At 71.7% G+C, this 57,671-nt stretch carries 38 protein-coding genes and 3 rRNA genes (2 of these 41 running past the window's edge); 19 read left to right on the top strand and 22 right to left on the bottom strand.

Annotated elements, in window-relative coordinates; genetic code table 11:
- The 3 genes from ACJ9NR_RS15770 to rrf all read left to right on the top strand — a co-directional run.
- Positions 1-629 (top strand): 16S ribosomal RNA (locus tag ACJ9NR_RS15770) (it extends 897 nt beyond the left edge of the window).
- A 308-nt stretch (positions 630-937) separates the two neighbouring features.
- Positions 938-4,057: ribosomal RNA gene (locus ACJ9NR_RS15765) — 23S ribosomal RNA — on the top strand.
- 70 nt (positions 4,058-4,127) lie between these two features.
- A 5S ribosomal RNA gene (rrf, locus tag ACJ9NR_RS15760) occupies positions 4,128-4,244 on the top strand.
- Together the 16S, 23S and 5S rRNA genes form the textbook arrangement of a ribosomal RNA operon.
- A gap of 114 nt (positions 4,245-4,358) precedes the next feature.
- Here the strand turns inward: rrf and ACJ9NR_RS15755 are convergent.
- The 5 genes from ACJ9NR_RS15755 to ACJ9NR_RS15735 are packed head-to-tail and all read right to left on the bottom strand — an operon-like array spanning position 4,359 to position 9,966.
- Entirely contained in the window at positions 4,359-5,669 is a 1,311-nt protein-coding gene (locus tag ACJ9NR_RS15755; protein ID WP_412488197.1) for a DUF58 domain-containing protein, read from the bottom strand.
- On the bottom strand, positions 5,669-6,658 hold the full coding sequence (locus ACJ9NR_RS15750) for an AAA family ATPase (RefSeq protein WP_412488841.1): 990 nt from the start codon (positions 6,656-6,658) through the stop codon (positions 5,669-5,671). Before ACJ9NR_RS15750 ends, ACJ9NR_RS15755 begins: the two co-directional genes overlap by 1 nt.
- On the bottom strand, positions 6,658-7,854 hold the full coding sequence (locus ACJ9NR_RS15745; RefSeq protein WP_412488196.1) for a DUF4350 domain-containing protein: 1,197 nt from the start codon (positions 7,852-7,854) through the stop codon (positions 6,658-6,660). Before ACJ9NR_RS15745 ends, ACJ9NR_RS15750 begins: the two co-directional genes overlap by 1 nt.
- The gene (locus ACJ9NR_RS15740; protein ID WP_412488195.1) at positions 7,851-8,633 is read right to left on the bottom strand and encodes a DUF4129 domain-containing protein; all 783 of its coding nucleotides are present in this window, start codon (positions 8,631-8,633) and stop codon (positions 7,851-7,853) included. The genes ACJ9NR_RS15745 and ACJ9NR_RS15740 overlap by 4 nt, the downstream gene beginning before the upstream one ends.
- Positions 8,634-8,637: 4 nt before the next feature.
- The gene (locus ACJ9NR_RS15735) at positions 8,638-9,966 is read right to left on the bottom strand and encodes a DUF7847 domain-containing protein (RefSeq protein ID WP_412488194.1); all 1,329 of its coding nucleotides are present in this window, start codon (positions 9,964-9,966) and stop codon (positions 8,638-8,640) included.
- A gap of 140 nt (positions 9,967-10,106) precedes the next feature.
- Between ACJ9NR_RS15735 and mtnA the strand changes: the two genes are divergently transcribed.
- From mtnA to ACJ9NR_RS15700, 7 genes are all read left to right on the top strand, one after another.
- A complete protein-coding gene (gene mtnA, locus ACJ9NR_RS15730) occupies positions 10,107-11,255 on the top strand; it encodes an S-methyl-5-thioribose-1-phosphate isomerase (RefSeq protein ID WP_412488193.1) in 1,149 nt (382 codons plus the stop codon).
- A 242-nt stretch (positions 11,256-11,497) separates the two neighbouring features.
- On the top strand, positions 11,498-12,187 hold the full coding sequence (mtrA, locus tag ACJ9NR_RS15725) for a two-component system response regulator MtrA (protein WP_187284748.1): 690 nt from the start codon (positions 11,498-11,500) through the stop codon (positions 12,185-12,187).
- A gap of 1 nt (position 12,188) precedes the next feature.
- Positions 12,189-14,249 (top strand): MtrAB system histidine kinase MtrB, encoded by a 2,061-nt coding sequence (gene mtrB, locus ACJ9NR_RS15720; RefSeq protein WP_412488192.1) that lies wholly within the window; start codon positions 12,189-12,191, stop codon positions 14,247-14,249.
- On the top strand, positions 14,239-16,071 hold the full coding sequence (locus ACJ9NR_RS15715) for an LpqB family beta-propeller domain-containing protein (RefSeq protein WP_412488191.1): 1,833 nt from the start codon (positions 14,239-14,241) through the stop codon (positions 16,069-16,071). The genes mtrB and ACJ9NR_RS15715 overlap by 11 nt, the downstream gene beginning before the upstream one ends.
- A gap of 103 nt (positions 16,072-16,174) precedes the next feature.
- Entirely contained in the window at positions 16,175-17,077 is a 903-nt protein-coding gene (locus tag ACJ9NR_RS15710) for a ComF family protein (protein ID WP_412488190.1), read from the top strand.
- A gap of 310 nt (positions 17,078-17,387) precedes the next feature.
- Positions 17,388-18,080, top strand: a complete 693-nt coding sequence (gene hpf / locus ACJ9NR_RS15705; protein WP_412488189.1) for a ribosome hibernation-promoting factor, HPF/YfiA family — start codon at positions 17,388-17,390, stop codon at positions 18,078-18,080.
- Between the two features lie 204 nt (positions 18,081-18,284).
- Positions 18,285-19,031: a response regulator gene (locus ACJ9NR_RS15700; RefSeq protein WP_412488188.1), complete on the top strand. Its 747-nt coding sequence runs from the start codon at positions 18,285-18,287 to the stop codon at positions 19,029-19,031.
- Between the two features lie 3 nt (positions 19,032-19,034).
- On the opposite strand, the gene ACJ9NR_RS15695 is transcribed toward ACJ9NR_RS15700, so the two are convergent.
- The gene (locus ACJ9NR_RS15695) at positions 19,035-20,219 is read right to left on the bottom strand and encodes a winged helix-turn-helix domain-containing protein (RefSeq protein WP_412488187.1); all 1,185 of its coding nucleotides are present in this window, start codon (positions 20,217-20,219) and stop codon (positions 19,035-19,037) included.
- Positions 20,220-20,298: 79 nt separating this feature from the next.
- Positions 20,299-20,880, bottom strand: coding sequence for a GNAT family N-acetyltransferase (locus ACJ9NR_RS15690; protein WP_412488186.1), 582 nt, complete (start codon positions 20,878-20,880; stop codon positions 20,299-20,301).
- 281 nt (positions 20,881-21,161) lie between these two features.
- On the opposite strand from ACJ9NR_RS15690, the gene secA reads away from it, so the two are divergent.
- On the top strand, positions 21,162-23,975 hold the full coding sequence (gene secA, locus ACJ9NR_RS15685; RefSeq protein ID WP_412488185.1) for a preprotein translocase subunit SecA: 2,814 nt from the start codon (positions 21,162-21,164) through the stop codon (positions 23,973-23,975).
- A gap of 233 nt (positions 23,976-24,208) precedes the next feature.
- On the opposite strand, the gene ACJ9NR_RS15680 is transcribed toward secA, so the two are convergent.
- The gene (locus tag ACJ9NR_RS15680; RefSeq protein WP_412488184.1) at positions 24,209-24,811 is read right to left on the bottom strand and encodes an Rv3235 family protein; all 603 of its coding nucleotides are present in this window, start codon (positions 24,809-24,811) and stop codon (positions 24,209-24,211) included.
- Positions 24,812-25,123: 312 nt separating this feature from the next.
- Between ACJ9NR_RS15680 and ACJ9NR_RS15675 the strand changes: the two genes are divergently transcribed.
- Together ACJ9NR_RS15675 and ACJ9NR_RS15670 are read left to right on the top strand one after the other, a co-directional pair.
- A complete protein-coding gene (locus tag ACJ9NR_RS15675) occupies positions 25,124-25,639 on the top strand; it encodes a DUF6912 family protein (RefSeq protein WP_412488183.1) in 516 nt (171 codons plus the stop codon).
- 84 nt (positions 25,640-25,723) lie between these two features.
- Entirely contained in the window at positions 25,724-26,392 is a 669-nt protein-coding gene (locus tag ACJ9NR_RS15670) for an HAD family hydrolase (protein ID WP_412488182.1), read from the top strand.
- Positions 26,393-26,444: 52 nt separating this feature from the next.
- Here the strand turns inward: ACJ9NR_RS15670 and ACJ9NR_RS15665 are convergent, their stop codons facing one another.
- A complete protein-coding gene (locus ACJ9NR_RS15665; RefSeq protein WP_412488181.1) occupies positions 26,445-27,011 on the bottom strand; it encodes a DJ-1/PfpI family protein in 567 nt (188 codons plus the stop codon).
- 576 nt (positions 27,012-27,587) lie between these two features.
- Here ACJ9NR_RS15665 and ACJ9NR_RS15660 point away from each other — a divergent pair.
- Complete coding sequence (locus tag ACJ9NR_RS15660) at positions 27,588-32,534, top strand: NAD-glutamate dehydrogenase (RefSeq protein ID WP_412488180.1); 4,947 nt, start codon at positions 27,588-27,590, stop codon at positions 32,532-32,534.
- A 71-nt stretch (positions 32,535-32,605) separates the two neighbouring features.
- On the opposite strand, the gene ACJ9NR_RS15655 is transcribed toward ACJ9NR_RS15660, so the two are convergent.
- Both ACJ9NR_RS15655 and ACJ9NR_RS15650 read right to left on the bottom strand, forming a co-directional pair.
- Complete coding sequence (locus ACJ9NR_RS15655; protein ID WP_412488179.1) at positions 32,606-33,454, bottom strand: ABC transporter ATP-binding protein; 849 nt, start codon at positions 33,452-33,454, stop codon at positions 32,606-32,608.
- The gene (locus ACJ9NR_RS15650; RefSeq protein ID WP_412488178.1) at positions 33,447-34,364 is read right to left on the bottom strand and encodes an ABC transporter permease; all 918 of its coding nucleotides are present in this window, start codon (positions 34,362-34,364) and stop codon (positions 33,447-33,449) included. Before ACJ9NR_RS15650 ends, ACJ9NR_RS15655 begins: the two co-directional genes overlap by 8 nt.
- A gap of 193 nt (positions 34,365-34,557) precedes the next feature.
- Between ACJ9NR_RS15650 and ACJ9NR_RS15645 the strand changes: the two genes are divergently transcribed.
- Positions 34,558-35,184: a TetR/AcrR family transcriptional regulator gene (locus ACJ9NR_RS15645; RefSeq protein WP_412488177.1), complete on the top strand. Its 627-nt coding sequence runs from the start codon at positions 34,558-34,560 to the stop codon at positions 35,182-35,184.
- 61 nt (positions 35,185-35,245) lie between these two features.
- Here the strand turns inward: ACJ9NR_RS15645 and ACJ9NR_RS15640 are convergent, their stop codons facing one another.
- Positions 35,246-35,929, bottom strand: coding sequence for a Crp/Fnr family transcriptional regulator (locus ACJ9NR_RS15640; RefSeq protein ID WP_412488176.1), 684 nt, complete (start codon positions 35,927-35,929; stop codon positions 35,246-35,248).
- A 182-nt stretch (positions 35,930-36,111) separates the two neighbouring features.
- On the opposite strand from ACJ9NR_RS15640, the gene ACJ9NR_RS15635 reads away from it, so the two are divergent.
- Positions 36,112-36,387, top strand: coding sequence for a YciI family protein (locus ACJ9NR_RS15635; protein ID WP_412488175.1), 276 nt, complete (start codon positions 36,112-36,114; stop codon positions 36,385-36,387).
- Positions 36,388-36,391: 4 nt separating this feature from the next.
- On the opposite strand, the gene galE is transcribed toward ACJ9NR_RS15635, so the two are convergent.
- Together galE and ACJ9NR_RS15625 are read right to left on the bottom strand one after the other, a co-directional pair.
- A complete protein-coding gene (gene galE, locus ACJ9NR_RS15630) occupies positions 36,392-37,372 on the bottom strand; it encodes a UDP-glucose 4-epimerase GalE (protein ID WP_412488174.1) in 981 nt (326 codons plus the stop codon).
- 79 nt (positions 37,373-37,451) lie between these two features.
- Positions 37,452-38,732 carry a glycosyltransferase 87 family protein gene (locus ACJ9NR_RS15625; RefSeq protein WP_412488173.1) on the bottom strand — a complete coding sequence of 427 codons (1,281 nt, stop codon included), beginning with the start codon at positions 38,730-38,732 and terminating at the stop codon, positions 37,452-37,454.
- Positions 38,733-38,884: 152 nt separating this feature from the next.
- Here ACJ9NR_RS15625 and ACJ9NR_RS15620 point away from each other — a divergent pair, with 152 nt between their 5' ends.
- Positions 38,885-40,420 carry a glycosyltransferase family 39 protein gene (locus tag ACJ9NR_RS15620; protein ID WP_412488172.1) on the top strand — a complete coding sequence of 512 codons (1,536 nt, stop codon included), beginning with the start codon at positions 38,885-38,887 and terminating at the stop codon, positions 40,418-40,420.
- Here ACJ9NR_RS15620 and ACJ9NR_RS15615 read toward each other — a convergent pair.
- Entirely contained in the window at positions 40,377-40,850 is a 474-nt protein-coding gene (locus tag ACJ9NR_RS15615; protein WP_412488171.1) for a MarR family winged helix-turn-helix transcriptional regulator, read from the bottom strand. The two genes, ACJ9NR_RS15620 and ACJ9NR_RS15615, sit on opposite strands and share 44 nt — an antisense overlap.
- Before the next feature lie 120 nt (positions 40,851-40,970).
- Here ACJ9NR_RS15615 and ACJ9NR_RS15610 point away from each other — a divergent pair, with 120 nt between their 5' ends.
- Entirely contained in the window at positions 40,971-41,384 is a 414-nt protein-coding gene (locus ACJ9NR_RS15610) for an organic hydroperoxide resistance protein (RefSeq protein ID WP_412488170.1), read from the top strand.
- Positions 41,385-41,460: 76 nt separating this feature from the next.
- On the opposite strand, the gene ACJ9NR_RS15605 is transcribed toward ACJ9NR_RS15610, so the two are convergent.
- From ACJ9NR_RS15605 to ACJ9NR_RS15575, 7 genes are all read right to left on the bottom strand, one after another.
- Entirely contained in the window at positions 41,461-43,692 is a 2,232-nt protein-coding gene (locus tag ACJ9NR_RS15605; RefSeq protein WP_412488169.1) for a bifunctional glycosyltransferase/CDP-glycerol:glycerophosphate glycerophosphotransferase, read from the bottom strand.
- Positions 43,693-43,700: 8 nt separating this feature from the next.
- Entirely contained in the window at positions 43,701-45,902 is a 2,202-nt protein-coding gene (locus ACJ9NR_RS15600) for a bifunctional glycosyltransferase/CDP-glycerol:glycerophosphate glycerophosphotransferase (RefSeq protein ID WP_412488168.1), read from the bottom strand.
- 153 nt (positions 45,903-46,055) lie between these two features.
- Positions 46,056-48,308: a bifunctional glycosyltransferase/CDP-glycerol:glycerophosphate glycerophosphotransferase gene (locus tag ACJ9NR_RS15595; protein WP_412488167.1), complete on the bottom strand. Its 2,253-nt coding sequence runs from the start codon at positions 48,306-48,308 to the stop codon at positions 46,056-46,058.
- A gap of 156 nt (positions 48,309-48,464) precedes the next feature.
- Positions 48,465-49,346 carry a carbohydrate ABC transporter permease gene (locus ACJ9NR_RS15590; RefSeq protein ID WP_412488166.1) on the bottom strand — a complete coding sequence of 294 codons (882 nt, stop codon included), beginning with the start codon at positions 49,344-49,346 and terminating at the stop codon, positions 48,465-48,467.
- Entirely contained in the window at positions 49,343-50,692 is a 1,350-nt protein-coding gene (locus ACJ9NR_RS15585) for a carbohydrate ABC transporter permease (RefSeq protein ID WP_412488165.1), read from the bottom strand. The genes ACJ9NR_RS15590 and ACJ9NR_RS15585 overlap by 4 nt, the downstream gene beginning before the upstream one ends.
- A gap of 10 nt (positions 50,693-50,702) precedes the next feature.
- A complete protein-coding gene (locus tag ACJ9NR_RS15580) occupies positions 50,703-52,088 on the bottom strand; it encodes an ABC transporter substrate-binding protein (RefSeq protein ID WP_412488164.1) in 1,386 nt (461 codons plus the stop codon).
- Positions 52,089-52,482: 394 nt separating this feature from the next.
- Positions 52,483-56,007, bottom strand: a complete 3,525-nt coding sequence (locus ACJ9NR_RS15575) for an FHA domain-containing protein (protein WP_412488163.1) — start codon at positions 56,005-56,007, stop codon at positions 52,483-52,485.
- Between the two features lie 354 nt (positions 56,008-56,361).
- Here ACJ9NR_RS15575 and ACJ9NR_RS15570 point away from each other — a divergent pair, with 354 nt between their 5' ends.
- A protein-coding gene (locus ACJ9NR_RS15570) for a serine/threonine-protein kinase (protein WP_412488162.1) crosses the window boundary here: on the top strand, positions 56,362-57,671 show its 5' portion. 364 nt of this gene lie beyond the right edge of the window; only the first 1,310 of its 1,674 coding nucleotides appear in the window; the start codon lies at positions 56,362-56,364; its stop codon lies beyond the right edge, outside the window.

Here is a 57,671-nt window from a genome sequence, read left to right as displayed (position 1 = left end):
ACGGGGGCCCGCACAAGCGGCGGAGCATGTGGCTTAATTCGACGCAACGCGAAGAACCTTACCAAGGCTTGACATACACCGGAAACGGCCGGAGACGGTCGCCCCCTTGTGGTCGGTGTACAGGTGGTGCATGGCTGTCGTCAGCTCGTGTCGTGAGATGTTGGGTTAAGTCCCGCAACGAGCGCAACCCTTGTCCCGTGTTGCCAGCAGGCCCTTGTGGTGCTGGGGACTCACGGGAGACCGCCGGGGTCAACTCGGAGGAAGGTGGGGACGACGTCAAGTCATCATGCCCCTTATGTCTTGGGCTGCACACGTGCTACAATGGCCGGTACAATGAGCTGCGATACCGTGAGGTGGAGCGAATCTCAAAAAGCCGGTCTCAGTTCGGATTGGGGTCTGCAACTCGACCCCATGAAGTCGGAGTCGCTAGTAATCGCAGATCAGCAGTGCTGCGGTGAATACGTTCCCGGGCCTTGTACACACCGCCCGTCACGTCACGAAAGTCGGTAACACCCGAAGCCGGTGGCCCAACCCCTTGTGGGAGGGAGCTGTCGAAGGTGGGACTGGCGATTGGGACGAAGTCGTAACAAGGTAGCCGTACCGGAAGGTGCGGCTGGATCACCTCCTTTCTAAGGAGCATCTTGCTGCCGCAGAGCAGCCAGAGCCACTACGCCGGCAAACGTCCGGCGGTGGTCAGCTCATGGGTGGAACGTTGACTACTCGGCCGGGACCTCGGGTCGGAGGCTGCTAGTACTGCTCGCAAGAGCGTGGAACGCATGATCTCCGGACGGGACCTGGCCGGGCACGCTGTTGGGTGTCTGAGGGTACGGCCGTGAGGCTGCCTTCAGGTGCCGGCCCCGGTAAAAATCCGCGTGAGTGGGTTGTGACGGGTGGTTGGTCGTTGTTTGAGAACTGCACAGTGGACGCGAGCATCTGTGGCCAAGTTTTTAAGGGCGCACGGTGGATGCCTTGGCACCAGGAACCGATGAAGGACGTGGGAGGCCGCGATAGGCCCCGGGGAGTCGTCAACCAGGCTTTGATCCGGGGGTGTCCGAATGGGGAAACCCGGCAGTCGTCATGGGCTGTCACCCGCTGCTGAACACATAGGCAGTGTGGAGGGAACGCGGGGAAGTGAAACATCTCAGTACCCGCAGGAAGAGAAAACAACCGTGATTCCGGGAGTAGTGGCGAGCGAAACCGGATGAGGCCAAACCGTATACGTGTGAGACCCGGCAGGGGTTGCGTGTGCGGGGTTGTGGGATCTCTCTTCTGTTGTCTGCCGGCGACAGGACGAGTCAGAAACCGTTGATGTAGGCGAAGGACATGCGAAAGGTCCGGCGTAGAGGGTAAGACCCCCGTAGTCGAAACGTCAGCGGCTCGTTTGAGAGACACCCAAGTAGCACGGGGCCCGAGAAATCCCGTGTGAATCTGGCGGGACCACCCGCTAAGCCTAAATATTCCCTGGTGACCGATAGCGGATAGTACCGTGAGGGAATGGTGAAAAGTACCCCGGGAGGGGAGTGAAATAGTACCTGAAACCGTGTGCCTACAAGCCGTGGGAGCGTCGGATGGGAGCTTGCTTCCATCTCGTGACTGCGTGCCTTTTGAAGAATGAGCCTGCGAGTTTGCGGTGTGTTGCGAGGTTAACCCGGGTGGGGTAGCCGTAGCGAAAGCGAGTCCGAAGAGGGCGTTTTAGTAGCATGCTCAAGACCCGAAGCGGAGTGATCTAGCCATGGGCAGGTTGAAGCGGCTGTAAGAGGTCGTGGAGGACCGAACCCACCAGGGTTGAAAACCTGGGGGATGACCTGTGGTTAGGGGTGAAAGGCCAATCAAACTCCGTGATAGCTGGTTCTCCCCGAAATGCATTTAGGTGCAGCGTCGTGTGTTTCTTGCCGGAGGTAGAGCACTGGATAGGCGATGGGCCCTACCGGGTTACTGACCTTAGCCAAACTCCGAATGCCGGTAAGTGAGAGCGCGGCAGTGAGACTGTGGGGGATAAGCTCCATGGTCGAGAGGGAAACAGCCCAGAGCATCGACTAAGGCCCCTAAGCGTACGCTAAGTGGGAAAGGATGTGGAGTCGCAGAGACAACCAGGAGGTTGGCTTAGAAGCAGCCACCCTTGAAAGAGTGCGTAATAGCTCACTGGTCTAGTGATTCCGCGCCGACAATGTAGCGGGGCTCAAGCGTACCGCCGAAGTCGTGTCATTGCAGCATGAGGGTCAACGCCCGCTGTGATGGGTAGGGGAGCGTCGTGTGCCGGGTGAAGCAGCACCGGAAGGTAGTTGTGGACGGTTCACGAGTGAGAATGCAGGCATGAGTAGCGATTCACACGTGAGAAACGTGTGCGCCGATTGACTAAGGGTTCCTGGGTCAAGCTGATCTGCCCAGGGTAAGTCGGGACCTAAGGCGAGGCCGACAGGCGTAGTCGATGGATAACCGGTTGATATTCCGGTACCCGCTGTGAAGCGTCAAACATCGAGCATCGTGATGCTAAGGCCGTGAAGCCGCCCCGGAGCCTTCGGGCGAAGGGGAGTGGTGGAGCCGCCGGACCAAGCGGTTAGTAGGTGAGTGATGGGGTGACGCAGGAAGGTAGTCCAGCCCGGGCGGTGGTTGTCCCGGGGTAAGGGTGTAGGCCGCAAGGTAGGTAAATCCGCCTTGCATACGGCTGAGACCTGATGCCGAGCCGATTGTGGTGAAGTGGATGATCCTATGCTGTCGAGAAAAGCCTCTAGCGAGTTTCATGGCGGCCCGTACCCTAAACCGACTCAGGTGGTCTGGTAGAGAATACCGAGGCGTTCGGGTGAACTATGGTTAAGGAACTCGGCAAAATGCCCCCGTAACTTCGGGAGAAGGGGGGCCACACCTGGTGACGAGTCTTGCACTCCGAGCTGGGGGTGGCCGCAGAGACCAGCGAGAAGCGACTGTTTACTAAAAACACAGGTCCGTGCGAAGCCGTAAGGCGATGTATACGGACTGACGCCTGCCCGGTGCTGGAACGTTAAGGGGACCGGTTAGTCCGATTTCGGTCGGGCGAAGCTGAGAACTTAAGCGCCAGTAAACGGCGGTGGTAACTATAACCATCCTAAGGTAGCGAAATTCCTTGTCGGGTAAGTTCCGACCTGCACGAATGGCGTAACGACTTCTCGACTGTCTCAACCATAGGCCCGGTGAAATTGCACTACGAGTAAAGATGCTCGTTTCGCGCAGCAGGACGGAAAGACCCCGGGACCTTTACTACAGTTTGATATTGGTGTTCGGTTCGGCTTGTGTAGGATAGCTGGGAGACTTTGAGACGCGGACGCCAGTTCGTGTGGAGTCGTCGTTGAAATACCAGTCTGGTCGTGCTGGATGTCTAACCTGGGTCCGTGATCCGGATCAGGGACAGTGTCTGATGGGTAGTTTAACTGGGGCGGTTGCCTCCTAAAGGGTAACGGAGGCGCCCAAAGGTTCCCTCAGCCTGGTTGGCAATCAGGTGTTGAGTGTAAGTGCACAAGGGAGCTTGACTGTGAGACCGACGGGTCGAGCAGGGACGAAAGTCGGGACTAGTGATCCGGCGGTGGCTTGTGGAAGCGCCGTCGCTCAACGGATAAAAGGTACCCCGGGGATAACAGGCTGATCTTCCCCAAGAGTCCATATCGACGGGATGGTTTGGCACCTCGATGTCGGCTCGTCGCATCCTGGGGCTGGAGTCGGTCCCAAGGGTTGGGCTGTTCGCCCATTAAAGCGGTACGCGAGCTGGGTTTAGAACGTCGTGAGACAGTTCGGTCCCTATCCGCTGTGCGCGTAGGAGTCTTGAGAAGGGCTGTCCCTAGTACGAGAGGACCGGGACGGACGAACCTCTGGTGTGCCAGTTGTTCTGCCAAGGGCATGGCTGGTTGGCTACGTTCGGGAGGGATAACCGCTGAAAGCATCTAAGCGGGAAGCCTGCTTCGAGATGAGGACTCCCACCTCTATAAGAGGGTAAGGCTCCCAGTAGACGACTGGGTTGATAGGCCGGATCTGGAAGCCAGGTGACTGGTGGAGGTGACCGGTACTAATAGGCCGAGGGCTTGTCCTCAGTTGCTCGCGTCCACTGTGTTTGTTCTGAGGCAACGACCGTGTGGTGTCCGGTTGTAACTTCATAGTGTTTCGGTGGTTATAGCGTGAGGGAAACGCCCGGTTACATTCCGAACCCGGAAGCTAAGCCTTACAGCGCCGATGGTACTGCAGGGGGGACCCTGTGGGAGAGTAGGACGCCGCCGAACAATCTTTGAGAAAACCCCCGGCCGGGGATACCGGTTCGGGGGTTTTCTGCGTTCCGGGCTCAGCTGTTTTCGGGGGCTCTCGAGAAAGAGCCCCCTTGTCCTGTGCAGGGTGTCCTACAGACGGCCGGCCGTCTTCAGTGCCAGATACGCGTCAGCCAGCGCCGGCGCCAGTTCGTCCGGCGTCTCGTCGACCACGGTGACGCCGTGGCGGCGGAGTTGTTCCGCGGTGCGGTGGCGTTCGCTCTGGGCCTGGGCCGCGGCCGCGGCGTCGTAGACGGCTTCGGTGTCGCCGCGGGATCTGGCCATCCGGGCGACGTGTGGGTCGGCGACCGAGGCCAGCAGAACCGTATGGCGCTGGGTGAGTCGGGAGAGGACGGGAAGCAGGCCCTCTTCGACGGGCGCGGTGTCGAGGCTGGTGAGGAGCACGATGAGTGAGCGGCGGGGGGCCGTGCGGAGCGCGGTCGCCGTCAGGCCCCGGGCGTCCAGTTCGACGAGTTCGGGTTCGAGGGTGGCCATCGCGTTGACCAGGGAGGGAAGGACGTCGCGGGCCGTGCGGCCCTGCACGTGGGCGCGTACCCGGCGGTCGTAGGCGAGCAGGTCCACCCGGTCGCCGGCGCGTGCGGCCAGGGCCGCCAGGAGCAGAGCCGCGTCCATGGAGGCGTCGAGGCGAGGAACGTCGCCCACGCGGCCCGCGGACGTCCGGCCGGTGTCCAGGGTCAGGAGGATGTGCCGGTCGCGTTCTGGGCGCCAGGTGCGTACGGCCACCGTGGACTGCCGGGCGGTCGCGCGCCAGTCGATGGAGCGGGTGTCGTCGCCGGGGACGTACTCCCGCAGGCTGTCGAATTCTGTTCCCTCGCCGCGGATGAGCACGCTCGTACGGCCGTCCAGTTCGCGGAGGCGGGCGAGCTTCGAGGGCAGGTGCTTGCGGCTGGTGAAGGGCGGCAGGACGCGTACCGTCCAGGGGACCTCGTGGGCGCCTTGGCGGGCGAACAGACCCAGCGGGCCGTACGAGCGGATCGTCACCCGGTCCGCCCGGCGGTCGCCGCGGCGGGTCGGGCGCAAGCGTGTGGTGAGGCGCCGGCGTTCGCCCGCGGGAATGGTGAGCAGGTGGCGGGAGGCCGCCACCTCCGTGCCGGGTGCCCAGCTGCTCGGTGGCCAGGCGTCGCGCAGGCGGGCCCGCAGGACCCGGCGGGACGGGTTGGCGACGGTGAGGGTGACGTCCGCGGTCTCGCCCAGGCGAACGTTGGTGTCGCCGGAGCGGGTCAGGCCGAGGCGCCGTACCGGAGCCGCGAGCGCGAAGTCGCAGGCGCAGGCCACGGCGATGGGGGCGTTCACGGCGAGGAGGCCCGTCCAGCCGGGATCCCAGATGCCGACGGGCAGGGAGCCGAGGGCCGCGAGGAGCGCGGCGCGTCCGGTGATGGCCATCAGCGGGGAACGGGGACGTGCGCGAGGATCGCGTTGATGACGGAGTCCGCCGTGACGCCTTCCATCTCCGCCTCGGGGCGCAGTTGCACGCGGTGGCGGAGGGTGGGCAGGGCCAGGGCCTTGACGTCGTCGGGGATGACGTAGTCGCGGCCGGTGAGCCATGCCCACGCGCGCGAGGTGGCCAGCAGGGCCGTGGCACCGCGCGGGGAGACGCCCAGGGTGAGGGACGGGGACTCGCGGGTGGCGCGGCAGATGTCCACCACGTAGGCGGTGATCTCCGGGGAGATCGACGTCTTGGCGACGGCCGCGCGGGCGGCCTCCAGGTCCGCCGGGCCGGCGACGGGGCGTACGCCCGCGGCGCGCAGGTCGCGCGGGTTGAAGCCCCCGGCGTGGCGGGTGAGGACGTCGATCTCGTCCTGGCGGGAGGGCAGAGGGATCGTCAGCTTGAGGAGGAAGCGGTCCAGTTGTGCCTCGGGGAGCGGGTACGTGCCCTCGTACTCGACCGGGTTCTGGGTCGCGGCGACCAGGAACGGGTCGGGGAGCGGGCGAGGGGTGCCGTCGACCGTGACCTGACGTTCCTCCATGGCCTCCAGCAGGGACGACTGGGTCTTCGGGGGTGTGCGGTTGATCTCGTCGGCGAGGAGCAGGTTGGTGAAGACCGGGCCGGGCTGGAAGGAGAACTCGGCGGTGCGGGTGTCGTAGACGAGTGAGCCGGTGACGTCGCTCGGCATCAGGTCCGGGGTGAACTGCACGCGCTTGGTGTCGAGTTCGAGCGCGGACGCCAGGGCGCGGACGAGCAGGGTCTTGGCGACTCCGGGGACGCCCTCGAGCAGGACGTGTCCGCGGCAGAGAAGGGCGACGACGAGGCCGGTCACGGCGGGGTCCTGGCCGACCACGGCTTTGGCGATCTCGGCGCGCAGGGACTCCAGGGAGGCCCTGGACCGGCCCGGATCCCCTGCGTACCCGGCGTTGTCAGTGGTCGGGTCCATCATGGACGGCGTACCTCTCTTTCGAGGGCGTCGAGTTGGTCGGCGAGTGCGATGAGGGCCGTGTCGTCGCTGGGCGGCGGGCCGAAGAGGAGGGAGCGCAGGGCCTGTCCGTCGCCGCGGAGATGGGCGGACAGGGCGGGGAGCAGGGCCTCGGGCGCGTGCGCCTGGGTGACGGGGACGCCGACGAGGGGGGCGAGGCGGATGCGGGTGGAGGAGCGAAGAGCGGCCGCCGCGCGGTCGCGGGCGTTCGCCTTGCGGTAGAGGCGGGCACGGCCTTCGACGGTTTCGGAGGCGCGGATTGCCACGGGAAGTCTTTCGGGCACGAGGGGGCCGAGTCGGCGTGCCCGCCAGAGGGCGGTGAGGGCCGCCGCGACGAAGAGCTGCAGTGTGCCCCAGAGCCAGCCGGAGGGCAGCAGGTCGAGGAAGCCCTTCTTCCCGCCCGTGCCGGTGGCCGAGGTGTCGGAGAGCGAGGGGAGGTACCAGACCAGATGAGGGCGGGAGCCGAGGAGCTGGAGGGCGAGCGAGGCGTTGCCCTGCTTGTCGAGGCGGTCGTTGAGGAGGATGTCGGGCGCGCCGAGGACGACGGTGTCGCCGTTGCCGGAGGCCGCCGGGACGCGCAGGAGGGTGGACAGGCGCTCGCTGGGGTAGCACTCGTCGGCGTCGAGGCGGGTGGTGCTGTAGCGGATACCGCCGGTGTCCGCGCTGCCGGCCCGGCGGGCGGCGGGCAGACGGCAGTCGGGGGCGAGCGTGGAATCGAAGCTGATGGCGGGATCAGCGGTGACGTCGGGGACGAGTTCTTCGACGGACGAACTGCCGGGGGCGACGAGGACCGTGCGGCCGCCGGAGGCCGCGATCGAGGAGTGCAGCCGGGTCTGCTGGGGGCGCGTCAACAGGTCGGGGACGGCGACGAGCAGAGTGGTGTCCGGAGCGGCCGCAGCGCGGGCCTCGTCCAAGGTGGTGACCACGCGCGTGGCCACCCCGCGCTCGGCGAGCAGTTCGGCGACGGCGCGGCTGCCGTAGGGGCCGACGGACCGGGGGTCGAGTTCGCCGTGCCGGGTGTCGGAGCGGACCACTGCGATCACGACGGCCGCCGCCAGCAGGAGCACGACGGCGAGTACGACGCCCCGCGCGCGGGTCCACACCTGGCGGGCGGTGGGCGAGGCCGAGGTGGACGGAAGCGTGGCCCCGGTGGTCATCCGGCGGCTCCCTGGCGGGCGCTGTCGGCGGTGGTGAGGCTGCTGCTCGCGAGGTGGGGCTTGCTGCGCCCGAGGTCGCGGTCGAGCTCGGTCATGCGGTGGTACGACTCCTCGGTCGCGCTTCGGCCGCCGTATGTCACGTCGTCGAAGTCCCGGGCGGCGGTGCGCAGCCGGTCGGTGTGGGAGGGCAGGGCGCGGCCCGCTTCGGCGGCCGCTTCGTCGGCGGTGCGGCCGGGGCGTACGTCCAGCAGCGCGCGCTCCTCCAGGGAGCGCACGATGGCGCGCATGCGCTCCTGGACGGCCTGGTTCCAGTGGCCCTGGGCGGCGTGCGCCTCGGCGGCCGCGCGGTGTTCGGCGGCGCTGCGGGGGCGGTCGTCGAACAGGGCGGCCGACGAGACGGGTTCGCGGCGAGGGGTGCCCAGGCGCCACCACAGCGCGCCCAGCACCGCGACGACGGCCACGACGATGACGACCAGGCCGAGCGTGCCACCGGGCGTGGCGGACGCGGCCGAGCCGAAGAGCTTGTCGAGCCAGTCCCAGAAGGCGTTCAGGGCGCGCTGGAACAGGCTCGGGTCGTTCTCGTGGTACAGGTGCTTGGACAGCTCGCGCCGGGCCGCGTCCCGCCCGGCGTCCCGCGAGATCGTCACCGGTGGCTCGTCACCGGAGCGGGCCTGTGACAGCCGCGTGGTGTCGCCGGCCCGCAGCAGCATCCGTACGGCCGGTGCGGCGGCGTGTGGCAGGGCCGCGGGCACGGTGAGAACTCCCCCCGTCAGGCTCACGGCATCAGCCTCTCGAGCCGGCGTCGGCGCCGTAGCCCTCGAGACCGGCGGCCCGGGCCAGTTCGAGGTCGAGGGCCTCCCGGCGAATGCGCTGGTCGACGTAGAGGAGCACGGTGACGCCGGCGTTGATCGGGTACGTGATCATGGAGCCGATCACCGAGCCGATCCCGCTGATGATGAGGAAGGTCCAGCCCAGATCGCCGGTGCCGCTGGTGAGGAACCCGGTGATGCCGCTGCCGCTGAACGCCGCGGCGATCAGGGTGAAGGGGATGACGACGATCGCCGAGATGATGTTGGCGATGATCCCGGCCAGCAGCAGGATGCCGAACACCCGCCACCAGGAGCCCCGGACGAGCTTCGCGGACCGGCTCATCGACTTCACCACGCCCCGCTTCTCCAGCATCAGGGCGGGCGAGGCGAGGGAGAAGCGGATCATCAGCCACAGCGCGACGACGCCGCCGCCGAGGCCGCCCAGGACGGCGAGCGCGAGACCGGCCGCGGAGTTCCCGAAGACGGCCACCAGGATCCCGGGAAGCATGCCGCCGAAGACGATCGCGGCGGCGATGAGGAGCAGCAGCAGGATCAGGCCGAGCAGCTTGAGCACCTGGGGGCGGGCGTCGCGCCATGCCTCGCCGGTGGTCACGGGCCGGCCGAGGACGGCGCGGCTGGTGACGGAGGTGAGCAGGGCGGTCGCGGCGACCGTGGCGACCAGGGAGACCAGGAAGATCGCGCCGGAGCTGAGCATGGCCTCGCCCAGGGCACGCGTCAGCTCGTGCGCGGTGGCGCTCGGGTCGTCGAGGGCCGCGGTGCTGGTGTCGTCGAGCACGAGGCCCCGGAGCAGGATGACGATGATCTCCGTGACCACCGCGACGGTCAGCGAGATGCCCAGGACCGTGCGCCAGTAGGTGCGCATGGTGGAGACCGCGCCGTCGAGGATCTCGCCCACGCCGAGCGGGCGGAGCGGGATGACGCCCGGCTTGGCGGCGGGCGGGGGGCCGCCCCAGCCGCCGCCCCACGCGGGGTGGCCGGGGGCGCCGTAGGGGCCGTGGCCCTGGTGGGGCCGGGAACCCCAGCCGGGGCCGGGCGGTGGAGGCGGCGGGCCGGGCCGGGCGGAGTTGCCGGGCCCCGCGGGCGCGGACCACTGGCCTGGTGGCGGCTGCTGCCTGGACCACTGCGAGCCGCCGCCCTGCGCGTCGGCAGTGTCCTGCGGGGCGGGACCGGGCTGCTCCGCGGGCTCCGCGGGACCGGGACGGTCAGCAGGGCCGGACGCGCCGGATCCCTGCCCGTCGGAGGGGGCAGATCCGGGCGAGGCCCAGCCCGGAGTGTCTTTCATCGTCGCTCCTTCACGGTGCCCGTCCGCGGTCGCGGCTGCAGGTTGGCAGCCATCGTGCCATGGGGTGGTCGCCCGGGTACCGGCCGCGGTATGGCCTGGACACCTTCAATTGTCCGCCGCGGAAGGGGCAGACTGATCGCATGGCTGATCAGCAGGCGCATTCCGGCGAAGACAGCAGGCCGACCGAGATCCCGGTGCTCCGATGGGAGGAACCACCCGAGGGGCCGGTACTCGTCCTGCTCGACCAGACGAGGCTGCCGGCGGAGGAGGTCGAACTGGTCTGCACGGACGCGTCGGCGCTGGTGGAGGCTATCCGCTCGCTCGCCGTGCGCGGGGCGCCGCTGCTCGGGATCGCGGGAGCGTACGGCGTCGCGCTCGCCGCCGCGCGCGGCTTCGACGTGGACGAGGCCGCGGCGGTGCTCGCGGGCGCCCGGCCCACCGCCGTGAACCTCGCCGTCGGCGTGCGCAGGGCGCAGGCCGCCTACCGGGCGGAGAGCGCCAGGAGCGGTGACGGCCCGCGGGCCGCGCGTGCGGCGCTCACCGCCGCCCGGCAGCTGCACCAGGAGGACGCCGCGGCCAGCGCCCGGATGGCCGAGCGCGGCCTGGCGCTGCTCGACGAGCTGCTGCCGGCCGGCGGGCACCGGGTTCTCACGCACTGCAACACCGGGTCGCTGGTGTCCGGGGGAGAGGGGACGGCGTTCGCGGTGGCGCTCGCGGCGCACCGGGCCGGGAGGCTGCGGCGGCTGTGGGTGGACGAGACGCGTCCGTTGCTGCAGGGCGCTCGGCTGACCGCGTACGAGGCGGCGCGCAGCGGCATGGCGTACACGCTGCTCACGGACAACGCGGCGGGCTCGCTGTTCGCGGCCGGTGAGGTGGACGCCGTGCTGATCGGGGCGGACCGGATCGCGGCCGACGGGTCGGTGGCGAACAAGGTGGGGAGCTATCCGCTCGCGGTGCTGGCGCGGTACCACCATGTGCCGTTCATCGTGGTGGCGCCGGTGACGACGGTGGATCCGGACACCCCGGACGGCGCGTCGATCGAGGTCGAGCAGCGGCCCGGTCACGAGGTCACCGAGATCGTGGCGCCTCAGGCGCCGGTGATGGGGGCGGAGGCGGGGGGCGGGATCCCGGTGGCGCCCCTGGGGACGCAGGCGTACAACCCGGCGTTCGACGTGACGCCGCCCGAACTCGTGACGGCGATCGTCACGGAGGAGGGCACGGTCTCGCCCGTGACCGCCGAGGCGCTGGCCGAGCTGTGTGCCAGGTCGCGGCAGGTGTCGATCGGCTGAGCGGGACCGGTGGCCGAGCCGGTGCACGGAGGGCCGCGCGGGTGCCGGCACGTCCCGCCGGGCCGTTCCTGCGGCCTCCGCCGGACCCACGCTGTGCTCCGGGTGCGCTTACGCTGGGTGATTGACGTCCGTTGATGACATCGGCGTCAGCGGACGAGGCAGACAGTGACGGCGGAGTACGACTATCGTCACGGGCCAGTGACCCTGCTCACCAGCGCCTCTGCCACTGTTACGAGAATGGGATGATGTCGTTTATGAAGGGACGAGTCCTTGTCGTCGACGACGACACGGCACTGGCCGAGATGCTCGGCATCGTGCTGCGTGGTGAAGGTTTCGAGCCGTCTTTCGTAGCCGACGGCGACAAGGCGCTGGCCGCCTTCCGTGAGAGCAAGCCCGACCTGGTGCTGCTCGACCTGATGCTGCCCGGACGGGACGGCATCGAGGTGTGCCGTCTGATCAGGGCGGAGTCCGGGGTGCCGATCGTGATGCTCACCGCCAAGAGCGACACCGTCGACGTGGTGGTCGGGCTGGAGTCGGGCGCCGACGACTACATCGTCAAGCCGTTCAAGCCGAAGGAGCTCGTCGCCCGCATCAGGGCGCGGCTGCGGAGGTCGGAGGAGCCGGCGCCGGAGCAGCTGGCCATAGGCGACCTCGTCATCGACGTGGCCGGCCACTCCGTGAAGCGGGACGGGCAGTCGATCGCGCTGACGCCGCTGGAGTTCGACCTGCTGGTCGCGCTGGCGCGCAAGCCGTGGCAGGTGTTCACGCGCGAGGTGCTGCTCGAGCAGGTGTGGGGCTACCGCCACGCCGCGGACACCCGGCTGGTGAACGTACATGTGCAGCGGCTGCGCTCCAAGGTCGAGAAGGACCCCGAGCGGCCGGAGATCGTGGTGACCGTCAGGGGCGTCGGTTACAAGGCAGGGCCGAGCTGACATGTCCGGTCACAGTGCCGCTTCGGCGCCCGGGCCGGGCGAGGCCCGCGCGAAGCGGCCTGTCGGCCGGGAGACGGCCGGTTCCCGCTGGGAGCGCCTGCTGGAGGGCGGTCTGCTGCAGGGTGGCGTCCAGGGCAGCCCCGTCCTGCGTCTTTTCATGCGCTGGGTGCGCAGGCCGCTGCTGCCGGTCATGCGGCTGTGGCGCCGCAACATCCAGCTCAAGGTCGTCGTCACGACGCTGCTGATGTCTCTCGGCGTCGTCCTGCTGCTGGGCTTCGTCGTGATCGGGCAGGTGCGCAACGGCCTGCTGGACGCCAAGGTGAAGGCCTCGCAGAGCCAGGCCACCGGCGGCTTCGCGGTGGCCAAGCAGAAGGCCGACGAGGCCGCGGCCGGAACCACCGACGCCACGACGGCGACGGACGGCCGGCCCTCGCAGAACGTCATCCAGTGGATGAGCGACCTGGTCTCCTCGCTCTCCAGCGGCGGCCAGGGCGCCTTCGACGTGGTGACCCTGCCCGCCGGGGACAACGGCGGCGGCGGGCGCGGTCCGCGCGCCTCCGGCGACGTCGACCCCTCCGCCAGCGTCCCCGAGGACCTGCGCACGCGGATCGGCGACAGCACAGGGGCCGCACAGAGCTACACCAGCATCGTCTACAGCAGCGACAAGCCGTCCCAGCCGGCACTGGTCATCGGCAAGCAGGTCAACGACCCGAACGGTGACCCGTACCAGCTGTACTACCTCTTCCCGCTCACGCAGGAGGAGAAGTCGCTGAGCCTGGTCAAGGGCACCCTGGCGACCGCCGGGCTCTTCGTCGTCGTCCTGCTGGGCGCCATCGCCTGGCTGGTGGTGCGGCAGGTGGTGACGCCGGTGCGGATGGCGGCCGGGATCGCCGAACGGCTGTCCGCCGGGCGTCTTCAGGAACGTATGAAGGTCACCGGCGAGGACGACATCGCGCGCCTCGGTGAGGCCTTCAACAAGATGGCGCAGAACCTGCAGCTGAAGATCCAGCAGCTGGAGGACCTGTCGCGGATGCAGCGGCGGTTCGTGTCGGACGTGTCCCACGAGCTGCGGACGCCGCTGACGACCGTACGGATGGCCGCGGACGTCATCCACGAGGCCCGGGAGGACTTCGACCCGGTCACCGCGCGGTCGGCGGAGCTGCTCGCCGACCAGCTGGACCGGTTCGAGTCGCTGCTCGCGGACCTGCTGGAGATCAGCCGGTTCGACGCGGGGGCGGCGGCGCTGGAGGCGGAGCCGATAGACCTCAGGGAGGTCGTGCGGCGGGTCGTCAGCGGTGCCGAGCCGCTCGCCGAGCGCAAGGGCACGCACATACGCATGGCGGGCGACCAGCAGCCCGTCGTCGCGGAGGCGGACGCCCGGCGCGTGGAGCGGGTGCTGCGCAATCTCGTCGTCAACGCCGTGGAGCACGGCGAAGGCAGGGACGTCGTCGTCAAGCTCGCCGCGGCGGGCGGGGCGGTCGCGGTCGCGGTGCGCGACTACGGCGTCGGGCTCAAGCCCGGCGAGGCCACGCGCGTGTTCAGCCGTTTCTGGCGGGCGGACCCGGCACGCGCGCGTACCACCGGCGGTACGGGCCTCGGCCTTTCCATCGCCCTGGAGGACGCGCGGCTGCACGGCGGCTGGCTGCAGGCGTGGGGCGAACCGGGCGGTGGCTCGCAGTTCCGGCTGACGCTGCCGCGGACCGCGGACGAGCCGCTGCGGGGCTCGCCGATACCGCTCGAGCCCAAGGACTCACGGCGCAACCGGGGTCTCAACGACGCGGGGTTGCCCCGCGGTGGCGGTGACAAGGCCGCCACCGTGCCCGCACAGTCGACCGGGGACCAGATGAGGGCGATGGCCCCGCGGCTGAACGGCGCGGCACCCACCGTGGACCCGACGGCGCTGCCCGGCAACGGCGCGCGAGTGGTGCCCAGGCCCGCCTCGGGAGCGCGACGGCGGGAGGAAACGCCCGGTGAGAGCGGGACGCCCGGCGAGGTCCCGGGCCCTGCGGGCACCGCGCAGGAGGATCCGAAGAGGCAGGGAGAGGCATTCCGTGGGCGCTGACCGTGACAGGGGTGGCCGGCGCACAGCGGCTCGTACGGCGGCGTACGGCGTCTGCGGTGTCGTACTTCTGGCGGGGTGCGCCTCGATGCCCGACAGCGGGGACGTGAGCGGTGTGGACTCCACGCCCCGGCAGGACACCCAGGTACGGGTCTTCGCCATGCCGCCCCCGGAGAACGCCCAGCCCTCCGACATCCTCTCGGGCTTCCTCGAGGCACTGACCAGTGACGATCCGAACTATTCGACGGCGCGCCAGTACCTGACCAAGGCGGCGTCGCGGGCGTGGAAGCCGGGACTGTCCAGCACCGTCCTGGCCGACGGGCCGGGCATCGACTCCAACCGCCTGGGCGGCCGCCAGGACAGTGACGACCTCACGTTCACGCTGACCGGCACGAAGGTCGCCAGGGTGGACGCGCAGCAGGCGTACTCGCCCGAGCACGGGGCGTACGACGAGCCGGTGCACCTCTCGCGGGACAAGAAGACCAGGCAGTGGCGCATCGACACGCCGCCCCAGGGCGTCGTCATGGGCAAGTCGGACTTCCAGCGCAACTACATGGCCGTCAACAAGTACTACTTCGCCACGGACGCCGCGGCCGGGTCCGCGTCGCGGCCCGCGGCCGTGGCGGACCCGGTGTACGTGCGCCGGCGTGTGGACCCCATGACGCAGACGGTGCGCTCGCTGCTCAGCGGGCCCACCAACTGGCTCGATCCCGTGGTGTGGACGAGTTTCCCCACCGGCACGGCCCTGCAGAAGGGCGTCACCACGCTGACACCCGACGACCAGAACAAACTGACCGTGCCGCTGAACGCGTACGCCGCCCGGGTCGGTGCGCACAAGTGCAGCGAGATGGCGGCCCAGCTCCTGTTCACGCTGCAGAACCTGACCCCGGCGGTGGACGAGATCGCACTGCGGTCCGGCAGGAAGCAGCTGTGCTCGCTCGCGGAGGAGCGGGCCGACGCCGTCGCCTCGCGCGGCTCGGCGGAGCAGCCCAACTACCTGTACTTCCTCGACGACAGGAGCCGGCTCGTACGGCTGGAGGCCGGCGGCAGCGACACCAAGCCGGACCCGGTGCCCGGCGCGCTGGGCGAGGGCGGCCGGGAGCTTGGATCGGTGGCCGTGTCACGGCACGAGGACACGGGGGCCGCGGTCACCCGCGACGGCAGGAGCCTCTACGTCGCGTCGCTGGCGTCCGGCAGTTCGCTCGGCACCCCCGTGCTGGTCAGCCACGGCAAGACGGAGCAGGAACGGCTGACCGCGCCCAGCTGGGACGCGAACGGCGACCTCTGGGTGGCCGACCGCGACCCCGGCAAGCCCCGGCTGCTCTTCCTCGAACAGGGCAAGGGCGAGCCTCTCGAGGTGAGGGTCCCGGGTCTGAACGGCCGTATCCAGGAGGTCCGGGTGGCCGCCGACGGCGTGCGGATCGCGCTCGTGGTGGCGAAGGGCGGCAAGGCGTCGCTGCTCGTCGGGCGGATCGAGCGGCGCCAGGAGTCCGGGCAGGCGAGGCCGGCGGTCTCGGTGCTTGAACTGCGCTCGGCCTCACCGCAGTTCGAGGACGTCACCACCATGTCATGGGCCGGGGACAGCCGGCTGGTGGTGGCCGGCCGCGAACAGGGCGGGGTGCAGACCATGCGGTACGTCCAGGCGGACGGCTCCACGCCGGAAGGCCCGGCACCCGCGGCCCTGAGCGGCATCAAGGAGATCACCGCCGCCGACACCGACAGCCTGCCGATGGTGGCGTACTCGGAGGACGGGATCGTGCAGCTGACGTCCGGGGCGCAGTGGCAGAAGGTCACACAGGGGTTGTCGCCCGTCTATCCCGGGTGAGCCCCGGCCCCGCGCAGGGCCGCCTCGCGCCTGGGCCGCGTTGTCCACAGGGAGTTTTCCACAGGGGTGGCCGGGCGGCTCGGGCGTTGGCACAGTGGTGGGCATGCGGGGGTGGTGGCAGGACCTCACCGACCTGGTGCTGCCGGCCGAGTGCGGAGGCTGCGGGACGCCTCGCACGGTGCTCTGCGAGGAGTGCCGTGCCGCCCTGAGCGGGGCCGCACCGGGCCGGGTGCGGCCGGTGCCGGAGCCGCCCGGGCTGCCCGTGGTGCACGCGGCCGCCCGGTACGCCGACGAGGTCCGGGCCGTGCTGCTGGCGCACAAGGAGCGCGGCGCGCTGGCCCTCGCCGCACCGCTCGGCACGGCCTTGGCAGGGGCTGTGCGCTCGGGGCTCGTGACGGCGTCGGGTGCGGGGGCCGTGAGCGGTGGCCCCGTGGGCGGCGGCCCGCCCGTGCTGCTCGTTCCCGTTCCGTCCTCGCGCGGGGCGGTGCGCGCACGGGGACACGATCCGGCGCGGCGGATCGCGCTCGCGGCGGCGGGTGAGCTGCGGCGGGCCGGGACCGCGGCCCGGGTGCTCGCGGTGCTGCGGCAACGCCGTGCCGTGGCCGACCAGTCGGGGCTGAACTCTCGGCAGCGGCTGGAGAACCTCGCCGGCGCGCTGGCGGTGGCGTCCGGCGCAGAGCGGCTGCTGCGCGCCGGGCCGGTCGTGCTCGTGGACGACCTGATGACGACGGGCGCCTCTTTGACGGAGGCGGCGCGTGCCGTGCGGGCGGCGACGGCGCCGCGAGACGGCACGATTCCGCTCGGAGATTCGACCGGCGCCGTGTACGCGGGAGCTGCGCGGGAAGTCATGGGGGAACAGAGGACTGGATCAACAGGAGCGAAAGAAGAAGGGACCGGCCGAGGGCACGCAGTGCCGCTTTCAGCGGGCGCGCGCGGTGCGGGTGACGTGGTCTGCGCGGCTGTGGTCGCAGCCCCGCCGGATTCCTTCGAAATGAACCGGAACTGACTGCGAAGTTGCATCGTTGCAGGTAATGAGAGGGTCAATTCACCTGAACGGAGGTACGCCGCAGTAGAGGGTGACGACATCCGTCCGGGCGAGATATGTTCGGTTGTGAGAGAAAGGCGCAGGCCATCCCTCGCATACCCGAATGCCGGGCTGCGGGTTTTCACAATCACCCGCAGCGGTGGAGTGGAGATCTTGTCCGCGGGGGAGGAGGTGGAAGTCACCGAGTCCGAGGTTCCGGAGCTGCCGGAGCCTGGTGCGAAAGGGAGATGCTCCGCCGCCGAAGCGGAGTGATCCGGGAACGGAGTTCTGCGTGGACATCGTCGTCAAGGGCCGCAAGACCGAGGTGCCCGAGCGGTTCCGCAAGCACGTGGCCGAGAAGCTGAACCTGGAGAAGATCCAGAAGCTCGACGGCAAGGTGATCAGCCTCGACGTCGAGGTGTCCAAGGAGCCCAACCCCCGACAGGCCGACCGGTGCGACCGAGTGGAGATCACGCTCCGCTCCCGCGGCCCGGTGATCCGGGCGGAGGCGGCGGCCAGCGATCCGTACGCCGCGCTCGACATGGCGGCGGAGAAGCTGGGGGCCCGCCTGCGCAAGCAGCACGACAAGCGGTTCTCCCGCCGCGGCGCGCGCAGGATCTCGGCGGCCGAGGTCCCCGACCACGTCCCCGGCGCGGCCACGCTCAACGGCAACGGCGAAGCGGTCCGGGACGAAGAGCCGGACGGCGTGCCCACCAAGAAGATCGGCTCCCTGGAGGTCAAGGGCGAAGGCCCCCTCGTCGTGCGCGAAAAGACCCACGTCGCCGCTCCGATGACGCTCGACCAGGCCCTGTACGAGATGGAACTGGTCGGCCACGACTTCTATCTGTTCGTCGACTCCGAGACCAAGGAGCCGAGTGTCGTCTACCGGCGGCACGCTTATGACTACGGCGTCATCCACCTCAGCACGGACCCGATGGTCGCCCAGGCGCATGCTCCCGCGCCGGGCGGCACGCTGGGCGGCTGACGCCCGCGCCTGACGGCTGAGCCGGTGCCCCTGGAGCGCCCCTGCGCCCCCAGGGGCACCGGCGTGCGACCACTTCGCGACCCGCTCTGTCACCGCGTTGTCGCCCGGGCATGGAATCATGGCCGCAACGGCCCAACCGGTGGGCCGCTGCCTTGGGTTGGCGTTGGCACAGCACCACAGGCCACAGCCTCAGGGGGAGGAACGATGGCGGACAGCTTCGGACCGATGCACGACGAGGATGCCGACGACGGCGTCGTCGCCATGGGCCCGCAAGCGGGCTCTCCACGCAAGGAGCCGATCAGAGTCCTTGTCGTGGACGACCACGCCCTCTTCCGCCGGGGCCTGGAGATCGTGCTCGCCGCCGAGGAGGACATCCAGGTCGTCGGGGAGGCGGGGGACGGCGCGGAGGCCGTGGACAAGGCCGCCGACCTGCTGCCCGACATCGTCCTGATGGACGTGCGGATGCCCAAGCGGGGCGGCATCGAGGCCTGCACCTCCATCAAGGAGGTGGCCCCCAGCGCCAAGATCATCATGCTGACGATCAGCGACGAGGAGGCCGACCTCTACGACGCGATCAAGGCGGGCGCGACCGGTTATCTGCTCAAGGAGATCTCCACCGACGAGGTGGCCACCGCCATCCGCGCGGTGGCCGACGGGCAGTCGCAGATCAGTCCGTCCATGGCGTCGAAGCTGCTCACCGAGTTCAAGTCGATGATCCAGCGGACCGACGAGCGCCGGCTGGTCCCCGCCCCGCGGCTGACCGACCGCGAGCTGGAGGTGCTCAAGCTCGTCGCCACGGGGATGAACAACCGGGACATCGCCAAGGAGTTGTACATCTCCGAGAACACCGTGAAGAACCACGTGCGCAACATCCTGGAGAAGCTGCAGCTGCACTCCAGGATGGAGGCGGTGGTGTACGCGATGCGGGAGAAGATCCTCGAGATCCGGTGAGGCTCAGCCGAGCGTGCGGGTGAGTTCCCTGGCCAGGGGCTCGCGCAGTCCCGGTGCCGCCACCCGCTCCACGCGTACGTCCGTGCAGTCCACCCAGCTCGCCGCCTCCACCAGGGCCTGGGCCACCGAGGGCACCGCCTTGGGGCCGTCCAGCGTGACCTGCCTGGCCACGAGCGTGCGTCCCTCGCGGGCCGGGTCGACACGGCCGACCAGACGGCCGCCGGCGAGCACCGGCATCGCGAAGTACCCGTGGACCCGCTTCGGCTTGGGGACGTAGGCCTCCAGGCGGTGGGTGAAGCCGAAGATCCGCTCCGTGCGTGCTCTTTCCCAGATCAGGGAGTCGAAGGGGGACAGGAGCGTGGTGCGGTGGCGGCCGCGCGGCGGGGTTCGCAGGGCCGCCGGGTCGGCCCAGGCGGGCTTGCCCCAGCCCTCGACCGTGACCGGGACCAGACCGGAGTCGGCGATGACCGCGTCCACCTGCTCGCCCTTGAGGCGGTGGTAGTCGGCGATGTCCGCGCGGGTGCCGACGCCCAGGGACTGGCCCGCCAGGCGGACGAGGCGGCGCAGGCACTCGGTGTCGTCCAGTTCGTCGTGCAGCAGGTCCTGCGGGATCGCGCGCTCGGCGAGGTCGTAGACCCGCTTCCAGCCGCGGCGCTCCACGCACACCACCTCGCCGTACATCAGCGCGCGCTCGACGGCGACCTTGGTGCCGGACCAGTCCCACCACTCGCTGGTGCGCTTCGCGCCGCCCAGCTCCGTGGCGGTGAGCGGGCCCTCGGCGCGCAGCTGCTTGACGACCTGGTCGTAGGCGCCGTCCGGGAGTTCGTGGTTCCAGTGCGGGCGGCCGCGGTAGGCGCGGCGGCGGAAGGCGAAGTGGGGCCACTCCTCGACGGGGAGGATGCAGGCGGCGTGCGACCAGTACTCGAAGGCGTGCGGATGGGCGGCCGGGGCCTTCCAGTAGGCGCGCTCCACGGTCTTGCGGCCCACCGCGCCGAGCCGGGCGTACGGGATGAGCTCGTGGGAGCGCGCCAGGACCGAGATCGTGTCCAGCTGGACCGCGCCGAGGTGGCGGAGGACGCCGCGGACTCCGGCCCGCCGGTCCGGGCTGCCGAGGAGGCCCTGGGCGCGGAGCGCGATGCGGCGGGCGTCGTCCGCCGAGAGGTCGGTGGTGGGGCGCGGGGTCGTCATGGTCCGCACGATAGAAGGCGGGACTGACAATCGCCGATGACCTGCGGATACGTGAGCGGACGACCGGGGTCTCAAGGCGCTAGCTAGAGGCGCCCGGCGCGGGCAGGTAGGGCGCCGTCGAGGGCAGGCCCAGGTCCGAGGGCAGCAGCGAACCCACCCAGCAGTCGCGGCGCACGCCCTGGTGGACGATCGCGGAGCGCAGGATGCCCTCGACGACGAAACCGGCGCGTTCCGCCACCGCGCGTGAGGCCCTGTTGCCCACTTCCGCGCGCCACTCCACGCGGTCGACCGACAGGTCGGTGAAGGCCCAGCGGGAGGCGGCGACGGCGGCCTCGGTGACGTAGCCCCTGCCGCGGTGCTGCCTGGCGCCCCAGAAGCCGATCTCGGTGACGCTCAGGGAACGCATCGTCAGGCCCAGCATGCCCACCAGGTCCTCACCTTCGGGGAGGAAGAGACCGAAGGTGAGCATCGAGCCGCTCGCCCAGCCCTCGGGGACCAGCTGGTGGGTGAAGGCCCGCGCGTGCTCCGGAAGATAGGGCGAGGGGATCGTGGTCCAGCGCAGGATGTCGGGGTCCTGGGCGGCGGCGTGCACGGCGTCGGTGTGCTGGGGGCCGACCGTGCGCAGAAGGAGTCGGGCGGTCGTGAGCGTCACGGGTTCCATCGGCCGATTCTGCGGGGACGGCCGGCGAGGACGCCATTTTCTGGCCGTGCGTGAGCGGGTGATCACAATTCGCGCAATTCGGGGCCGGGGCGCGGCACCATCCGCCCGGCCCGTGCGTTGTCCCTTTTGAAGAAGATTTTGAAGCGGTACGAGGAGCCGTGCGCGCTCGTCGTCCCGGCAGGCTCCCGGCTTGGTGGGGTCCTCGCATACGATGGCCGTTGCTCAGTACGTCAAATGGAAACCGACCGTCCCAGGCCCGACCGGCAAGGAGACCAACCCCCGTGTCCGTCCTTTCGAAGATCATGCGTGCAGGCGAAGGCAAGATCCTGCGCAAGCTGCACCGCATCGCGGACCAGGTCAACTCCATCGAAGAGGATTTCGTCGCCCTCTCCGACGCCGAGCTGCGGGCGCTCACCGATGAGTACAAGCAGCGTTACGCGGACGGCGAGAGCCTGGACGACCTGCTTCCCGAGGCGTTCGCCACCGTGCGCGAGGCGGCCAAGCGCGTCCTCGGCCAGCGCCACTACGACGTGCAGATGATGGGCGGCGCCGCCCTCCACCTCGGCTATGTCGCCGAGATGAAGACCGGCGAGGGCAAGACCCTGGTGAGCACCCTGCCGGCGTATCTCAACGCGCTGTCGGGAGACGGCGTCCACATCATCACGGTCAACGACTACCTCGCCGAGCGCGACTCCGAGATGATGGGCCGCATCCACAAGTTCCTGGGCCTGAGCGTCGGCTGCATCCTGGCCAACATGGCGCCGGCCCAGCGCCGCGAGCAGTACGGCTGCGACATCACCTACGGCACGAACAACGAGTTCGGCTTCGACTACCTCCGCGACAACATGGCGTGGTCCCAGGACGAACTCGTCCAGCGCGGGCACAACTACGCCATCGTCGACGAGGTCGACTCCATCCTCGTCGACGAGGCCCGTACGCCGCTGATCATCTCCGGCCCTGCCGACCAGGCCACCAAGTGGTACGGCGACTTCGCCAAGCTGGTGCTGCGCCTGAAGAAGGGCGAGGCGGGCAATCCGCTCAAGGGCGAGGAGGAGACCGGCGACTACGACGTCGACGAGAAGAAGCGGACCGTCGCCATCCACGAGTCGGGCGTCAGCAAGGTCGAGGACTGGCTGGGCATCGACAACCTCTACGAGTCGGTGAACACGCCTCTGGTGGGCTACCTGAACAACGCCATCAAGGCCAAGGAGCTCTTCAAGAAGGACAAGGACTACGTCGTCATCGACGGCGAGGTCATGATCGTCGACGAGCACACCGGCCGTATCCTCGCCGGCCGCCGCTACAACGAGGGCATGCACCAGGCGATCGAGGCGAAGGAAGGGGTGGACATCAAGGACGAGAACCAGACCCTCGCCACGATCACCCTGCAGAACTTCTTCCGCCTCTACGACAAGCTCTCCGGCATGACCGGTACGGCGATGACCGAGGCGGCCGAGTTCCACCAGATCTACAAGCTCGGCGTGGTCCCGATCCCGACCAACAGGCCGATGATCCGCATGGACCAGTCGGACCTCATCTACCGCACCGAGGTCGCGAAGTTCGAGGCGGTCGTCGACGACATCGCCGAGAAGCACGAGAAGGGGCAGCCGATCCTCGTCGGTACGACGTCGGTCGAGAAGTCCGAGTACCTCTCGCAGCAGCTCTCCAAGCGCGGCATCCAGCACGAGGTGCTGAACGCCAAGCAGCACGACCGTGAGGCGACGATCGTCGCCCAGGCCGGCCGCAAGGGCGCTGTCACCGTGGCCACCAACATGGCCGGCCGCGGTACGGACATCAAGCTCGGCGGCAACCCCGAGGACCTCGCCGAGGCGGAGCTGCGCCAGCGCGGCCTCGACCCCGAGGAGCACCTCGAGGAGTGGGCCGCGGCCCTGCCGGCCGCCCTGGAGCGGGCGGAGCAGGCGGTGAAGGCCGAGAAGGACGAGGTCGAGGAGCTCGGCGGCCTGTACGTGCTGGGCACCGAGCGGCACGAGTCGCGCCGTATCGACAACCAGCTGCGCGGCCGCAGCGGCCGTCAGGGCGACCCCGGCGAGTCCCGCTTCTACCTCTCGCTCGGCGACGACCTGATGCGGCTGTTCAAGGCCCAGATGGTCGAGCGCGTGATGTCGATGGCGAACGTCCCGGACGACGTGCCGATCGAGAACAAGATGGTCACCCGCGCGATCGCGTCCGCCCAGTCGCAGGTCGAGCAGCAGAACTTCGAGACCCGTAAGAACGTCCTGAAGTACGACGAGGTCCTCAACCGCCAGCGCGAGGTCATCTACGGCGAGCGCCGGCGTGTCCTGGAGGGCGAGGATCTGCAGGAGCAGATCGGCCACTTCATGGATGACACGATCGACGCGTACATCGCCGCGGAGACCGCCGAGGGCTTCGCGGAGGACTGGGACCTGGATCGGCTGTGGGGCGCCTTCCGGCAGCTCTACCCGGTGAAGGTGACCGTCGAGGAACTGGAGGAGGCGGCCGGCGACCGGGCCGGACTGACCGCCGAGTACATCTCCGAGTCCATCAAGGACGACATCCACGAGCAGTACGAGGCGCGGGAGACGCAGCTCGGCTCGGAGATCATGCGTGAGCTGGAGCGCCGGGTCGTGCTCTCCGTCCTCGACCGCAAGTGGCGCGAGCACCTCTACGAGATGGACTACCTCCAGGAGGGCATCGGCCTGCGCGCGATGGCGCAGAAGGACCCGCTGGTCGAGTACCAGCGTGAGGGCTTCGACATGTTCACCGCCATGATGGAGGGCATCAAGGAGGAGTCCGTCGGCTACCTGTTCAACCTGGAGGTCCAGGTCGAGCAGCAGGTCGAGGAGGTCCCGGTCGAGGACGCGGCGCCGGTCGACATGGACAAGCAGGACGCCGTGCCGGCGCAGGCGGGTGCCCGCCCGGAGATCCGCGCGAAGGGACTGGACGCCCCGCAGCGGCGCAACCTCCACTTCTCCGCGCCCACCGTGGACGGCGAGGGCGGCACCATCGAGGGCGACTTCGTCGGCGACGACGAGCCGGTGCGCTCCGAGGCCGACGGCCTCACGCGCGCGGAGCGCCGCAAGCAGGCGCGGGGCGGGCGTCGCCGTAAGAAGTAGGCGCCGCAGGCAGGAAGAGGCACTGCAAGGAGCAGGCGCCGCAAGAAGCACGCATGGCGGCTCTGAAGGGCCGGGTCACCTCCGGGGGACCCGGCCCTTCGGCGTGCCGAGCGGGCCGGTGAGATCTGCCGCTCTTCGGCAGTGCCCCGCAGCGGCGCGGGAGGAGGAGCGCGGCCGGCCGCGACGGTGCCGCGGCAGGCGCGGGCGCATGCCGGGGCACTTCGGCGGAGCGCTCAGTCGTCGCCGGTGGGGCGCGGTGGCCGCGGACCGCCGAGCTCCACCGCCGTGCAGCGCCAGCGGAGGTCCCGGCCGCGCTCCAGACGGAAGGCCATGGCCCGGAGCTGGTCGCCGGCCCCGACGCGGGCGAAGGCCTCGACGGCACCGGGCCGGGCCTCGTAGTAGCCGATGTCCCGGACGACCGGGCGGGCGCCGCGGGCGCGCAGCGGGCCGCGCTCGGCGAGCCAGGCCAGTTCGTCGTAGGCGCGGCCCGCGGTGTGCCCGAGCATCGCGTGGACCGGGCGCCGGCCGCTCAGCACGGCGACCAGGAGCTCGGCGAAGAGATCGGTGGGCCGGGGCTGCGGCGCGGGTCCGGTGGGGGCGGCGGCCGTGGTCCTGACCGGCGCGGCAGGGACCGACGGCGGGCGGTTGTCGGCGGGGCGGGAGCCGGGGGAGAGGGCGCCGGCCCGGGAGCGCGGCGGTCGGCCGCCGCCCGGCGCGGTGCGGGTCCGGGTGCCGCCCGGTACGCGGGGCGGGGCGCCGCCCGGGCGGCGGGAGTCGCGGCGGCCGGGCGGGCGGGAGCCCGGCTCGTGCTGTGCCCTGGTCATGACCTTGTGCATACGCGTCCCCGTTCCGTGGGCCCGGTGGATACCGGACGGTAACTTGCTGTCGGAGATCTTGTACGGGGTGGAAAGAGGCGGCAGCAAGGACCCGCGGACCCGGGTCGGGACGGCCGGAACGTTCACCTATCAGGGTGACGCGGGGCGTGCCCGAGCCCGTGATCCCGGGGGCGTGCCGGGTGAACCGCGGGGCGGGAGGTGGACGCTCGGGCGGCGGCGGACGGGGACTCGAAAGGGGACTGCCGCACGTATCCTGAAGGCTCTCCGAGCGGCGCGGGAGCGCCCCGGTCCCCGACCACGAAAGCAGCGGCCATGCGCGTCTACGTCCCCCTGACCCTCTCCGGTCTCGCCGAGGCGTACAGGACGGGAGAGCTGGCAGCGGGGCCGATCGTCGCCTACGCCGTCACGCCCGCCCTGCGCGAGTGGTATCTCTCCGACGACATCGAGGAACTGGAGTACGCGGCCCTCAACCGTGCCGCGCTGGCCTCGCTGCGGCTGCTGGCCGCCGATCCCGGAGCGGCACGGCGCCGGGTGGTGGTCGCGGCCGACGTGCCCGACGGCACCGCCGCCGCCGACCCCGACCGGGGCCTGGACCCGGCCGCGCTCGGCGAGGTGCGGGTGACCGGTGCCGTGCGGCTGGCCGGGGCGGCCGCCGTGCACGTCGACCTCGACGACGCGGAGGCGGACGTGGCCGCCGCGGCGGAGGCGCTGGAGGCGGCGGACCGCGGGGACGACGACGCGCAGTTCGTCGTGGACGGGGCCGAGGACCATGAGCTGCTGTGGTACGCGACGCAGGAGATCCCCCACCTGGTCGGCCTCGGGGACTGAGCCCGACCGCGCCCCGCACACCCCGCTCGAGCTCCCTGACCTGCGCAGCTCTTGATTGTCAGTGGCGGCGGGTATTTTTTCGGCATGGGGAAGAGCACAGGGGCGGCGCACATCGTCTGGGACTGGAACGGCACGCTGTTCCACGACAACGACGCGATCATCGGGGCGACGAACGCCGCCTTCGCCGAGCTGGGCCTGGAGCCGATCACGATGGAGCAGTACCGGGCCCTGTACTGCGTGCCGGTGCCGAAGTTCTACGAGCGGTTCCTGGGACGGCTGCCGACGGACGCCGAGTGGCTGGTGATGGACGAGACCTTCCACCGTTACTACGCCGAGCGGCGGCCCCTGTGCGGGCTCACCGCGGGCGCGACGGAGCTGCTGGCCGGCTGGCGGTCGGCGGGAGGCAGCCAGTCGATCCTCAGCATGTACGGGCACGAGGAACTGGTCCCGCTGGTCCGGGGGCTCGGGATAGAGGCCCACTTCATACGGGTCGACGGGCGGACCGGACCCTCGGGCGGCAGCAAGGCCGAGCACATGGTGCGCCACCTCGGCTCGCTGACCGGCGTGGACCCGGTCCGGACCGTGGTCATAGGCGACGCCGCGGACGACGCGGTCGCCGCGCGGCACGCCGGGGCACGGGCCGTGCTCTACACCGGGGGATCGCACAGCCGGGCCAGCCTCGAGAAGGCCGGGGTGCCGGTGGTGGACACGCTGGCGGACGCCGTGGCGGAGGCGCAGCGGCTCGCGGCGTGACCGGCGCCGCCGCGCCCCACGGGGCACGGCGGCCGGCCGGGCCGGCGAGGGTTCAGGTCACGGGTGCCTTCGCGCGCAGCACGGTCAGGAACTCGCGCATCCAGCTCGGGTGGTCCGGCCAGGCGCGGGAGGAGACCAGGGTGCCGTCGACCACGGCCTCGGAGTCCTGGAAGTCGGCGCCGGCGGCCTGCATGTCGGGTTCCAGCGCGGGATACGCCGTGACCCGCCGGCCGCGCAGGCTGTCGACCGCGGCGGTGAGCAGGGGGCCGTGGCAGATCTGGGCGACCGGTTTGTCCGCGTCGAAGAAGGACTTGAGGATCTTGCGCAGCTCCGGGTCGTTGCGCAGGTACTCGGGGGCGCGGCCGCCCGGGATGACGAGGGCGGCGTACTGACCGGGGTCCACCTCGGCGAAGGCGAGGTCGGCGGGCCAGGTGTAGCCGGGCTTCTCGGTGTAGGTGTCGAAGCCGGGTTCGAAGTCGTGGACCACGAACCGGAGCTTCTTGCGGGAGGGGGCCGCCACATGGACCTCGTAGCCCTCCTCCTGAAGACGCTGGTAGGGGTACAGGACCTCGAGCGACTCTGCCGCGTCGCCGGTGACGATGAGGATTTTCGCTGTCATGTCGGGCCGCTCCCCTCGGGCGGGCGTGCGCTGTCAAGGGCAACGTGCCTCCTGGGAGTGGCCTTGCCAAGAGGTCCGGTCGTATTCGGGGGAGGGAGATCGGATGACGGGCCGCGACGGCCGACCCGCACGACGGCGGGATCGGCGCCCCTGTGCAGAGTGTCAAAGTTCGACACCTGGTTTTGTACACATACGGCTCATGACGGGCCCCCCGTCATGGGCGATAGCCTTGTGGCGTGATCAGCGCGATATCTCGCGGGGGCAGCGTTGCCCCTGCCCCGCGCCCGGTGAGCACGGACCATCTCCGTGACCGGGCGGCAGTCGCTGGTCCTCGCGGGCGGGACGGGGTGGCAGGGGCCTCCGGTGCGCCCCGCACCCCCCGGAAGCGGATGCCGCGGAGACCGGCATCACACTCCGCGGTCGTGTCGGGAATGGCCGATAACCCCCCGCTCATCTCACCTTGCGGCATAGCGTCGGAGCCGACCGGAGAACCCGGGCCGTGGCGTCGAGCCGCAGGGGAAGAGGCCGTACTTCCTTCTACGTCACGCAACGGCGCGCGACAGGAGCCAGAGGACAATGCAGACCAAGCTGGACGAAGCCAAGGCCGAGCTGCTCGAAAGGGCCGCCCGGGTAGCTGAGAACAGCCCGGTCGGGGGACATCTACCGACCGGGACGACGGAAGAGGGCACCCCGGACCGGGACACCGTGCTCGCGTTCCTCCAGCGCTACTACCTGCACACCGCCCCGGAGGACCTCACCGACCGCGACCCGGTCGACGTCTTCGGAGCCGCACTCTCGCACTACCGGCTGGCCGAGAACCGCCCCCAGGGCACGGCCAGCGTGCGGGTCCACACGCCCACCGTGGAGGAGAACGGGTGGACGTGCAGCCACTCCGTCGTCGAGGTCGTCACCGACGACATGCCGTTCCTGGTCGACTCCGTCACCAATGAGCTGACGCGGCAGGGACGCGGCATCCACGTCGTCATCCACCCGCAGATCGTGGTCCGCCGGGACGTCACCGGCAAGCTCATCGAGGTGCTCAGCTCGCACCCGGGCGGCGACCTGCCGCACGACGCGCACGTCGAGTCCTGGATCCATGTCGAGATCGACCGCGAGACCGACCGCGGCGACCTCAAGCAGATCACCGCCGACCTGCTGCGTGTCCTGTCCGACGTCCGGGAGACCGTCGAGGACTGGGACAAGATGCGGGACGCGGCCCTGCGGATGGCCGACGAACTGCCCACGGAGCCGGTCGCCACCGATCTGCGCGAGCAGGAGATCGAGGAGGCCCGTGAGCTGCTGCGCTGGCTGGCCGCCGACCACTTCACCTTCCTCGGCTACCGCGAGTACCAGCTGCGCGAGGACGACTCGCTGGCCGCCGTGCCCGGCACCGGCCTCGGCATCCTGCGCTCCGACCCCCACCACTCCGAGGACGAGGGCCACCCGGTCAGCCCGTCCTTCGAGCGGCTGCCCGCCGACGCCCGCGCCAAGGCCCGCGAGCACAAGCTCCTCGTCCTGACCAAGGCCAACAGCCGCGCGACGGTGCACCGGCCCTCCTACCTGGACTACATCGGCGTCAAGAAGTTCGACGCGGACGGCAACGTCGTCGGCGAGCGCCGCTTCCTCGGTCTGTTCTCCTCCGCTGCCTACACCGAGTCGGTGCGCCGGGTTCCGGTCATCCGCCGCAAGGTCGACGAGGTGCTGGAGCGCGCCGGCTTCTCGCCCAACAGCCACGACGGGCGCGACCTGCTGCAGATCCTGGAGACCTACCCGCGCGACGAGCTCTTCCAGACCCCGGCCGCCGAGCTGGAGTCCATCGCCACCTCCGTGCTGTACCTCCAGGAGCGCCGGCGGCTGCGGCTCTACCTGCGCCAGGACGAGTACGGGCGCTACTACTCCGCCCTCGTCTACCTGCCGCGCGACCGCTACACCACCGGCGTCCGGCTGCGGATCATCGACATCCTCAAGGAGGAGCTCGGCGGCATCAGCGTCGACTTCACCGCCTGGAACACCGAGTCGATCCTCTCCCGGCTGCACTTCGTGGTGCGCGTCCCGCAGGGCACCGAGCTGCCGCAGCTGTCCGACGCCGACAAGGAGCGCATCGAGGCGCGCCTGGTGGAGGCCGCGCGTTCCTGGGCCGACGGTTTCGCGGAGGCGCTGAACGCGGAGTGCGGTGAGGAGAAGGCCGCCGAACTGCTGCGCAAGTACGGCAGCGCCTTCCCCGAGGGCTACAAGGCCGACCACACGCCGCGTGCCGCCGTCGCCGACCTGGTCCACCTCGAAGAACTCGACGAGGCCCAGTCCGCGAGCGGCAAGGACTTCTCCCTCAGCCTGTACGAGCCGGTGGGCGCCGCCCCCGAGGAGCGCCGGTTCAAGATCTACCGCAAGGGCGAGGCCGTCTCCCTGTCCGCCGTGCTGCCCGCCCTCAGCCGGCTCGGCGTCGAGGTGACCGACGAGCGGCCCTACGAACTGCGGTGCGCGGACCGCACCACCGCGTGGATCTACGACTTCGGCCTGCGCATGCCCAAGGCGCAGAACGGCAGCGGTGACTACGTCGGCGACGACGCCCGCGAGCGCTTCCAGGACGCCTTCGCCGCGACCTGGACCGGCAAGGCGGAGAACGACGGCTTCAACGCCCTGGTGCTCAGCGCCGGCCTGAGCTGGCGCCAGGCGATGGTGCTGCGCGCGTACGCGAAGTACCTGCGGCAGGCGGGCTCCACCTTCTCGCAGGACTACATGGAGGACACCCTCCGCAACAACGTCCACACCACCCGGCTGCTGGTCTCGCTGTTCGAGGCGCGGATGTCGCCGGACCGCCAGCGGGCGGGCCACGAGATCGTCGACGCCCTGCTCGAAGAGGTCGAAGCCGCCCTCGACCAGGTCGCCTCGCTCGACGAGGACCGGATCCTCAGGTCCTTCCTGACCGTGATCAAGGCGACGCTGCGGACCAACTTCTTCCAGGAGGCGGTGGGCGGCAGGCCGCACGAGTACGTCTCCATGAAGTTCGACCCGCAGGCGATCCCCGACCTGCCGGCGCCCCGTCCGGCGTACGAGATCTGGGTGTACTCGCCGCGCGTGGAGGGTGTGCACCTGCGCTTCGGCAAGGTCGCGCGCGGCGGTCTGCGCTGGTCGGACCGGCGCGAGGACTTCCGCACCGAGATCCTCGGCCTGGTCAAGGCGCAGATGGTGAAGAACACCGTCATCGTGCCGGTCGGCGCCAAGGGCGGCTTCGTCGCCAAGCAGCTGCCGGACCCGGGCGTGGACCGGGACGCCTGGCTGGCCGAGGGCGTCGCCAGCTACCGGACGTTCATCTCGGCGCTGCTCGACATCACCGACAACATGGTGGCCGGCGAGGTCGTGCCGCCGCAGGACGTGGTCCGCCACGACGGGGACGACACCTACCTCGTGGTCGCCGCCGACAAGGGCACCGCGACCTTCTCGGACATCGCCAACGAGGTCGCCGGCAGCTACAACTTCTGGCTCGGCGACGCCTTCGCCTCCGGCGGCTCCGCGGGCTACGACCACAAGGGCATGGGCATCACCGCCCGCGGCGCCTGGGAGTCCGTCAAGCGGCACTTCCGGGAGCTGGGCGTCGACACCCAGAGCGAGGACTTCACGGTCGTCGGCATCGGGGACATGTCCGGCGACGTGTTCGGCAACGGCATGCTGCTGAGCGAGCACATCCGCCTGGTCGCCGCCTTCGACCACCGGCACATCTTCATCGACCCGAACCCGGACGCGGCCACCGGCTACGCCGAGCGCCGCCGCATCTTCGAGCTGCCGCGCTCGAGCTGGGCCGACTACAACACCGACCTGATCTCCGCGGGCGGCGGCGTCTTCCCGCGCAGCGCCAAGGCCATCCCGGTCAACGGCCACATCCGCGAGGCCCTCGGCATCGAGGGCAAAATCTCCAAGATGACGCCGGCCGACCTGATGAGGGCCATCCTCCTGGCGCCGGTGGACCTGCTGTGGAACGGCGGCATCGGCACCTATGTGAAGGCGTCCACCGAGACCCACGCGGACGTCGGCGACAAGGCCAACGACCCGATCCGCGTCGACGGCGCCGGCCTGCGCGTCCGGGTCGTCGGCGAGGGCGGCAACCTGGGCCTGACCCAGCTCGGCCGGATCGAGTTCGCCCGCCAGGGCGGCAAGATCAACACGGACGCGATCGACAACAGCGCGGGCGTGGACACCTCCGACCACGAGGTGAACATCAAGATCCTGCTCAACGGCCTGGTCACGGACGGCGACATGACCGTCAAGCAGCGCAACAAGCTGCTCGCCGAGATGACCGACGAGGTCGGCGGCCTGGTCCTGCGCAACAACTACGCGCAGAACACGGCCATCGCCAACGCGCTGGCCCAGTCCAAGGACATGCTCAACGCCCAGCAGCGCTTCATGCGCCACCTGGTGCGCGAGGGCCATCTGGACCGGGCGCTGGAGTTCCTGCCCACCGACCGCCAGATCCGCGAGCGGCTCACCCAGAACCAGGGCCTGACCGGCCCGGAGACGGCCGTCCTGCTGGCGTACACGAAGATCACGGTCGCCGACGAGCTGCTGCACACCTCGCTGCCGGACGACGCGTACCTGCGCGGCCTGCTGCACTCGTACTTCCCGACGGCGCTGCGCGAGCAGTTCTCCGACCGGATCGACGGCCATCCGCTGCGCCGCGAGATCACCACGACCGTCCTGGTCAACGACACCGTCAACACCGGTGGTACGACGTATCTGCACCGGCTGCGCGAGGAGACCGGCGCCTCGCTGGAGGAGATCGTCAGGGCGCAGACCGCGGCCCGTGCGATCTTCTGCTCCGCGCCGGTGTGGGACGCCGTGGAGGCGCTCGACAACCAGGTCGAGGCGGCCGTGCAGACCCGCATCCGGCTGCACTCGCGCCGTCTGGTCGAGCGCGGCACGCGCTGGCTGCTGAACAACCGCCCGCAGCCGCTGCAGCTCGCCGAGACGGTCGACTTCTTCGCCGAGCGTGTCGAGCAGGTCTGGCAGCAGCTGCCGAAGCTCATGCGCGGCGCGGACCTCGACTGGTGGCAGCAGATCTACGACGAGCTGACCGCCGCCGGCGTCCCGGACGAACTCGCCACCCGGGTGGCCGGCTTCTCCTCCGCCTTCCCTGCGCTCGACATCGTCTCGATCGCCGACCGCATGGGCAAGGAGCCGCTGGACGTCGCCGAGGTCTACTACGACCTCGCCGACCGGCTGCACATCACCCAGCTGATGGACCGCATCATCGAGCTGCCCCGCGCCGACCGCTGGCAGTCCATGGCCCGCGCCTCCATCCGCGAGGACCTGTACGCGGCCCACGCGGCGCTCACGGCGGACGTGCTGGCCGTCGGCAACGGCACCTCGACGCCCGAGCAGCGCTTCACGACCTGGCAGGAGAAGAACGCCGCGATCCTTGGGCGGGCGCGCACCACCCTGGACGAGATCCAGGGTTCGGAGACGTTCGACCTCGCCAACCTGTCGGTGGCGATGCGCACGATGCGGACGCTGCTGCGCACGCACTCGTAGGTCCCGCGGCACGGCAGAAGGACGGGGCGCCCCGGGCCGACCGGCCCGGGGCGCCCCGTCCGCGCACGTGCTCAGCTGGGCTGCGGCACCTTCGGTGCCACCGCCGCCGGCCTGGGCCTGGCCCTGTCGCCCTTGTCGCCCGTGAAGGCCTCGTACTCCCGCATGACGTCCTCGGTCGGGCCGTCCATGCGCAGTTCGCCGCGCTCCAGCCACAGCACCCGTTCGCAGGTGTCGCGGATGGACTTGTTGTTGTGGCTGACCAGGAACACCGTGCCCGCCTGCTCGCGCAGGGCGCGGATGCGCTGCTCGGAGCGCTTCTGGAAGGACCGGTCGCCGGTGGCGAGGGCCTCGTCGATCAGGAGCACGTCGTGGTCCTTGGCGGCCGCGATGGAGAAGCGCAGCCGGGCGCCCATGCCGGAGGAGTACGTCCGCATGGGCAGGGTGATGAAGTCGCCCTTCTCGTTGATGCCGGAGAAGTCGACGATGTCCTGGTAGCGGGTCTTGATCTCCTCCCGGGACATGCCCATCGCGAGGCCGCCGAGGAAGACGTTGCGCTCGCCGGTCAGGTCGCCCATCAGGGCCGCGTTGACGCCGAGCAGCGAGGGCTGGCCGTCGGTGTAGATGTGGCCGTTCTCCACCGGCAGCAGGCCCGCGACCGCCTTGAGCAGCGTCGACTTGCCGGAGCCGTTGGTGCCGATCAGGCCGATGGCCTCGCCCTTGTAGGCGACGAAGGACACCTTCTTCACGGCGTGCACCGTGCGCACGCCCGCCGCCCGCTCGGCGTCCCTGCGGCGCAGCATGCGGTTGAGCGCGGCGGTGGCGGAGCCGCGTCCGGCGCCGGTGCCGTTGACCCGGTAGACGATGTCGACCCCGTCGACGACGACGGTGGGGATGCGGGTGTCGTTCGCGTGCTCAGCCACGGCCGTACGTCTCCTCAGCCTTCCAGAAGTAGATGAAGCCGCCGACACCCGCGAGCAGGGCCCAGCCGGTCGCGAGCGCCCACACGTGCGGCGGCAGCTGGCCCGCCTTGTAGCTGTCGATCAGGGCGTAGCGCATCAGGTCGATGTACACGGCGGCCGGGTTGGCCTTGAGGACCGGAGCCACCCAGTGCGGCAGGCCGCTGCCGGAACCGGTCAGCTTGTCGATGTTCCACATGACGCCCGAGATGTACATCCAGGTGCGCAGCACGAACGGCATCAGCTGCGCGATGTCCGGCGTCTTGGCGCCCATCCGGGCCATGACCATCGCCACGCCCGCGTTGAAGGCGAACTGCAGCACCAGGGCGGGCACGGCCAGCACCCAGGAGACGGCGAGCGGCACGCCGAAGCAGAGCAGGATCACGACCAGGGCGGCCATGGAGAACAGCAGTTGCTGCAGCTGCTGGAGGCAGAAGGAGATCGGCAGGGCGGCCCTGGGGAAGTGCAGGGCGCGTACGAGGCCGAGGTTGCCGGAGATCGCGCGTGTCCCCGCCAGGATCGAGCTCTGGGTGAACGTCCAGATGAACACGCCCGTCACCAGGAACGGGATGTAGTCCGGCACGCCCTTCTTGGTGTGCAGCAGGACGCCGAAGATGAAGTAGTACACCGCCGCGTTCAGCAGCGGGGTCATGACCTGCCAGACCTGGCCGAGTTTCGCCTGGCTGTACTGAGCGGTGAGCTTGGCGGTGGCGAAGGCGGTGATGAAGTGGCGCCGGGCCCACAGCTGCCGGATGTACTCGGGCAGGGAGGGGCGGGCGCCGCTGACCGAGAGGCCGTGACGGGCGGCGAGCGCCGCGAGATCGTCGTCGGCCGGGGCCGGCGACGCGGGCGGTGTGTGGAGGACCTGGCTCACATCCGTTGCTTTCGCTCGGGGGAGGGACTGCGTGCGTCCGGCCGGGGACCGGTCGGTCCGTCACCCGGCGTCTGCCTGCGCTTCTCTTTACGTTCTCTTACGTCGGGACGGGACCGTATCGTCGCAACGTGAGCGTAGGCCCAACCCACGTCGGAACGCAACCGTATCGTCGTGACGCCCCTATGCTGGCCTCATGACGACGAACGCCGGCGAGCCCCAGACGCGTCCGCGCCGCCGCACTCCCGCCGGTGCGGCCGTACTCCGGGAGGACGTGACGGAAGCCATCCGGGCCGCCGTCTTCGAGGAGCTGGCTGCCGTCGGCTACGCGCGGATGTCCATCGAGGGGATCGCGCGGCGCGCGGGCGTCGGCAAGACGGCGGTGTACCGGCGATGGCGCTCCAAGCTGCATCTGGTGCTCGACGTCGTCTCGGCGATCGCGGTGATGGGCCTGCCCACGCCGGACACCGGCAGCCTGGAGGGCGACCTGAGGCTGCTGTACGAGGTCACCTCCCGCGCCCTGCGGCACCCCGTGGCCTCGCAGATCATCCCGGACCTGCAGGCGGAGGCGGCCCGCAACCCCGAGATCGCCGAGGCGATGCAGAAGACCCTGCGGGAGGGTCAGGAGGGCGTGGCCAGCAAGATCCTGGTGGCGGCCGAGCAGCGTGGCGAGATCCGTGAGGGATTCGACGACGAGCTGGCCCTCGACCTGATCTCCGGCCCCCTGTACTGGCGCTCGGTGGTCATCCGCAGCCCCAAGCTGCCGAAGGGGTACCTGGCGTCGCTGGCACGCGCCACGGCGGCGGCCGTCAAGGCGCTGTGACCGTACCGGCGCGCAGGAGCACCGGACCCACCGCGCCCCGGCTGCGGCCGCGGACACGCCGTCACCGGCCGTCGGGCGCGGCGCGCAGCGCGAGCAGCTCCGGTGCGAGGACCTCGATCCGGCCGCCCCGCGGCGGCCCGATGAGCCCGTCGCGGCGCAGGCGCGCGAGGGCCCGGTTGACGGTGACCCGGGTGACCCCGAGGGAATCGGCGAGTCCGCGCTGACCGCCGTCCAGGCTCACCTGCCCGTCCGCGGCGCTCGCGGCCAGCAGCCAGGCCGCGAGCCGGGCCTCGCACGGCAGCGTCGCCGCGTCCGTCAGCCGGTCCTGCTGGGCGCGGGCCTGCGCGGCCAGCAGGCGCAGCACGTGCGCGCGTACGGTCGCGGAGTCGTCGAGCAGGGCCGTGAACCGGGGCCGCGCGATCGCCCGCACCGCGCAGGGGGTGAGGGCGGTGTACGTCGCCGTGTGCCCGGCTCCGTCGAGCAGCGCCACCTTGTCCAGGGCGCACGGACCCTCCCACGCCCCGAAGCGCACCACCCGCCCGCCCGCGGTCGTGGCCGACGCCGCCGCACGCCCCTCCAGCAGGACGAGCAGATGCCCGGCCGGAGCGCCCTGCGCCCGCAGCACCTCGCCACCGCCGTAGCGACGCGCCACGGACGCCTGCCACAGGTCCCGCAGCCCGTCGTCCGGCAGCCCCGCGAAGAGCGGCACGTCACGAAGCCGCCGCCAGTCCTCCGCCCGCCCCACGTCGCCTCCTCCCGCCGGCGTCCGTATCGGCCGATACAGCGCGGCACGCCCCGCCGGTCCTAGTCTCGCGGCCGTCGCAGCCTCCAGAGCCGCAGCCTCCAGAGCCGCAGCCTCCAGAGCCGCAGCCTCCAGAGCCGCAGCCTCCAGAGCCGCAGCCTCCAGAGCCGCAGAAAGGGACAACCATGCTGGTCGTGGAACTCGCCTTCACCCCTGCCCCCGAACGCCTGGCCGCCCGCCCCGCCCATCGCGAGAACCTCACCCGCCTGCGCACCGAGGGCCGCCTCCTCGCGGCGGGCCCCTGGTCCGACGACACGGGCGCCCTCCTGCTCTTCGCGGCCGACCGGGACCGGCTGGAGGAGATCCTGGACGCCGACCCCTATTACCGCCGCACGCCGGGGGTCGAAGTCCGTTCGGTTCGGGAGTGGACGCCGGTCGTCGGCGGGCTCGGGTTCCGCTGACGGCTCAGCCCCGCGCCGCCTCCGGGTGCAGCCGGACCCAGCCCTCCCAGGCCGACGCGATCATGTCCTGGACGTCGTGCCTGGCCTTCCAGGCCAGTTCGGTGGCGGCGCGGTCGGCGCAGGCCACGACCCGGGCCGGGTCGCCGGGGCGGCGCGGGGCCACCGTCGGAGGCCGGTCGTACCCGGTGAGGGCGTTGATGCGGTCGATCATCTCGCGGACGGAGACGCCTTCGCCGCGGCCGATGTTGAGGGTGAGGTCGCGGCCGGGACTGCAGCGCAGGGCGCGGGCGGCGGCGACGTGGGCCTCGGCCAGGTCGACCACGTGGATGTAGTCGCGCACGCAGGTGCCGTCGGGGGTCGGGTAGTCGTCGCCGAAGATGCGCGGGGGCGCGTTCTCGGTGAGCTTCTCGAAGACCATGGGGATCAGGTTGAAGACGCCGACGTCCGCCAGTTCCCGGCTCGCCGCGCCGGCCACGTTGAAGTAGCGCAGCGAGGCCGTGGCGAGGCCGGTCGCCCGGCCTGCCGCCCGCACCAGCCACTCGCCCGCCAGCTTCGTCTCCCCGTACGGCGACAGGGGCACGCACGGCGTCCGTTCCGTCACCAGGTCCACGTCGGGCATGCCGTACACGGCCGCGGACGAGGAGAAGACGAACGACGCCACGCCGGCCGCCGTCACGGCCTCCAGGAGCACGCGCAGGCCCTCGACGTTGTGCCGGTAGTAGTGCAGGGGGCGTTCCACGGACTCGCCGACCTGCTTCTTCGCCGCCAGGTGTACGACGCCGGTGACCTCGTGGTCGGCGAGGACGCGGGCGATCCGCTCGCCGTCCAGGGTCGACCCCAGGACCAGCGGCACCTCGTCCGGTACGCGTTCGGCGATGCCCGTCGACAGGTCGTCGTACACCACGGCCCGCTCGCCCGCCTCGGTCATCGCGCGGACGACGTGCGCCCCGATGTAGCCGGCGCCGCCGGTGATCAGCCAGGTCATGTGCGGCCGTCCCCTCGTCTGTTGGCCCGTGGTGTGTCGTGTCCCCCCGGGTTCGGTATCAGTGAAGCAGGCGGGGCGGTCACGCGGGTACGGCGGCGGTGGCTCCCGGGGCGTCCGAGGGCGCGTGCCGTGGCCGCGGCCGAGCGGGGGGCGCGGCGGCGGTGGAGCGCCACAGGCGGGTGAAGGACAGGACGGCCGCCGCGGCCAGCAGCCCGTTGCGGGCCAGCATCAGCGCGCAGCCCGTCCAGGTGCACTCCCTGACCTCGGCGTACAGGGCCGGATAGGCGACGGCGCTGAGCGCGGTGGCGAGCACGATCAGGGCGGCCACCGGGCGTTGGACGGTGTGCCGCGAGGTCAGGCACACGGCGGCCGTGCCCAGCAGCCAGATCATGTACTGCGGGCTGATCACCCGGCTGGTGACGGTGAACAGGAGCACGGCACTCAGCGCGGCGTCACAGGGCGTCGCGGGCGTCCAGCGCCGGGCCCGCAGCCGCCACAGCAGCAGCAGCGCGAAGGCGGCCGCCGTGAGGCCGAGCATCAGGTGCGCGACGGTCCGCACGTGCGGACCGGTGAACTCCAGCGAGCCGTACCGGTAGCGGACCAGGCCCGGCCACCCGGCGTGGGTCGCGAGCGCGAGCGCCGTGCCGCCGAGCGACTCGATCTGCACGCCGCGCCCGCCCTGCTGCTTCAGGAACGCCAGCGGGTCGGCGAACAGCGTCGCGAGCAGCGTGAGCGTGGCGGTGCCCGTGGCGGCGGCCCAGGTCCACGCCGAACGCGTCGCCCGCGCCCGCGGCGCACCCAGCAGCACCAGCGCCGGCCACACCTTCACCAGCGCGCCGAGCGCCGCGAGCGCCCCGTACGCGCGCGGGGAGCGCGACAGCGTCAGCAGGGAGACGACGGCGAAGGCCGTGACCTGCACGTCGTAGCGGACGAGTGGCATGTGCAGCAGCAGGGGCAGGCCGCCGGTCCACAGCGCGGCCCCGAGGAGCGTGTGACCCGGACGGGTGCCGGCCCGGGCCAGCGCCAGGGCGATCGCCGCGTCGGCGGCGAGGGTGAGCGCGACGAACGCCTGGAAGTAGGTCAGGCCCGGCAGCAGCGCGGGCGACAGCAGTACCGGGCCCGCGCCGGGCGGGTACTGCCAGAGGGGGTCGTGTGCGGGGAAGGCGCCCTGCGCGAGGACGCCGTACCAGTGGTGGTAGAGGTGCGACACCTCGCGGGCGACCGAGCCCCGGCCCAGCATCGGCGCGGCGCTGTGCGCGAGCAGCCAGAGCATCAGGGCCCGGGTGGCGAGCCAGGCGGCGCCGAGCGTGAGGAGGCGGTGTCTCCGCACGGTGGTCACGGTGGTGGTCACTGCGTTCATCACGCCGGATGGTAAGCCGGGCGAATGGTGTGCGAGGGCCGAAACACCGTCAATCCCGGGCAAGCGCCCGGGCGCCGCCCAGAATCAGCCGTGTGCTGAGCGAGGTGGCGGGGCGGGCGAAGTGTCGTCGGACGCGTACGGAGGCCGTGGCGGTGGCGGTCCCCGCGGCCGTCATGCTCGCGATCGGGCTGTGGGGTCTCGACCGCGGCGGCATGTGGGGCGACGAGGGCGTCACCTTCCTGGTCGGGCGGCGCACGGTGCCGCAGATCTGGCGGCTGCTGCACGGGATGGACGCGGTGCACGGGCTGTACTACCTCGTCATGCACGTCGTGCTCGCCGTCCACCCCGGCGAGGTGGTGCTGCGCCTGCCGTCCGTGTGCGGGGCCGCCGTGACGGCCGGCCTGGTCGCGGCCCTGGGCGTGCGGCTGGCCCGGCCGCGGGTGGGGCTGTGGGCGGGTCTCGTCTACGCGGTCACGCCGCTGACCGGCCACTACGCGCAGGAGGGGCGGTCGTACGCGATCGTCTCCGCGGGCGTGGCGGGGGCGACCCTGCTGCTGGAGCCGGCCGTGCGGGGGCGGGCGCGGCCGGGCTGGTGGTGGCGCTACGGCGGCCTGCTCGCCCTGACCTCGTTGCTGCACGAGCTGGTCGTGCTCGTGCTGTGCGCGCACGCGGCGACGCTGGCGCTGGCGCGGGTGCCGCGGGCGGTGTGGCGCGGCTGGCTGCGCGCGGCCGCGCTGGTGGGGGCCGTCCTGCTGCCGCTGGTGTGGGTCTCGCAGCGGCAGTCGGGCCAGGTGTCGTGGCTGGTGGTGCCGGGGTGGGACAAGGTGGAACAGCTGGTGCGGGACTTCGCCGCCGGACCGGCGGGCGCGGTGTTCTGGATCTGCGTCGCGCTGGTGGCGGTGGGGGCCACGGCGCGGCGCACGGCGGTCGTCGCGCTGCCGCTGCTCGTGCTGCCGCCCACGATCCTGATCTCCGTGTCGCAGTACCGGCCGCTGTTCCACGAGCGCTACGTGCTGTACGCGCTGGCGGGGGCGCCGCTGCTGGCCGCCGCGGGCCTCGATCGCGTGGTCACCTTCCTGGCGCGGTGGCGGCCGGCCGGGCACCGGCCGGGGTACGGCCGCCTCGGCACCCTCACCGGTGTCCTGGCCGTCACCGCCGCCTTCGTCCAGTGCCTCCCGCTCTACCGGCAGGACCGCTCCCCGGCCCACCGCCCGGAGAACCTCGCCGCCGTGGCCGCCGTCGCCGCCCGCGACATCCGCCCCGGCGATCCCGTGCTGTACCTGCCGTCGACCTGGCGGCTCACGGCGCTGACGTACCCGAAGGGGTTCCGGGAGGCCCGCGACATCGCCCTGACGGAGTCCGGGGCGCGCTCCGGGACGCTGAGCGGGCTGGAGACCACCCCGCGGGAGCTGCGGCGCAGACTGGCGGGCCTGAGGCGGCTCTGGGTCGTCGCCGACTCCAGGATGCTGAGGTCGGGCCGGCGGCCGGGCGACCCGACCGACCGCGTCAAGCTCGCGGCCGTGGAGGAGCACTTCACCGTCCGGGAGAAGTACGTCAGCGGGCGTGTGGCCTTCTGTCTCTACGTCCGCCGCCCGGCGCCGGCGGCGGCCGCCCCGCCGGTCCGGAGCCGTACGCCCGGGACCGCTACGCCGGCTCCGACGCGGCAGCCGCGTCCAGCGCCCGGGTGAGCTCGTCGAGCCGGGTCCGCAGCTGACGGATCTCGTCCACGTCGAAGCCCGTCGCCGCGGCGATCCGGCGCGGCACCTGCTCCGCCCGCCCGCGCAGGGCGGCGCCCTCCCCGGTCAGCCGCACCTCCACCGAACGCTCGTCGCGGGTGCTGCGCTCCCGCCGGACCAGACCGGCCGCCTCCAGTCGCTTGAGCAGCGGGGACAGCGTGCCGGAGTCCAGGCGCAGGTGCTCGCCCAGCCTCTTGACCGGCAGCTCGCCGTGCTCCCACAGCACCAGCATCACCAGGTACTGCGGATACGTGAGCCCGAGGTCCTTCAGGAGTACGCGGTAGACGCCGCCGAAGGCGCGGGAGGCGGCGTTGAGGGAGAAGCAGATCTGCTGGTCGAGGCGGAGCCAGTCGGAGGCCGGGGCGTCGGGCGTGCTGGACATGCTCCCAGGATAGCCCCGCGAGGCATTCAGTTGTGTGCAATTGAATTGTGTGCTCTACTTGTCGTCGTGAGGCGGCCGCGCAAGAGCCGCCGGAACGTGCTTTCGAGAGGGATGGTTTCCATGGACGCGCTCTACACCGCTGTCGCCACCGCCACCCACGGCCGGGACGGTCGCGCCTTCACCAACGACGGCAAGGTCGACGTCAAGCTGGCCCCGCCGGTGGAGCTGGGCGGCAGCGGGGAGGGCACCAACCCCGAGCAGCTGTTCGCCGCCGGTTACGCCGCCTGCTTCGGCAGCGCCCTCGGGCTCGTCGGCCGCCAGGCGAAGGTCGACGTCAGCGACGCCGCGGTGACCGCCGAGGTCGGCATAGGCAAGCAGGGCGAGGGCTTCGGGCTCAAGGTCACCCTCCGCGTCGAGCTGCCGGACACCGTGGACGAGCCGACCGGCCGCAAGCTGGTCGAGACCGCCCACCAGGTCTGCCCCTACTCCAACGCGACCCGCGGCAACATCGAGGTCGACCTCGTCATCGAGTAGACCCCGCACGGCACACGGCGGGCGCGGACACCGGACACCCGGCGTCCGCGCCCGCGCGCGTTCCCGTGACGCCCGGTCAGTTCATCGAGTGCGCCCGCTCGGCGGCGGGAGCGGGCAGCACCGCCGCCGTCCGCGACTGCGGCGGCCGCTCACCCAGCAGCACCGTCCGTACGACGCGCTCGGCGGCGTGACCGTCGTCGAACTCGCAGAACCGCGCGCGGAAGGCGGCCCGCAGACCCGCGGACTCCTCGTCCTGCCAGGTCCCCGAGGCGAACAGCCACGCCAGCTCCCGGTAGGAGCGCGAGACGTGGCCCGGCGCCTCGGCGGTGATGTCGAAGTAGGTGCCCCGGGCGGCCGCGTAGGCCGCCCAGTCGTCGGCGTGGATCACGATCGGCCGGTCCAGGTTGGCGTAGTCGAACATCAGGGCCGAGTAGTCGGTGACCAGCACGTCGGAGGCGAGCATCACGTCCTCGACGTGCGGCTCGTCCGTCGCGTCCACCAGGACCCCCCGGGCGTGCAGATCGGCGAGGCCCAGGCCGCGCGCCGTGCCGGTGGCCAGGGAGGGGTGCAGCCGTACCACCAGGGTGTGACCGGCGCCGAGGTCGGCGGCGAACCGGGCCAGGTCGATCCGGTCGACGTGCCCGCCCCTGCGGTACTCGCGGCGGGTCGGCGCGTACAGCACGACCGTGTTCCCGGCGGGGACGCCGAGCCGCTCTCGGACGGCCGCGGCGCGCCCCGCGGGGGCCTCGACCAGCACGTCGTTGCGCGGGCTGCCCGTGCGCAGCGAGGTGAAGTGGCAGGGATAGGCCCGGTCCCACACCAGCTCGGAGTGGCGGTTGGCGACCAGGCTGAGGTCCCACCGGTCGGCGCGGTGCAGCATCTTCGGGACGCTGAAGCCGTGCCGGGCGCCGGGCTTGTCCAGCAGGTCGGCGCCCATGAGCTTGAGCGGGGTGCCCTGGTGGGTCTGCAGATGCACGCTGCCGGGGCGCTTGGGCGGCGAACCGGGCCAGTTGACGTTGTTCACCCAGTACGTGGCCCGCGCCGCCACCGCGTGATAGCCGCGCGAGCCCGGCGTCACGTGGTCGGTGCCGGGCGGCAGCGAGTCCACCGCGTCCTCCCGGACCACCCACACGCCCCGGATGTGCGGCGCGAGCTCCCGCGCCTTGGCGTGGATGGCGGCCGGGTCGCCGTGCACGCCCGTGTGGTGGGTCGCCGAGTAGACGGCGAGGTGCGGGTCGAGCGGCAGCCTGGAGCGGACGGCGTACCCCGCGCGCCGGGCCGCCTTCGACGCCCGGTCCACCGTGCGGCGCTTGCCCGCCCCGGCCAGCCCGCGCAGACCGCGCCCCGCACGCAGGGCCGCGTAGGAGACGTACGGCGACGAGGCCAGCAGCCGCATCTCGGTGCCGCGGGGGCCCTGCGGCGGGACGAAGTCCTCGGGGCGGTGGCGGTCGTGGAAGGCGCGCATCTCGCGGTGGAAGGCCGGGCGGTCCGCCGGGGTCACCCGGTCCTCGCGGGCGATCACGTACAGCATGTGGTCCAGCGCCCGTTCGAACAGCAGCGGCCGGGCCCAGGCGAGGTCCTCGCGCTCCTCCAGGAAGGCGAACAGGCCCTCGTACTGCGGGAAGATGTCGAAGTGCCGGCGCCCGGGGGTCTTGGTGATCGCGCCCTGCCGGCGCTGCCGGTACTCGACGCCGATCCGGTTCAGGCAGGCGATGCGCTCCGCCAGCACCATCGAGCGGTAGGTGACCGGCGCGTCCTCGTACAGGCCCGGCGCGTACCGCAGGCCGTGCTCCTGGAAGAAGGCGCGACGGTAGGCCTTGTTCCAGGCGACCAGGAAGAGATGGGCGTACCGGGGGCTCTCGCGGAGGCTGAAGACGTCCTGTCCCGCGGCCGCCAGCAGCGCGGAGGCGTCGCTGGGTCCGCCCCGGCCCCACCAGTGGGTGCGGACATGGTCGAAGACCAGGATGTCCGGGTCCTCGGCGCTCCTGAGCCGGTCGGCGACGGCGGCCAGCAGGCCCGGCGTGTAGAAGTCGTCGCTGTCGAGGAAGAGGACGTAGTCGCCGCGCGCCTGCTCCAGGCCCGCGTTGCGGGCCCGGCCCAGGCCGACGTTCTCGGGCAGGTGCAGCACCCGCACCCGCTCGTCGCGCGCCGCGTACTCGTCGAGGATCGCGCCGCAGCCGTCGGGCGAGCGGTCGTCGACGGCGACCACCTCGAAGTCGGGGTACGACTGCCCGAGGACCGAGTCGAGGCACTCGTGCAGGAAGCCCTGCACCTTGAAGACGGGGACGATGATGCTGAAGCGGGGCACTGCTGAGCTCAGCTCCTTACGAGGGTGGAGGCGGCGGGGGCCGGGACGCGCTCCGCGAGCGGGACCACGGGCGGGATCGACTCGGGCGGCTCGCCCAGCAGCACCCGGCGCACGACGCGCTCGGCGGCGTGACCGTCGTCGAACTCGCAGAAGCGCTCACGGAAGGCGGCCCGGGCGGCGGCCGACTCCGGGCCCGCCCAGGAGCCGTCGCGGAAGAGCCGGGCCAGCTCCCCCGGGGTGCGCGCCACGGGGCCCGGCGGGTGCTCCATCAGGTCGAAGTAGACGCCCCGCAGCTCCCGGTAGACCTCCCAGTCGTCCGCGTAGACGACGACCGGCCGGTCCAGGTTGGCGTAGTCGAACATGATCGACGAGTAGTCGGTGATCAGCGCGTCGGCGGCCAGGCACACGTCCTCGGACGAGCGGTGCGCGGTGACGTCGATGACCCGGCCGGTGCTCCCCGCGGCGCCCCGGTCGTAGAAGTAGTGGGCTCGCAGCAGGACGACGAAGTCCTCGCCGATCTCCTCGCACAGCGCCTCGAGGTCAAGGCCCGGCTCGAAGCCGGTGTGGTGGTCGCGGTGGGTGGGCGCGTACAGCAGGGCCGTCTTGCCCTCGGGGACGCCCAGTTCCCGCCTGATCCGGGTCACGTCGTCCGCGGTCGCCGTGTAGTAGACGTCGTTGCGCGGATAGCCGTACTCCAGGGTCTCGTGCACGGCCGGGAAGGCCCGCTCCCACATCCGGGTGGAGTGCCGGTTGGAGGAGAGGTTGTAGTCCCAGCGGTCGACGCGGGCCAGCAGCCTGCCGAAGCTGCCGGTCGCGGCCGCCACCACGGGGTACGTCGCCTGGTCGACGCCCATCTTCTTCAGCGGGGTGCCGTGCTGCGTCGACAGGTGCACGCTGCCCTCGCGCTTGACGACCGCGTCGGCGAAGTTGGCGTTGTTGACCAGGTACGTGGCGCGGGCCAGCACGTCCCAGTACTCGGCGCTGCCGATGACCGCGTACTCGACGTCCTCCGGCACGGTGTGCGCCTGGTCCGCCTCGACCAGGAACACCGAGCGCAGGTGCGGGGCGAGTTCGCGGGCCCTGGCGTGGATCGCGGCCGGGTTGCAGGCGTAGCCGCGGCCCCAGTAGGCGCAGTACACCGCGAGGTGGGGATCCAGCGGGCGGCGCAGGGAGCGCGTGTACCGCAGCCGGGTGCGCACCATGCGCGGGCGCGGCAGGCGCTCGGCCACCCTGACCGCCGACTGGTTGGCGCCGCGCAGGGCCCGGAAGGCGGTGTACGCGCCGGCCGCCAGCAGCCGGTGCTGCACGCCGAGGCTGCCGCCCGGCGTGCGGTACCCGGCGGGACGGTGCCGGCGGTAGAGCCGGCTCGCCAGCCGGAAGAAGGAACGGCGCCGGGAAGGCAGCCGCCGGGGGTGCGCGGCGGTCTTCAGCACGGTCGCGAAGAGCTGCTCGAAGAGCGGGCCCGTCCGCTCCGGGGACAGGCCGAGTTCGGCGGCGCGGGTGAGCACCAGGTCGGTCTGGGCGAGGAGTTCGAGGTGGTGCTCACCGGGCAGGCCGAGCCGGCTGCCCTGCCTGCGCACCAGATGCCGTACGACCGGCTCGTGCAGGACGGCGGCCTTCTCGGCCTTCAGCATGACCAGCCCGCCGAAGCCGACGTCGGTGAAGTGGCCGTCGGGGAAGTCCAGTTGCTGCTCGGCAAGGAACGCCCTGCGGTAGGCCGCGCTCCACGCCGGGAGCTGCACGCCGGTCAGCGCCGGCACCTGGTCGGGGGAGAAGGCGCCCGCCGGCTGCTTCGGCAGGAGCGGGGCGGCCGGGTTGGTCGGCTCGCCCTCCCACCAGGGGACGCGCAGGTGCTCCAGGTACAGGACGTCCACGTCGCCCGTCTCGGCGAGGCGGGCGTCCAGCGCCGCCAGCGCGCCCGGGACGAGCACGTCGTCGCAGTCGAGGAACAGCAGGTACGCGCCGGTCGCCCTCCGCATCCCGGCGTTGCGCGCCGCCGCCAGGCCGCCCGACGGGGGCGCGGACGCGGGGGCCACCCGGGTGTCCCGCCCGGCGTACTCGGCGGCGACGTCCGCCGCGGGCGCGCCGGGCGCGTCGCAGACCGGGATCAGCTCCAGGTTGCCGAAGGACTGCGCCAGAACGGAGTCCAGCGCCTGGGACAGCCGGCCTGTCACCCCGTGCGCCGGGACGATGATGCTGAAGCGGGGCATTCTGCTCTTTCTGTCGAGGTGCTTGAGGACTTCGGCGGTCGCGGCTCAGCCGAGGCGTCCCGGACGCCCCGCGGGACGCCGGGTGGACGGTCTGCTCGGCGTGGGCCGCGACGGACTGGAAGGCATGCGAACTCCCCGGAGTGAGAACGGCGTTCAGTGGCCGTCGGTGACGGTCGCCGGACCGGCGGGTTGCGGCACCGTGGCCTGCGGGGCACGCGTGCGGGCCGCGGCCGCGGACGGCACGGGACGGCGCTCGGCCGGCGGGACCACCGGCGGGAGGTCCCTCTCGCCGAGGACGACACGGCGTACGACCCGCTCGGCGGCCCGCCCGTCGTCGTAGGGGCAGAAGCGCTCGCGGAAGGCGGTGCGCAGCTGGGTGGAGCGGGAACCGCGCCAGTGACCGGTGGCGAAGATGTCGATCAGCTCGTCCTCACTGCGGGCCACCGCGCCCGGCGGGAAGGCGCGCAGGTCGAAGTAGGTGCCCCGGACGGCCTGGTACGCCGCCCAGTCGTCGTCGGGGGCGTGGATCACGATCGGGCGGTCCAGGCCGGCGTAGTCGAACATGATCGGCGCGTAGTCGGTGAGCAGGGCGTCCGAGGCGAGGCAGAGGTCCTCGACGCCGGGATGTCCGGTGACGTCGATGATCCGCGCGTCCTGGCCCACGGGGTCGTGCGTGCGCGCCAGGACGACATAGCGGGGGCCCAGGCGGCGCAGCAGGCGGTCCAGGTCGAGGGCGGAGCGCTGGGTGCGGCGGTGGTCGCGGCGGGCGGGCGCGTACAGCACGGCGACGGTGTCCTCGGGGACGCCCAGGCGGGCGCGCAGCCGGGCCACGTCCGCCGAAGTCGCCCTCTGGAACACGTCGTTGCGGGGACGGCCGTGTTCCAGGGTGGTGTAGCCGCCCGGGAAGACGCGCTCCCAGACCAGGGTGGAGTGCGGGTTGGCGGACAGGACGTAGTCCCACCTGTCGACGCCGTCGAGGAGCTCGGCGAAGTCCGTGCCGTCGGCGGCCGCGGGGCGCTCCTGGAGGTCCAGGCCCAGGTGCCCGAGGGGGGTGCCGGCCTGGGTCCGGACGAGGACCTGGCCGCGGCGCTTGACCAGCCGCCGCTCGAAGTCGGTGTCGCAGACGAGGTACTTGGAGCGGGCCAGGGCCGTCCAGTAGGCGGCCGTGCCCGGGCTCACCCACCCGGTCGCCGGCGGGACCGTGTGCCGGTACTCGGGGCGGGCGATCCACGCCGTGCGGATGTGCGGCGCGTGCGTGCGGAACGCCACCTCCAGGGCGCCCGGGTCGCAGCCGTGGCCGCCGCCGCCGTCCGCGCTGAACACGGCGCGGTCGGTGCGCAGGGGGAGGCGGAGCTGGAGGCGGTAGTGCAGGCGGAGGGCCGACGTCCGCGCGGTGCGCAGGAGCCCGGCGCCGAGCTTGGCCGTCCTGCGGCGCACGGCCGCCGCGTGCTGCAGGAAGCGGTACGTGCGGTGCAGGCCCCAGCGGATCAGGGTGTGCCGCAGGCGGACGGGCAGCGGACCCCGGACGCCGGGGACGCGGTATCGGCGGTAGTGGGCACGGGCCCTGCGCAGGAACTCGGCGCGCACGCCGCGCGGCAGACGCTCGCGGTGGGAGAAGAGCCTGGCGAAGTGGTCGACCATGCGCCGGAACAGCACCGGCCGCCAGCGGGCCAGTTCGGGGCGCCGGTCGAGGAAGGCGAAGAGACGGTCGTACTGCTGGAAGATGTCGAAGTGCTTGCGGCTGCTGGTGGAGAGGATGCTGCCCCGGCGGCGCTGGCGGTAGTGGACGCAGACCCGGTCCAGGGTCGCGATGGACTCCGCCGTCATCAGGACCGGGAAGGTCCACGGGGTGTCCTCGTAGTAGCCCGGCGGGAAGGCCAGGCCCTCGCGCTCGACGAACTCCCGCCGGCAGGCCTTGTTCCAGGCCACCATCAGCAGACGCAGCAGGCCCGGACGGTCCTCCAGGCGGAAGGGGGCCGGGCCCTGCTCGGTGAGCTGCGCGGAGACGACGTTGCGCACGGTCTCGCCCGACCAGTACGAGCGTGCGTAGTCGTAGACCAGGACGTCCGGATCGCCGGTCTCCTTCAGCCGGTCGGCGATCGAGCGCAGCGCGTGCGGGGTGAGGGTGTCGTCGCCGTCCAGGAAGATCAGGTAGTCGCCGCTCGCCTGCTCCATACCGGCGTTGCGGGCGCCGCCCAGGCCCCGGTTCTCCGGCAGGTGCAGGGGCCGTACCCGTGGATCGCGGGCGGCGAACTCGTCGATGATCGCGCCGCTTCTGTCCGGCGAGCAGTCGTCGACGGCGATGAGCTCCAGATCGGGGCAGGACTGCGAGAGCACCGAGTCCAGGCAGGCGTGGAGATACGCCTGAACCCTGTACGCGGGGACGATGACACTGAACCTGGGCAAGGCACATCCATGGGTCGGCGCGGACGACTGGGCCTTGCCCGGGAACGGCCGATGGAGTGACTTGGTTACGTTCCCTACGGCATACGGGGGATCCCCGGTGAACGGAAAGGGCCGGGACCGTGACGTCCCGACCCTTGCGTACCGTTGTCGTCAGGCCTACTTCACCGCGCCCGCCATCACGCCGGACACGAACTGCCGCTGGAACGCGAAGAACACGATCAGCGGGATCACCATCGAGATGAACGCGCCGGGTGCCAGCACGTCGATGTTGTTGCCGAACTGCCGTACCTGCTGCTGGAGTGCGACCGTCAGCGGCTGCGACTGGGAGCTGGAGAAGACCAGCGCCACCAGCATGTCGTTCCACACCCACAGGAACTGGAAGATGCCGAGGGAGGCGATCGCCGGCGCGCCCAGCGGCAGGACGACGGTGAGGAACAGCCGGGTCTCGCCGGCGCCGTCCAGCCGTGCCGCCTCCAGCAGTTCGCGCGGGATCTCGGCGAAGAAGTTGCGCAACAGGAAGATGGCGAACGGCAGTCCGAAACCGACGTGGAAGAGGACCACGCCGATGATGTCGCCGAAGATCCCGATCTTGCCGAAGAGATCGGCCAGCGGGATCAGCGCCACCTGGACGGGGACGACGAGCAGCGCGACCACGATCAGGAACCACCAGTCGCGGCCACGGAAGTCCATCCAGGCGAAGGCGTATCCGGCCATCGCGCCGATGAGCACCACGAGCACCGTGGCCGGGACCGTGATCCAGACCGTGTTCCACAGCGCGTGGGTGATCGCGTCGTTCTCCAGGAGCGACTTGTAGCTCTTCGCGGTCAGCTGGCTCGGCGCGGTGAACACCTTCCACCAGCCCGAGGTGGCGATGTCGGTCGGATCACGGAAGGAGGAGACCAGCAGGCCGAAGGTGGGCACCAGCCAGAACAGGGCCACGAGGATCAGGAAGACCCGCAGCACCCCGCCCCCCGCACCGCTCGCCACCCGGGAGGCGAGGGAACGCTTGCCGTGCACGGACGTGTCGAGGGCGGTCACCGGCGCTCCTTCCTCAGCCGGCGGATGTTCACGAACATCACCGGCAGTACGAGCAGCAGCAGGATGACGCCGATCGCGCTGCCGACGCCCTCGTTGCCGCCGCCGCCGAAGGACGACAGGAACAGCTGCAGGGCGAGCACGTTGGCGTCGGGCTGACTGGGCTGCGGGGCGATGATGTAGACCAGGTCGAAGATCTTCATCACGTTGATCATCAGGGTGATGAGGACGACCGCCAGGACCGGTGCCAGCATCGGCACGGTGATCCTGCGGAAGACCTGCCACTCGTTGGCCCCGTCGACCCGCGCCGCCTCGAGGAGGTTGCGGTCCACCCCCGCGAGGCCCGCCGCGATCAGCACCATCGCGAAGCCCGCCCACATCCACACGTAACTGCCGATGATGGCCGGGGTGACCAGGGTCGGGCCGAGCCAGTCGATGCCGCCGTACGGGGCGGAGAAGTTCGAGGCGGGGAGCCTGAGCCTGGCCCCGTCGGCCTTGTCGGGAAGGCTGAAGGTGCCGTCGGCGCCGGTCTTGGCGGAGGCGACGACCCTGCCGCCCTTCACCGCCTCCACCTTCACGCCCTTCAGCGCCTTCTCACCCGGGTCGATCCGGCCCTTCGTGCCGCCGCCGCCCAGCTTGAAGTCCAGCCAGACGGTGCCGGTCACTCCCGCACCGCTCGCCGCCTTCGCGTTCTCGGGACTGCCGGGCAGCCTGTTGGGCGCGATGCCGACCAGCGGCAGCAGGGCCGGGGTGCCCGCGTGCACGGTGCCGGTCGTGGTGAACGACCCCCCGCCGGAGGGCTTGAGGTCGGTCGCCGTGGCGTTCGGCCGGGCGCCCGGATACACCGAGGACGACACGAACGTGTCGTGGATGGACTTGGCGACCGCGTTGGCGGCGCCGAGGTTGGGGTCCTGCTCGTAGACCAGGCGGAAGATGATGCCCGCGGCGAGCATCGAGATCGCCATCGGCATGAAGACGATGAGCTTGAACGCCGTTCCCCAGCGCACCCGTTCGGTCAGCACGGCGAAGATCAGGCCGAGCGCGGTGACGACGGCCGGCGCCACCGCCACCCAGATCGCGGTGTTGCGCACGGCGGTCAGGGTGGCGTCGTTGGTGAAGATGTCGCCGTAGTTCTTCAGCCCCACGAAACCGGAGCCGTCGGCGTCGTAGAGGCTGCGCCAGACCGAGTACCCGATCGGGTAGACCACGAGCGCCCCGAGGAGCACGAAGGCGGGCAGCAGGAACAGCACCGCCACCCACAGCCGTGTCCCCGTGATGCTCTTGCGCGGTGAGACGGAGGGCGTCGGCAGTGCGCCGGCGCCCCCGGTCGTCTTCGCTACCGACGTCATGGCCGCGTCGTCAGCCCGTCGCGTAGGCCTTGGCCGCGTCGGCCTCCAGCTTCTGCTGGGTACCGGCGACGTCCTTCGGGTTGCGCAGGAAGTCCTGCAGGTCCTTCCACTCGCCGACGCCGGCCGTACCACCGAAGGCGGCCGGTGCCTGGTCGGACATGTCGAACCGGAAGTTGTCACCGGCCGCGAGCAGTTGCTGCGCGATCTGCTTGGTGATCGCGTCCTTGTACGACGACATGTCCATCTCCTTGTTCGGGGAGAGGATGCCGCCCTGCGCCGCCCAGATCTGGGCCGCGTCCGTCGAGGCCAGGAAGGTCAGCAGGGCCTGCGGCCCCTTGCCGTCCTTCAGCGCCACGGCCACGTCGCCGCCGCTGACCACGGGGGAGGTGCTGCCGACCGCCGGGAACGGGAAGACCTTGGCGTCCGTGCCGAGCTTGGCCTTGGTGTCGGCGTTGATGTTCGCCGTGACGAAGTCGCCCTCGAAGACCATTCCGGCCGGGGTGCTGCCCGAGAAGGTCTGGGTGACCGACTTCGGGAACTCCGTGTTCAGCGCGCCCTTGGTGCCGCCGGCGATCAGGTCGTTCTTGCCCCACAGCTGGGCGAGCGTGGTGAGCGCCTGCTTGACTGAGGGGTCCGTCCACTTGATCTTGTGCGCGGCCAGCTGGTCGTACTTCTGCGGTCCGGCCTGCGAGAGGTAGACGTTCTCGAACCAGTCGGTGAGCGTCCAGCCGTCCGCGCCGCCGATCGAGACGGCGGGGGTGCCGGCGTCCGACAGCGTCTGCGCGGTGGTGAGGAAGTCCTTCCACGTCTTCGGCGTCGCGCTGATGCCGGCCGCGTCGAAGGCCTTGGTGTTGTACCAGACCAGGGACTTGTTGGCGGCCTTGGCGTAGACGCCGTACTGCTTGCCCTTCCAGGCGCCGAGGTCGACCCAGCCCTTGGAGAAGTTCTTCTGCAACTGGGCCGTGGCGTCCGGGCCGAGGGGCTTGAGCCAGCCCTTGTCCGCGAACTGGTGCAGCACACCCACCTGGGGCAGGAACGCGACGTCCGGCGGCTTGCCGCCCTGGATCTTGGTACCGAGGAAGGTGGAGGTGTTGTTGCCCGTGGGCACGAAGTTGATCTTGGCGCCGGTCCGCTTCGTGAACTCGGCCATGACCTTCATGAAGTTCTTCTGCTCGGCGCCGGTCCACACGGCGGCGACCTCCAGGGTCTGGCCGTCGAGCTTGGGCAGCGACACGCTGCCCCCGCTTCCGCTTCCGCTCGCCTTGGAGCCGCCGCCGCTCTTGTTGTTGTCGCTGCCGCCGCATCCCGTCAGCGCCAGCGCGAGGGCTGCCGCGAGGAGCGCCGCGGCGGGTTTGGCGGCCTTGAGTGTCCCGTTCCTGCTGCTCGTGCTGCGCATCACTGCCCCGTTCTTCGATCTTCGTCGAACGTCGAGCGCTGTCCCGTGGATCTGGTCTACGCCCGTCGGATGGGGTCGGCAAGTGCGCGTCGTGTGTCAACCGGGCTTTCGTGACCGCGTCGTGACCGGGTGTCCGGTGTGGGCGTGACCGTCGGAGAGAGGAGCGGCTGCGGAGGGGGAGCGGCCGGGGAGGCGAGCGGCTGCGGAGGGGGAGCGGCCGGGGAGGGGAGCGGCTGAGGAGGGGAGCGGCCGGGGAGGCGAGCGGCCGGGGAGGGGAACGGCTGAGGAGGGGAGCGGCCGGGGAGGCGAGCGGAAGGAAGCGGACGGGGACGGGAACGGGAACGGCTGAGGAGGGGAACGGTCGCAGAAGGGAGCGGCCGACGCGGGCAAGCGGTCAGAGGAGTGACGGGACCTCCGAGGCCGACACCTCCCGGGCCGCTCGCTGCAGGGCACTCGCCAGGAGCGCCAGGTCGGTGGGGCCGTTGCCCAGTTCTCGCACCGGGCGGCGGGCCGGGGGATCGCCCATGCGCTGCCAGTCGAGGGGGACGACGGTCGGGCGGAGGGTGGCCGTGCGGGGGATGCGGCCCGTGACGCGCCCGCCCTGGAAGGGCGCCGAGCGGCCGTCGGGCCAGGTGAGCCGCCCGCGGCCCGGGGCCGGCTCGTCCGGGCCGGCGGCCGGGGACTCGAGTGCCACGCGCAGGGTGGCTCGCCGCACGGGTTCGGTCTCCGCCGTACGGCCGCCCGGGGCGGTCGCGGCCACCAGGTGGACACCGAGGCGCTCCCCCTCGCGGGCCACGGCCTCCAGCGCGCGCATGACGGACCCCGCCGCGGGCCGGCCGGGTGAACCGAGCGCGGGGTGGACCAGGGCGTCCAGGTCGTCCACGACGACCACCAGCCGGGGCAGCGGCGGGGCCGCCTCCGTCGGCCGGCGGGCCGCTCCCGGACGCAGGCGCGTCGTCGAGCTGGGCGGGGTGTCCAGGTCGCCCGCCGCGGTCGTGCCGGCCGCGGCGGTGCCGGTCGCGCGCTGGGTGACGATGCGGCCCGAGAGCTCCCGGCCCGTGTGCCACTGCGCGAAGTCACCGCGGCCCAGCAGCTCGGCCCGCCGCTTCAGCTCGGCGCTGAGGGACTGGGCGAACTCCCGCATGCGGACCGGGTCGTTGACGGTGAGGTGGGTGGTCACGTGCGGCACGTCCGTACAGACGCGCAGGCCGTCGCCGTGGGTGCCTCCCCCGGAGGGTGCGGCGCCGGCGCTCACGCCGTCCCGGCCGTCCACCAGGACGATGCCCAGCCGGTCGGGACGCTCGGCCGCTGCCAGCGAGGCCACCACGGCCCGCAGCAGCTCCGTACGTCCGCTGCCCGCCGGGCCCTCGATCAGCAGATGCGGGCCGTCGGCGGCGAGGTCCGCGCAGACGGGGCCGCGCGAGCCGGCGCCGAGCACGGCCCAGGCCCGTCCGCCGAGCGCCCCGGCGTCGTCCGCCGCGTCCGCCCAACGCGCCATCAGCGACGCCGGAGTGGCCCTCGCGAGCCCCAACTCGTCCAGCAGCCGCGCCGCTTGGGGCAGCGGTACGGAGACGCGCGCGGGCCGCTCGGCCCGGGAGCCGTCCGTCCTGAGCGGCGCCAGCGCCCGTGCGAACCGCTCGGCCCAGGCCAGGGACACGGCGTCGACGACGGCCATGGTGCCGGGGCCCACGGGCGCGGCGTGCGCCCCGCTGCCCGGGTCCACCGGGGCGCCGGTGGGCCCGGGCGGTGCCTCCGGTGCCCTTCCGGCGGGAGTGCCAGGGGCGGTCCGTGCCACCCGCATCAGCCGCAGGGCCGTCGCCACGTCGCCGCTGAGCAGTGCGACCGCGCCGCAGTCCCGGAAGACCGGCGCCACCGCGCACGCCGTCTCGTACGTCTCCGTCACCGGCGACGCGGGCGACGCGGACGCCGTCTCGGCCAGGCAGACGACGTGGATCCCGGCCCGGGGGCCCTCCAGCGCCAGGCGCGTCACCGCCTCCCGGACGGCGGCGCCTCCGGGGTCGCCGTCCACGACGACCACGCAGTGCGGACCGGTGAAGCCCTCCGGCTCCCGCGCGCCGTCGTCCTCGCGCGCCCAGGAGGGCCTGCGGGTGGCGGCGCGGGACTGGCCGGCGGGCGTGCGGGCCGGCTGCCGTGTGCCGTTGCGCACCTCCGCCTCCTGGTCCTCCAGGCGCCTGAGCAGCTCGCCCGTGCGGGCGGTGGCCTGCTCCCGGTCGTAGGCGAGCAGGAGGCGGCAGTCCTGGCCGTGGCCGGGGCGCAGGTGGGGGAGCCAGCCCAGCCAGCCCCACTCGGCCGTGCGCTCCTCCAGGGAGCGGGCACGGTCCGCGCTGATCAGGACGATCTCCAGGGTCTCGGGCGAGTGCAGCGCGGCGAGCTGCGCCAGCACCGCGCGGGCCAGCCCGGACAGCCGGGCGCGGGGGCCCGCGAGGCCCAGGGCCCCGGCCTCACGCAGATCCGCGGTCACCGGCACGGCGGGCAGCAGGCCGGAGCCGCCGGGCGCCGCGCGGTCCGCCGTGCCGAGCCGCACCGTGAGCGCCTCCGGGTGCCCCGGACCGCGCTCCCACAGCCGCGGGCCCGGGCCGAGCGCGGTCAGCAGCAGGGCCGCCGGGTCGGGCCAGGTCTCCGGCAGCTGGGGGCCGCCGGGCGGCACGGGACGCGGCGCCGCACCGAAGCCGTCGTCCCCGTCGTGCGCCTCGCCCCCGGGCGCCATCTGGTCGCCGCGCCCGCCGGCCAGCCGCCGGGCCCAGGCCGAGAGCCCGCCGCGCCTGCGCAGGCCCTGGGGTATGTCGGTGCCGCGCAGGGGCGTGCCCTTGCGGCTGCCGGACGGTTCGCCGTCGGCCGCGGTGGAAGGAGCGGCGGGGGCAGCCGCGGAGGACGACGTGGAGGGTGCCACGGAGGGCGACGTGGAGGGTGTCGTGGGGGACGCGGTGGCGGGTGCCGGGTCCCATGCGACCGCCGCGCCGGGCCGGCCCGGGTGCGTGTCGCCGCTTCCCCCGGATGCGCGGGTGTCCCCGCTCTCGATCCGGGGTGCCCCGCCCTGCCCGGGCACCAGCGGCTGCCCGGCCGGCCCGTGTCCGCGGGCGGTGGGCAGGCCGCGGGAGGGGGTGGCCGCCGGGCCGCCCCCGTCGGGCACGCGCGCGTGAGGCGTCGCCGCCGCGGCCGTGACCCCGCCCGCGGGGGCCGTCGGCGCAGCCTCGGCGGCGGTCTCCTCCCCGGACGCCACGCGCACGTGGCCCTCGCCGTCCGGGGCGGTCGGGGTCCGCGCCCCGGGGCCGCCGGCCGGGGCGACCCGCAGCGCCGACTCCCCGATGCGCAGCAGCGCGCCCGGGGCGAAGCGCACCCGGCGGGTGCTCAGGCGGACGCCGTCCAGGGTGGAGCCGTTGGTGGAGCCGAGGTCGGCGACCGAGACCTGGCCGTCGGCGGCGACGGTGACCGCGCAGTGGAGGCGGGAGACGTCCGGGTCGTCGAGCGGGACGTCGGCGTCGGCGGAGCGGCCGATGCGGATCTCGCCGCCGTGCAGCAGGTGGACGCCGCCCGCGTCCGGGCCCGCGATCACATGCAGCTGGGTGGGGGCGTCGTCCAGCTCGGGGTGGGGCTCGGGCTCGGCCGGTGCGCCCAGGGAGAGCACGGCACCGTCGATCAGCGGCGGCTCTCCCAGGGTGCAGCGCCGGTCGTCCAGGCGCTCCGCGCCCGCGTACAGCACCACCGGGCCGCCGGAGTCGCGGGTCCGCTCGGGCTGGGCGGCGCCGGTGTCACCCGCGGCCGCCGAGGCCAGCCCCGAGGCCACCACGGACAGGGCCGTGCCGGCGGGCGCCGTGACCAGCACGTCGCAGCTCGCGGCGCGGCCCCGCGCCCGGTCGGGCGGGCCCAGCGGGTCTACGACGGTCAGCCGGATCTGCATCGGCGTCTGCGGTCCCTTCTGCGCGGGCGCGGACCAGGGCCCACCCACACGAGCACATCGGCCAGTACTGCAGGCATCCTCGCACCTGCCACTGACAACGCGCCCGCCGCTCGGGCAAAGGTGATCTTGATTGGTCGGCTCTGCCCGCAAAAGTGCCTGACAGGTGACGTAGCCGGGACCGCTTGAGATCGGTCACGTCCACTTCGGACAACCGGTGGACCGAGTCGAGCGTCTTTCCTTCGAACATGTCCCGGGACGCGTACGTAAGACGCAGGGGAAGACGACAGGTCGTCGCCGCGGCGGGCGGCACTACAGTGGGTCGGAACGGTAAGCAAGCAGCAGGGAGCACATGACGTGCGGCCGGTAGGCAGCAAGTACCTGCTCGAGGAGCCGCTCGGTCGCGGCGCCACGGGCACCGTCTGGCGGGCCCGCCAGCGAGAGACCGCGGGGGCCGAGGCCGCCGTGCCCGGCCAGCCCGGCGAGACCGTCGCGATCAAGGTCCTCAAGGAAGAGCTCGCGAGCGACCCCGACATCGTGATGCGGTTCCTGCGGGAGCGCTCCGTCCTGCTGCGGCTGACCCACCCGAACATCGTCCGGGTCCGCGACCTGGTGGTCGAGGGCGATCTGCTGGCACTCGTCATGGACCTCGTCGAGGGCCCCGACCTGCACCGCTACCTGCGCGAGAACGGCCCGTTCACACCGGTGGCCGCCTCCCTGCTCACCGCCCAGATCGCCGACGCGCTCGCCGCCAGCCACGCCGACGGTGTCGTGCACCGCGACCTGAAGCCGGCCAACGTGCTGCTGAAGCAGGGCGGCGGGCAGATGCACCCGATGCTCACCGACTTCGGCATCGCCCGCCTCGCCGACTCCCCGGGCCTGACCCGCACGCAGGAGTTCGTCGGCACGCCCGCGTACGTCGCGCCGGAGAGCGCCGAGGGCCGCCCGCAGACCTCCGCCGTCGACATCTACGGCGCCGGCATCCTGCTCTACGAGCTGGTCACCGGCCGTCCGCCGTTCGCCGGCGGCTCCGCCCTGGAGGTCCTGCACCAGCACCTGAGCGCCGAGCCGCGCCGCCCGTCCACGGTCCCCGACCCGCTGTGGACGGTCATGGAGCGCTGCCTGAGCAAGAACCCCGACGACAGGCCGAGCGCCGAGAACCTCGCGCGCGGCCTGCGCGTGGTCGCCGAGGGCATCGGCGTGCACGCGAACGCCGCGCAGATCGCCGCCGCGGAGGGCATCGCCGCGCTGCTGGCCCCGGACCCGGCGCCGGCCGCCGTCCCAGGCTCGGGCGACCCCACGCAGGTGCTGCCGCACGGCGCCGGCTCCTACGACCCGAACGCCGCCACCGCCTTCCTGCCCCACACCGGCGGGCCGGGCCCGGCGGGCGCCGCCGACCCCACCGCCGTCCTGCCGAACACCGGGGCGGCCGACCCGACCGCCGTCATGCCGCCGATGCCGCAGGGACAGCCGGGACAGCCGGGGCAGGGGCCCGAGCAGCCGCACCCCTGGCAGAACCAGCTGCGTGCCGCCCGCGACCGCAACGAGCAGACCCAGGTGCAGCAGTACCTCGACCCGAACGAGGACCCGCTGCGCCGCCGCCCCCAGCGGCAGGTCGCCCGCCCGCAGCAGCGGCCCCAGCAGGGTTACGGCTATCCGCAGCAGCA

The organism is Streptomyces sediminimaris (assembly GCF_047049295.1).
GTDB lineage: Bacteria > Actinomycetota > Actinomycetes > Streptomycetales > Streptomycetaceae > Streptomyces > Streptomyces sediminimaris.
This window is presented reverse-complemented; position numbering and strand designations above follow the sequence as displayed.

What these genes read in the sequence shown, in the direction of transcription:
- mtrA (WP_187284748.1), top strand. Translation starts at nt 11,498, where the DNA reads ATGATGTCGTTTATGAAGGGACGAGTCCTTGTCGTCGACGACGACACG.
- mtnA (WP_412488193.1), top strand. Translation starts at nt 10,107, where the DNA reads ATGGCTGATCAGCAGGCGCATTCCGGCGAAGACAGCAGGCCGACCGAG.
- galE (WP_412488174.1), bottom strand. Translation starts at nt 37,372, where the DNA reads ATGACCTGGCTGATCACCGGCGGCGCCGGCTACATCGGGGCGCACGTC.
- ACJ9NR_RS15745 (WP_412488196.1), bottom strand. Translation starts at nt 7,854, where the DNA reads ATGACCACCGGGGCCACGCTTCCGTCCACCTCGGCCTCGCCCACCGCC.
- ACJ9NR_RS15750 (WP_412488841.1), bottom strand. Translation starts at nt 6,658, where the DNA reads ATGGACCCGACCACTGACAACGCCGGGTACGCAGGGGATCCGGGCCGG.
- ACJ9NR_RS15675 (WP_412488183.1), top strand. Translation starts at nt 25,124, where the DNA reads ATGCGCGTCTACGTCCCCCTGACCCTCTCCGGTCTCGCCGAGGCGTAC.
- ACJ9NR_RS15695 (WP_412488187.1), bottom strand. Translation starts at nt 20,219, where the DNA reads ATGACGACCCCGCGCCCCACCACCGACCTCTCGGCGGACGACGCCCGC.
- ACJ9NR_RS15665 (WP_412488181.1), bottom strand. Translation starts at nt 27,011, where the DNA reads ATGACAGCGAAAATCCTCATCGTCACCGGCGACGCGGCAGAGTCGCTC.
- ACJ9NR_RS15585 (WP_412488165.1), bottom strand. Translation starts at nt 50,692, where the DNA reads ATGACGTCGGTAGCGAAGACGACCGGGGGCGCCGGCGCACTGCCGACG.
- ACJ9NR_RS15580 (WP_412488164.1), bottom strand. Translation starts at nt 52,088, where the DNA reads ATGCGCAGCACGAGCAGCAGGAACGGGACACTCAAGGCCGCCAAACCC.
- mtrB (WP_412488192.1), top strand. Translation starts at nt 12,189, where the DNA reads ATGTCCGGTCACAGTGCCGCTTCGGCGCCCGGGCCGGGCGAGGCCCGC.
- ACJ9NR_RS15680 (WP_412488184.1), bottom strand. Translation starts at nt 24,811, where the DNA reads ATGCACAAGGTCATGACCAGGGCACAGCACGAGCCGGGCTCCCGCCCG.
- ACJ9NR_RS15710 (WP_412488190.1), top strand. Translation starts at nt 16,175, where the DNA reads ATGCGGGGGTGGTGGCAGGACCTCACCGACCTGGTGCTGCCGGCCGAG.
- ACJ9NR_RS15635 (WP_412488175.1), top strand. Translation starts at nt 36,112, where the DNA reads ATGCTGGTCGTGGAACTCGCCTTCACCCCTGCCCCCGAACGCCTGGCC.
- ACJ9NR_RS15575 (WP_412488163.1), bottom strand. Translation starts at nt 56,007, where the DNA reads ATGCAGATCCGGCTGACCGTCGTAGACCCGCTGGGCCCGCCCGACCGG.
- ACJ9NR_RS15615 (WP_412488171.1), bottom strand. Translation starts at nt 40,850, where the DNA reads ATGTCCAGCACGCCCGACGCCCCGGCCTCCGACTGGCTCCGCCTCGAC.
- ACJ9NR_RS15700 (WP_412488188.1), top strand. Translation starts at nt 18,285, where the DNA reads ATGGCGGACAGCTTCGGACCGATGCACGACGAGGATGCCGACGACGGC.
- ACJ9NR_RS15600 (WP_412488168.1), bottom strand. Translation starts at nt 45,902, where the DNA reads ATGCCCCGCTTCAGCATCATCGTCCCGGCGCACGGGGTGACAGGCCGG.
- ACJ9NR_RS15670 (WP_412488182.1), top strand. Translation starts at nt 25,724, where the DNA reads ATGGGGAAGAGCACAGGGGCGGCGCACATCGTCTGGGACTGGAACGGC.
- ACJ9NR_RS15735 (WP_412488194.1), bottom strand. Translation starts at nt 9,966, where the DNA reads ATGAAAGACACTCCGGGCTGGGCCTCGCCCGGATCTGCCCCCTCCGAC.
- ACJ9NR_RS15610 (WP_412488170.1), top strand. Translation starts at nt 40,971, where the DNA reads ATGGACGCGCTCTACACCGCTGTCGCCACCGCCACCCACGGCCGGGAC.
- ACJ9NR_RS15660 (WP_412488180.1), top strand. Translation starts at nt 27,588, where the DNA reads ATGCAGACCAAGCTGGACGAAGCCAAGGCCGAGCTGCTCGAAAGGGCC.
- ACJ9NR_RS15645 (WP_412488177.1), top strand. Translation starts at nt 34,558, where the DNA reads ATGACGACGAACGCCGGCGAGCCCCAGACGCGTCCGCGCCGCCGCACT.
- ACJ9NR_RS15690 (WP_412488186.1), bottom strand. Translation starts at nt 20,880, where the DNA reads ATGGAACCCGTGACGCTCACGACCGCCCGACTCCTTCTGCGCACGGTC.
- ACJ9NR_RS15755 (WP_412488197.1), bottom strand. Translation starts at nt 5,669, where the DNA reads ATGGCCATCACCGGACGCGCCGCGCTCCTCGCGGCCCTCGGCTCCCTG.
- ACJ9NR_RS15625 (WP_412488173.1), bottom strand. Translation starts at nt 38,732, where the DNA reads ATGAACGCAGTGACCACCACCGTGACCACCGTGCGGAGACACCGCCTC.